A 57,188-nucleotide genomic window follows, 5' to 3' on the forward strand; every position below is an offset into this window, starting at 1 on the left:
GAGGCGGCCTGCGCGGAGGCTCCTTCGCTCATCGTGTGCTCCTGGTAGTCCAGCAGGCGTACGTCAATGCCGATGCCCTGGAGCGCGTCGAAGAAGGCCGAGATGGGGCCGTTGCCGGCGCCCGTCAAGACGGTGTCCTGGCCGTCGACGACCGCCTCGACGGTGAGCGCGTCGATACCGTCCCGGTCGGTCGTGGTCTGACCGGTCTTGACCTGGATGCGGCCCCACGGGTTCTCGGGGTTGGGCAGGTACTCGTCCTGGAAGGCGGACCAGATGGCGGCCGGGGTGACCTCGCCGCCCTCGGAGTCGGTCTTCTCCTGGATGATCCGGGAGAACTCGATCTGCATCCGGCGCGGCAGGTCCAGCTTGTGGTCGTTCTTCAGGACGTAGGCGATACCGCCCTTGCCGGACTGCGAGTTGACGCGGATGACGGCCTCGTAGGAGCGGCCGACGTCCTTGGGGTCGATGGGCAGGTACGGCACCGCCCACTCGATCTCGTCCACGGTCTTGCCGGCGGCCTTCGCCTCGGCCTCCATGGCGTCGAAGCCCTTCTTGATGGCGTCCTGGTGGGAGCCGGAGAAGGCGGTGTAGACCAGGTCGCCCGCGTAGGGGTGGCGCGGGTGGACCTCCATCTGGTTGCAGTACTCGCTCGTCCGACGGACCTCGTCGATCTGCGAGAAGTCGATCTGCGGGTCGACGCCCTGGGAGAACAGGTTCATGCCCAGCGTCACCAGGTCGACGTTGCCGGTGCGCTCACCCTGCCCGAACAGGCAGCCCTCGATGCGGTCAGCGCCGGCCATGATCGCCAGCTCGGCGGCGGCCACGGCCGTACCGCGGTCGTTGTGCGGGTGCACCGACAGGCATACGTGCTCGCGGCGGGACAGGTGGCGCGACATCCACTCGAAGCGGTCGGCGTGCGTGGACGGCGTGGAGCGCTCGACGGTGGCGGGCAGGTTCAGGATGATCTCGCGGCCCTCCTCGGGCTGCCAGACGTCCATCACCGCCTCGCAGACCTCCAGCGCGAAGTCCAGCTCGGTGTCGGTGAAGATCTCCGGGCTGTACTGGTAGCCGAAGATCGTCTCGTCGCCCAGGATCTTGTCGGCGTACTCCATGACCAGCCGGGTGCCGTCCACGGCGATCTGCTTGACCTGCTCCTTCGAGCCGCGGAAGACGACCCGGCGGAAGACCGGGGCGGTGGCGTTGTACAGGTGGACGGTGGCGCGGTGGGCGCCGCGCAGCGACTCGACGGTGCGCTCGATCAGCTCCTCGCGGGCCTGCGTCAGGACGGAGATCGTCACGTCCTCGGGGATCGCGCCCTCTTCGATGATCGAGCGGACGAACGCGAAGTCCGTCTCACCGGAGGACGGGAAACCGACCTCGATCTCCTTGTAGCCCATGCGCACCAGCAGATCGAACATCTCGCGCTTGCGGGCCGGCGACATCGGGTCGATCAGTGCCTGATTGCCGTCCCGCAGGTCGGTCGACAGCCAGCGGGGCGCGACCGTGATGCGGTTGTCCGGCCACGTACGGTCGGGGATGTCGACGGCTTCGTAGCGGCCGTACTTGTGGACCGGCATCCCGGAGGGCCGCTGCAGCTGCGTCGCATTGGTGACCGGGGTGGGGCGGCCGACGGCGCTGTCTGCGGGGCTCGACGGATTCGTCATGGTGCGTGGGGCTCCTCGTGTGTCCGCTGGGGGTCCCCCTGCTCCTCGGGAGCCAGGGAGAGGCCGACGGGGCGAAAAGATCGCAACACCGAACTCCGCGGGGAGGGGGTCGGCCTACGACTACAGGCCCTCGCCGCGGCAGCTAAGGAGAAGCAGCCCGAAATGCATGATGCACAGCACCTTAGCCGAGGTACGGCCCGTGTGGCGGTCGCGTATCAGTATGCGGGACCGGACGGACGTTGTTCCCCAATTGCGACCAACCACACTTTTTCGGGAATTTCGGCCGCAGGCAGTGACAGCCGCATCACACAGTGCCACCGTTTGTCCATGGACCTCAATGACGCACAGCCGGATCCCGCCACCTGCCACACCCCCGTCTTCTGCACGATCATCCCGCCGCACATCCTCGACAACCTGGCACAGTCCGACGACCCGGCCCGGCACGAACCCGCCCGCCGCACCCTGGAGCACGACCACGCACGGCGTACCCAGCGCCGCGAGATCGCGGCCCGCGGCCTCACCCCCGGCGAGCCCGGCGCCGCCACCGACAAGCCCCACCGCACCATCTACGACGCCCGCCACCAGGAGACCCTGCCCGGTCACAAGGTGCACGCGGAGTCGGACGGCCCCGCCAAGGACGCCTCCGTCAACCGCGCCCACGCCGGACTCGGCGCCACCTTCGAGCTCTACCTCAAGGCCTACGGCCGCAAGTCCATCGACGGCGCCGGCCTGCCGCTCGATGCGACCGTCCACTATGGCCAGAAGTACGACAACGCCTTCTGGGACGGCCAGCGGATGGTCTTCGGCGACGGCGACGGCGACCTGTTCAAGGACTTCACCATCCCCGTCGACGTCATCGGCCACGAACTCACCCACGGCGTCACGCAGTACACCGCCAACCTCACCTACGACGGCCAGTCCGGCGCCCTCAACGAGTCCGTCTCCGACGTCTTCGGCGTGCTGATCAAGCAGTACGCCCTCGGGCAGACCGCCGACCAGGCCGACTGGCTGATCGGCGCCGACCTCCTCGGCCCGAACGTCACCGGCAAGGCGCTGCGCTCGATGAAGGCCCCGGGCACCGCGTACGACGACGACGTCCTGGGCAAGGACCCGCAGCCCGCCACGATGAAGGGCTACGTCCGCACCACCGACGACAACGGCGGCGTCCACATCAACTCCGGTATCCCCAACCACGCCTTCTACCTGGCCGCCACCGCCCTCGGCGGCAAGGCCTGGGAGCGGGCCGGACAGGTCTGGTACGACGTCCTGACCGGCGGCAAGCTCACCACGAATGCCCAGTTCGCCGACTTCGCCGGGCTCACCGTCAAGGCCGCCCAGGCCCGCTTCGGCGCCGGCGACGAGCACGAGGCGATGGTCAAGGCCTGGACGCAGGTCGGCGTGACCCCCAAGTAGCGGCGCCACGAGGTCCGCGGTGCGGGTGTCGCCGGCAGCCGCGCCCGCACCGCGCACGGTGAACGCGACCGTACGGGGTAGAAGTCCGTCGGAGACGTCGGAGGAGTCCGTTATGCGTATTCATGTTCACCGCACCGGTGGCTTTGCGGGCATCGACCGCCGCGCCGAGGTCGACACCTCGGGCCGCCCCGATGCCCACGACTGGCAGTCCCTCGCCGAACGCGCCGTCGCCACCGCCCGCACCGAGCCACCCGTCGGAGTCCCGGACGGCTTCAGCTACCGGATCACGGTCGACGGGCGGACGGTGTACTGCGCCGATCCGCGGCTCACGGACGAACAGCGGACGCTGATCACCAAGGTGATGAAGGAAGGGGCGTAGCGGCCGGGGCGCCCCCGCGCCCCACCGCCCGCCGGCACCGGCAGCCCCTCGCGCCCCAACTGCCGCACACCGACTGCCTCTTGACACTGTTACCGGCGGTCACAAAGATCCGCCACATGACAACGGTGCCGGTCTCCCCCACGCCCCTGCCCCGCTTCCCCCGTGACTTCGTGTGGGGGGTGTCCACCTCCGCCGCGCAGATCGAGGGGGCGGTGGCGGAAGACGGGCGGGGGCGGTCCGCATGGGACGTCTTCGCCGCGCAGGCCGGGCGCATCAAGGACGGCTCGGATGCCCGGGTGGCGACCGACCACTACCACCGGTACCCGCAGGACGTGCGGCTGCTACAGGCGCTCGGGGTCGGAGCGTACCGCTTCTCGGTGGCCTGGCCGCGGGTGGTGCCGGACGGGGACGGGCCGGTCAACAAGGCCGGGCTGGACTTCTACGACCGGCTGGTGGACGCGTTGCTGGCGGCGGGGGTCGCCCCCGTGCCGACGCTCTTCCACTGGGACACCCCGCAGGCGCTGGAGGAGCGCGGCGGCTGGCTCGTACGGGAGACCGCCGAGCGCTTCGCGGCGTATGCGGACGTGGTGGCGGGACGGCTCGGGGACCGGGTGGAGCGCTGGATCACGCTCAACGAGCCCGCCGAGGTGACCTTGCTGGGGTACGGGCTGGGACAGCACGCACCGGGGCGGCAGCTGCTGTTCGAGGCGCTGCCCGCGGCGCATCACCAGCTGCTGGGGCACGGGCTGGCCGTGCAGGCGCTGCGGGCCCGCGGGGCGGCGGACATCGGTATCGCCAACTCCCACGGGCCGACCTGGACGGCGAGCACGTCGGAGGCGGACACCACGGCGGCCGGTCTCTACGACCTGCTGCTCAACCGGCTGTTCGCGGAGCCGGTGCTGCTGGGGCGGTATCCGGACGAGGGGCTGGCGGCGCTGCTGCCGGGGCCGGTCGCCGAGGACCTGAAGGTCATCTCGCAGCCGCTGGACTGGTACGGGATCAACTACTACCAGCCGACGCTGGTGGGCGCCCCTACGGCGGACGGCGCCGGGGCGGCCGACTTCGGCGGGATCCGGCTTCCGCCGGAACTGCCCTTTGCGCCCCGGGAGATCGAAGGGTATCCGCGGACCGACTTCGGGTGGCCGGTGGTGCCGGAGGCGCTGACCGAGCTGCTGGTGTCGTTCCGGGAGCGGTACGGGGACCGGCTGCCACCCGTCGTGATCACCGAGAACGGCTGCTCCTACGAGGGGATCGAGGACCGCGAGCGGATCGCGTTCCTGGACGGGCACCTGCGGGCGTTGCATGCGGCGATGGCGGCCGGGGTGGACGTCCGCGGGTACTTCGTGTGGTCGCTGATGGACAACTTCGAGTGGGCGGAGGGGTACGCCCGGCGCTTCGGTCTGGTGCATGTCGACTACGCGACCCTGGAGCGGACGCCCAAGGCCTCGTACCACTGGCTGCGGGATGTGCTGCGGGAGCAGGGCCGGGGATGAGCACACCCGCGGCTCCCGAGGCGCTCACGGAGCCGTCGGAGCCGGCCGGGCGCGGCTGGACCGCCGCGCTGTCGCTGGCCAACGGGGCGATCTGGGCCGGGTGGTACGGGCCGCTGCAGATCCTGCTCGCCCTGCAGGCGGCGGAGCTCGCGCCGCCGGGAACGTCCAAGGAGTCGGTGCTCGCATGGGTGACGGCGACGGGGGCCGCCGTCTCGATGGTGTCCAACCCGCTGTTCGGGGCGCTGTCGGACCGTACGGCCTCGCGCTTCGGGCGGCGTACCCCGTGGATCGTCGCGGGGGTCGCGGGCGGGGCCGGCGCGCTCGTACTGCTGGCGGGGGCGGACACGGTGCCCGCGATGGCGCTGGGCTGGTGTCTGGTGCAGCTCACCCTCAATGCGGCGTTCGCGGCGATCACGGCGGCGGTGCCCGACCGGGTGCCGCACCGGCAGCGCGGGGCGGTGGGCGGCTGGCTGGGCGCCGCGCAGATCCTGGGCGTGGTGGCCGGTACGGGCCTGGCGACGGCCGCGGGCGGCGTGACCGCGGGCTATCTCGCCTGCGCCGGCTTCGCGCTGCTGGGCACCCTCCCGTATGTGCTGCTGCACCGGGACATGGTGCTGCCGGCCGGGCGGCGCCCGGCACTGAGCGTACGGATCCTGCTCGCCGGGTTCTGGATCAGCCCGCGCCGCCATCCCGATCTGGGCTGGGCCTGGCTGACCCGGTTCCTGCTCAACCTCGGCAACGGGCTGGCCCTGCTGTACCTGCTGTACTACCTGCGGGATGTGCTGCACCGGCCGGACCCGGGGGGCGGGGTGCTGGTGCTGACCGCCGTCAACGGCGTGACCCTGCTGGGGACGGTCGTCGTCGGGGGTTTCTGGTCGGACCGGGTCGGGCGGCGGCAGCCGTTCGTGCTGTGGTCCGGGGTGATCATGGCGGTGGCGACCGGGCTGCTGGCCGGGTGGCAGACCTGGACGGGGGCGCTGTGCGCCGCGGCGCTGCTCGGGGTGGGATTCGGCGTCTTCACCTCCGTCGACTTCGCGCTGATGACGGAGGTGCTGCCGGCCGCCGCGCACCGCGGCAAGGACATGGGCGTCATCAATATCGCCAACTCGCTGCCCCAGGTGGCCGCCCCGGCACTGGCCGCGCCGATCGTGCACCACCTCGGCGGCTACCGGATGCTGTACGCCGTCGCGGCGGTGGTGGGGCTGGTGGGGGCGCTGCTGGTGCGCAGGATCCGGGGCGTGGCGTAGCGGCCGGACCGGCCCGCCGGCCCCGGGCGCCGGGCCGGGCTCAGAAGCCCAGCTTGCGCAGCTGCTTGGGGTCGCGCTGCCAGTCCTTGGCGACCTTGACGTGCAGGTCCAGGAAGACCGGCGTGCCGAGCAGGGCCTCGATGTGCTTGCGGGACTTGATGCCGACATCCTTCAGGCGCTTGCCCTTGGGGCCGATGATGATCCCCTTCTGGCTGGGGCGCTCGATGTAGACGTTCGCGTGGATGTCCAGGAGGGGCTTGTCGGCGGGGCGGTCCTCGCGCGGGAGCATCTCCTCGACGACGACGGCGATGGAGTGCGGCAGTTCGTCGCGGACACCCTCCAGCGCGGCCTCGCGGATCAGCTCGGCGACCATGACCTGCTCGGGCTCGTCGGTGAGATCGCCCTCGGGGTAGAGCGGGGGGCTCTCCGGGAGCATCGGCACCAGGAGGTCGGCGAGCAGCCCGACCTGGTTGTCGCCGACCGCCGAGACCGGGATGATCTCGGCCCACTCGATGCCCAGCTCCTTGCCGAGCTGGTCGATGGCGATCAGCTGGGCGGCCAGCGCCTTGGAGTCGACCAGGTCGGTCTTGGTGACGATGGCGACCTTGGGGGTCTTCTTGATCTCGGCCAGCTCGCCCGCGATATAGCGGTCGCCGGGGCCGAGCTTCTGGTCGGCGGGCAGACAGAAGCCGATGACGTCCACCTCGGACCAGGTGGTCCGTACGACGTCGTTCAGCCGCTCGCCCAGCAGCGTGCGCGGCTTGTGCAGGCCAGGGGTGTCGACCAGGACCAGCTGCGCCTCGGGGCGGTGCACGATGCCGCGGACCGTGTGGCGGGTGGTCTGCGGGCGGTTGGAGGTGATGGCCACCTTCGTGCCGACGAGAGCGTTCGTGAGGGTGGACTTGCCCGCGTTGGGGCGGCCGACGAAGCAGGCGAAGCCGGCGCGGTGCGCTGCGGAGGACTCTGTACGAACGCTCATGGCGCCCATTCTCCCCGATCCCGGGCGCGGCTCCGACCACCCGGCCGCAGCGCCCGGCCCGCCGCCGGCCGGCGCGGGCGGCCCGCCGATGCCGGTGGGCCGCCGATGCCGGTGGGCCGCCGATGCCGGTGGGCCGCCCCGCACACCCGTCGTACGGCTTCGCGCGCTCAGGCCTGTGCGTCGCCGGCCGGAACGGTGCCGCGCAGGGTGCCGTCGGGGCCCGCGACCAGGACAGGCGTCGCGGGCCCGCCGAGGTCGCGTACGGCCGCGCGGTCCGCGTCGGTGGCGCGCTCGGCGTCGGTGACCACGGCCGCGGCCTCCAGGGACGTGGCCCCGCTGGCGACGGCCATGGCGACGGCCGTCTGCAGCGCGCTGAGCTGCAGTGAGTCCAGGGCGACGGTGCCGGCGACATAGGTGCGGCCGGTCTCGTCGCGCACGGCGGCGCCCTCGGGCACACCGTTACGGGCCCGCGCCGAGCGGGCGAGCGTGATGATCTTGCGGTCTTCCGGGTCCAGCGGTGCGGCTTCGCTCATACGGGCGAGCATATGCGGGGCGGCCGGGCCCGGCGGAAAGGGGCGGCCACCGCCGCTCCGCCGTATCGCCGGGCTGCGGACGGTCCGGGCGCCGCGCCACGGCCGACGGAAGAGGTGGCTGCCCCGGACCCCCGCACCGGGGCAGCCTGCGCGGCGAGATTTCTCCCGCGATCGGTCTCGCGATTGCTCTCGCGATTTCGCTCACGCATGGCGACCGCGCTCTCCGCGACCGCCTGAAGATCTTTCCATGCGGTGCACCACGGAATCCAGACCCCTCGGAAATGATTTGCAGAACATTTCCGGTGCACTAGAGATAAGTAACCGCGTGGAGTGCGGCGGCGATAATTATTCCCACCGCCGCAAGGAATTACGCATCGAATTCCCTGAGCGTTCAGCCGGCGAAACGGCCGCCCGCCCACGGCTCCCCGGACGCGCTCGCGCCCTCGGGACGCACCGGCTCGCACAGCACCGTGATGATCTTGTTGCGCCGGCCGCCCGATGATTCCGCGGTCAGCCGGAGCCCCTTCAGGCCCGGATCGGACGCGTCATCGGAGAGGTCGACCTCGGCGGTGGCACCGGCGATCGGGACCCGGCCGAGGAGCTTGGCCAGCAGACCGCCGACCGTCTCCACATCCTCGTCGTCCAGCTCGGCCAGACCGTACAGCTCACCGAGGTCGCCGATGTCCAGCCGGGCGGTGACGCGATAGCGGCCGGCGCCGAGATCCTCGACGGGCGGGAGTTCACGGTCGTATTCATCGGTGATCTCGCCGACGATCTCTTCCAGAATGTCCTCGATGGTGACAATGCCGGCGGTGCCGCCGTATTCATCGATGACCACCGCGACATGATTGCGGTCCTGCTGCATTTCACGCAGCAGATCACCGGCATTCTTCGTGTCCGGGACGAAGACGGCGGGGCGCATGGCCGTGGAGACGAGTTCATTCTCGGCGTCGCGGGAGATGTGGACCTTGCGGGCGAGGTCCTTGACGTAGACCACGCCGACGACATCGTCCTCGTTCTCGCCGGTCACCGGGATCCGGGAGAAGCCCGAGCGCAGGGCGAGGGTCAGCGCCTGGCGGATGGTCTTGAAGCGCTCGACGGCGACCAGATCCGTCCGCGGCACCATCACCTCGCGGACGAGGGTGTCGCCGAGCTGGAAGACGGAGTGCACCATCCGGCGCTCCTCGTCCTCGATCAGCGACTCCTGCTCCGCGAGGTCGACCAGCGAGCGCAGCTCGGCCTCGGAGGCGAACGGGCCCTTGCGGAAGCCCTTGCCGGGCGTGAGGGCGTTGCCCAGGAGGATCAGCAGCTGCGGGACGGGGCCCATGATGCGGGCCAGCGGCAGCAGCACATAGGCCGCGGCGGTTGCGGTGTTCAGCGGATGCTGGCGGCCGATCGTCCGCGGCGAGACGCCGACGGCGACATAGGAGACCAGCACCATCACGGCGATGGCGACGGTCAGCGCCTGCCACGTCTTGTCGAACGACCGCAGACAGGCGTAGGTGACCAGGACACCCGCGGCCATCTCGCAGCCGACCCGCACCAGCAGCGCGACGTTGAGATAGCGGGTGGGATCGGCGGCGACGGCGGCGAGCCCGGCGCTGCCGCGGCGGCCGGAGCGGACGGCTTCCTCGGCCCGGAAGCTGGTCGTACGGGCCAGGCCCGCCTCCGCGCAGGCGGCGAGCCAGGCGATCACGACGAGCAGGACCGCGACCGCGATCAGCTGGGTGGTCATCGGGTGTCCCGTCAGGTCACGGTGGGGGCCGGCGAAGGGCCGGTGTGGCCCTGCTCGGTGCGCCAGCCGTCGATGATCGCCGCCTGCAGACCGAACATCTCGGCCTTCTCGTCCGGCTCCTCGTGGTCGTAGCCGAGGAGGTGGAGCACGCCGTGGACGGTGAGCAGCTGGAGCTCCTCGTCCATGCTGTGACCGGTCGGGGCCTCCTCGCCCTGCTTCTTGGCGACCTCCGGGCACAGCACGATGTCACCGAGGAGCCCCTGCGGGGGCTCCTCGTCGTCCTTGGCCGGCGGACGCAGCTCGTCCATCGGGAAGGACATGACATCGGTCGGTCCCGGCAGGTCCATCCACTGGAGGTGGAGCTGCTCCATGGCCTCGGCGTCCACGACAATCACGGACAGCTCGGAGAGCGGGTGGATACGCATCCGGGCGACGGCGTAGCGGGCGACATCCAGGATGGACTGCTCGTCGATGTCCGTGCCGGACTCGTTGTTGACGTCGATGGACATGGGGGCGTTGCTTCTCGCTTCTGGTTGCTGGGCGCGGGCCGTGCGCGCGGCCGGCCGGATGCACCGGCCGGCTGGGACTCACGTGCCGTTGCGGCTGTCGAACTTCTCGTAAGCGTCGACGATACGGCCGACCAGTTTGTGGCGGACCACGTCCTGGCTGGTGAGCAGGGAGAAATGCACATCGTCGACACCGTCCAGGATCTCCCGGACCTGGCGCAGACCGCTCTTCGTGCCGCCCGGAAGGTCGACCTGGGTGACATCGCCGGTGATGACGATCTTCGATTCGAAGCCGAGACGGGTGAGGAACATCTTCATCTGCTCGGGGTTCGTGTTCTGCGCCTCGTCGAGGATGATGAACGCGTCATTGAGCGTCCTTCCCCGCATATAAGCCAGCGGCGCGACCTCGATCGTGCCCGCGGCCATCAGACGCGGGATGGAGTCGGGGTCGAGCATGTCGTGCAGCGCGTCGTAGAGCGGGCGCAGATACGGGTCGATCTTTTCGTAGAGGGTGCCGGGCAGGAAGCCGAGCCGTTCGCCGGCCTCGACCGCGGGGCGGGTCAGGATGATGCGGTTGACCTGCTTGGCCTGCAGCGCCTGCACGGCCTTGGCCATCGCGAGATACGTCTTGCCGGTGCCGGCCGGGCCGATGCCGAAGACCACGGTGTGCTCGTCGATGGCGTCGACATAGCGCTTCTGGTTGAGGGTCTTGGGCCGGATCGTGCGGCCGCGGTTGGACAGGATGTTCTGGGTGAGCACCTCGGCGGGCGTCTCACTCACCGCTCCCTCGCCGTCCTCCGCCGCGCGCAGCATGGCGATGGAGCGTTCCACTGCGTCCTCCGTCATCGGTTGTCCGGTGCGGAGCACCAGCATCATCTCGTCGAAGAGGCGCTGGACGAGGGCGACTTCCCCGGCGTCGCCGACCGCGCTGACTTCGTTGCCCCGGACGTGGATGTCGGTCGCCGGGAAGGCTTTTTCGATCACGCGCAGAAGGGAGTCTCCGGATCCCAGGACCGTGACCATCGGGTGTTTGGCCGGGACGGTGAACTGGGCGCGCGCCTGCGGTTGCGTAGGTGTCTGAGTCATGGGGCGGCTCGGTGGCCTGCTCAACCCCCATCCTTTGCTCGTATGAGGTGCCTGTCTGCACTCGACCTGCACCCGACTCCTTGGGATACAAGAGTACGACGGGGCACTGACAAGCCCGAGGGCTTTTCCTGCCGGACAGGGGCGGCCGGGGTGGCCCCGGCCCGGCCCCGGGGCGTGGCCGGTCACGGCCCGGGGCGGTCGCGGGCCGGTCCCCGGACCGCTCAGGCCGGGCGGCGGAAGCCGATCGTCGGGACGGCGCGGGCCAGCGGGGCGGGCCGGTAGGCCGCGGGCAGCACCTCGTCCAGGAAGGCGTACTGGCGGCGCAGCGCCCCCGGCGCGCCCGCCTCACAGCCCCGCACCTGCTGCCACCAGGAGGCGATCTCGGCCCAGCCCGGCGCGGACAGCGAGCCGCCGAATTCCTGCACGGACAGCGCGGCGCTCAGCCCCGCGAAGGCGAGCCGGTCGGTGAGCGGCCAGTCGGCGAGGGTGCCGGTGACGAACCCGGCGACGAAGACGTCCCCGGCGCCGGTCGGGTCCAGTGCTTCCACGGCGATGGCGGGCACCTCGGCGCTCTCACCGGTCCGCCCGTCCACCGCGTAGGCGCCCTGTGCACCCAGCGTGACCACCGCGAGGGGCACCCGTTCGGCGAGCCGGCGGGCGGCGGCGCGCGGGCAGTCCGTGCGGGTGTAGCGCATCGCCTCCTCGGCGTTGGGCAGGAACGCCTCGCAGTGTTCGAGGTCGGCGAGGTCGGCCGGGTCCCAGCGGCCGGTGTCGTCCCAGCCCACGTCCGCGAAGATGCGGCTGCCGCGGCCCGCGGCGCAGCCCAGCCAGCCTTCCCGCCGGCCCGGGACCAGCGAGGCGATGCAGGCGCGGGAGGGCGGTGGGCAGCCCGGGGCGTGCTTGCCGTCGAAGGCGGAATCGGGCAGTGGTGCCTCATGGCCGTGCGAGACCATCGTGCGCTCGCCCTCGTACGCCATGGAGACGGTGACCGGGGAGTGCCAGCCGGGGACGGTGCGGGACGGGGCCAGGTCGATGCCCTCGCCCTGTTCGAGCGCCTCCCAGCAGTACTCCCCGTAGTGGTCGTCGCCGAACGCGGCGGCGAGCGAGGTGCGCAGCCCGAGCCGGGCCAGTGCGGTGGCCATGTTGGCGACGCCGCCGGGGCTGGAACCCATGCCGCGGGCCCAGGATTCGGTGCCGCGGACCGGCGCGGAATCCAGGCCGGTGAAGATGATGTCCAGGAAGACCGTGCCGGTGAGGTAGACGTCCGTGCGCGGATCGCCGGGGGCGCGCACCCCTGCCAGCGGATCGAGGGCCGGTGGCACCGCGGCCGGGCCCGCGGGCGGAAGGTCATCGCGTCGGCTGCTCACGTGCTCGCTCCTCTCGTATCGGCACGTGCCGCCAGTGTGCCTGATGCTGCGGTACGTTCCGCCCCATGAGGCTGACGATTCTCGGCGGGGGCGGCTTCCGGGTGCCGCTGGTCTACCGCGCACTGCTGGACGACCCGGCACACTCCGTCTCCGAGGTGGTGCTGCACGACTCCGATCCGCGCCGGGTGGCGGTGATCGCCGAGGTGCTGGCGCGACTGGCGCAGGGGCATCCGGCGCCGGTGCCGGTACGGGTCGCGGACGGGCTGGACGACGCGCTGGCCGGCGCCGCCTTCGTCTTCTCGGCGATCCGGGTGGGCGGTACGGCCGGCCGGATACGTGACGAGCGGATTCCGCTGTCCGAGGGGGTGCTCGGCCAGGAGACGGTCGGCGCGGGCGGTGTCCTCTACGGTCTGCGGACTATCCCGGTGGCGCTGCACATCGCCGAGCGGGTCGCGGCGCTCGCCCCGGGGGCCTGGGTCATCAACTTCACCAACCCCGCGGGCATGGTCACCGAGGCGATGTCCCAGGTGCTCGGCGACCGCGTCATCGGGATCTGCGATTCGCCGGTGGGGCTGGTGCGCCGGGCGGCGCGGGCGGCCGGCGCGGACCCGGCCGCGCTCGGGGACCCGGCCCGCTCCGGTTACGACTACGTGGGACTCAACCACCTCGGCTGGCTGCGGTCGTTGACGGTGGACGGCGCCGAGCTGCTGCCGGGGCTGCTCGCCGACGATGCCGCGCTGGGCTCCTTCGAGGAGGGCCGGCTCTTCGGCGCCGACTGGCTGCGGACCCTGGGCGCGCTGCCCAACGAGTATCTGCACTACTACTACTTCCGCCGCGAGACCCTGGACTCCGTACGGGACACCGCGGAGACCCGCGGCGAATTCCTCGACCAGCAGCAGGGCGGCTTCTTCGAGCGGGCCGCGGCGGCCGGCGGCCCGGAGGGGGCGTACGCGCTGTGGGAGCGCACCCGGCTGGAGCGCGAGGAGACGTACATGGCGCACAGCAGGGAGGCCAGTGGCGGCTGGCAGCGCGACAGTCACGACCTGGAGGGCGGCGGCTACGACCGGGTGGCGCTGGCGTTGATGCACGCCATCGTGGGCGACAGCGGGACGCGGCTGATCCTCAACGTCCGCAACGGGACGACGGTGCCGCAGCTGGCGCCGGACGCGATCGTGGAGACGGTGTGCGAGGTGAGCGCGCAGGGCGCCCGGCCGCTGCCCTGCGCGCCGCTGCGCGAGGACCAGTTGGGGCTGATGTTGCAGGTCAAGGCGGTGGAGCGGGCGACGGTGGAGGCCGCGACCTTCAAGGACCGCGGCGCCGCGCTGCGGGCGCTGGCGCTGCATCCGCTGGTGGACTCCCCCGCGGTGGCCGCCCGTATTCTGCAGCGGGCGGCCACGGAGGCGTGAGGCCGCGGGGCCGTGAGGACGCGAGGCCACGGAGGCGTGAGGCCACGGAGGCGTGTGGCCGCCACGGAATACCATCCGCCCCCGCCGCGTTGTGGCCCCGCAGGGGGCGCCCGCGACCCCTACGGGATGTGTGCGCCCGTGCCCTTAGTGGCCCCGCCCGAGCCACTCCTCCAGATGCGGGGCCTCCGCTCCGATCGTCGTCGCATCGCCGTGTCCGGTGCGGACCTGCGTCTGTGGCGGCAGGGTCAGCAGCCGGTCCCGGATCGAGGCCACGATGGTGGGGAAGTCCGAGAAGGAGCGGCCGGTGGCACCGGGGCCGCCCTGGAAGAGGGTGTCGCCGGTGAAGACGGTGCCCAGCTCGGGCGCGTGGAGGCAGACCGCGCCGGGCGCATGGCCCGGGGTGTGCAGCACGGTCAGGTCCGTACCGGCGATGGTCAGCACCTGGCCGTCCGCCAGCTCCGCGTCCGGCGCGGTGTCCGGGTGGGTCATCTTCCACAACGGCAGGTCGGCGGGGTGCAGATGGATCCGGGCGCCCGTACGGGAGGCCAGCGCCGGGGCCGCGTCGATGTGGTCGTTGTGGCCATGGGTGCAGACGATCGCGCGCAGCGTCCGGCCGCCGAGGGCTTCGAGGATGGCGTCGGCGTCATGGGCGGCGTCGATGACGATCGCCTCGTCGTCATCGCCGACGATCCATACGTTGTTGTCGACGTCCCAGGTGCCGCCGTCGAGGGAGAAGGTCCCGGAGGTGACCAGGTGGTCGATGCGGGCGGCCATCAGAGCGTCACCACCGAACGCAGGACGTCGCCCGACTGCATCCGGGTGAAGGCCTGCTCCACGTCCTCGATGCCGATGGTCTCGGTGACGAACGCCCCCAGGTCGATCCGGCCCTGCAGATGCAGCTCGACCAGCATCGGGAAGTCGCGGGAGGGCAGACAGTCGCCGTACCAGGAGGACTTGAGGGCGCCGCCGCGGCCGAAGAAGTCCAGGAGGGGAAGTTCCAGGGTCATGTCCGGGGTGGGGACGCCGACCAGGACGACGGTGCCGGCCAGGTCGCGGGCGTAGAACGCCTGCCGGTAGGTCTCGGGGCGGCCGACCGCGTCGATGACGACGTCCGCGCCGAAGCCGCCGGTCAGCTCACGGACCGCCTCGACGGGGTCGGTGGCGCGGGAGTTGACCGTATGGGTGGCGCCCATGGAGCGCGCGGTCTCCAGCTTGCGGTCGTCGATGTCCACCGCGATGATCCGGACGGCTCCGGCCAGCCGGGCGCCGGCCACGGCGGCGTCGCCGACACCGCCGCAGCCGATGACCGCGACCGAGTCGCCGCGCCCCACGTTGCCGGTGTTGAGGGCCGCGCCGATGCCCGCCATCACCCCGCAGCCCAGCAGCCCGGCGACCGCGGGCGAGACCCCGGGGTCGACCTTGGTGCACTGTCCGGCGGCGACCAGCGTCTTGTCGGCGAAGGCGCCGATGCCCAGCGCCGGGGACAGCTCCGTGCCGTCCTTCAGCGTCATCTTCTGCCGGGCGTTGTGGGTATCGAAGCAGTACTGGGGGCGGCCGCGCAGACACGCCCGGCACTGGCCGCACACCGCACGCCAGTTGAGGATGACGAAGTCCCCCGGCGCCACTTCGGTGACCCCGTCGCCGACCGACTCCACGACACCGGCCGCCTCGTGCCCGAGCAGGAACGGGAAGTCGTCGTTGATGGCGCCCTGCTTGTAGTGCAGGTCGGTGTGGCACACCCCGCACGCCTGAATCTTCACCACGGCCTCGCCGGGACCCGGATCCGGCACCAGGATGGTCTCCAGCCGGACCGGTTCGTTCTTCCCCGGCGCAATGACGCCGCGCACTTCCTGTGCCATCGGGACAGCCCCTTTCAAAGATCACGTACGGGACCACTGTGGCGCACCGCCACTGAGCCGTGCCTCACCGTACGCGTGCCGGGCCATCACGCACAGGATCTCGGCCAGGTCCGTGATCTGCGGCCGGGGCCGCCGCCCGCGGCCCGCTCGTGGTGTCCGCCGCGGCCCCAGGGGTCACCAGCGGGGGATGGCGGGGGTGACCCAGTCCGGGTCGGCGCGCCGCATCGCCGCTGCGTCGTCGCGGTCGCGCAGCGCGCCGTCGTCGGCCAGCCAGCGGCGGTGCAGTACGGCGAGCCGGTCTTGGTCGAGGGTGACGCCGAGGCCGGGGGCATCGCTGACGTCCAGCCGGCCGTCGCGGAAGGTGAGCCGTTCGGTGAGGACGTCCTCGGTCTGCCAGGGGTAGTGGGTGTCGCAGGCGTGATCGAGGTGGGGCACGGTGGCGGCCACCTGGGTCATCGCGGCGAGGCTGATGCCCAGGTGGGTGTTGGAGTGCATGGACAGGCCGACGCCGAAGGCGCGGCAGACGGCGGCGAGTTCACGGGTGCGGCGCAGCCCGCCCCAGTAGTGGTGGTCGCAGAGCACGATCTGCACGGCGTCCCGGGTGAACGCCCCGGCGATCTCGTCGAAGGTCGTCACGCACATGTTCGTGGCCAGGGGGAGCGGTGTGCCGGCCGCGACCTGCGCCATCCGGTCCGTACCGCTCACCGGGTCCTCCAGGTACTCCAGGACGTCCCGCAGCTCGTGGGCGACCGTCAGCGACGTGGGTACGCTCCAGGCGCCGTTGGGGTCGAGCCGCAGCGGCTGCCCGGGGAACTCGGCGGCCAGCGCCCGGACCGCCGCGATCTCCTGCGCGGGCGCGAAGACGCCGCCCTTGAGCTTGAAGGACGTGAAGCCGTAGGTGTCGGCGAACCGGCGGGCCTGAGCGACGACGCCGGCGGGGTCGAGCGCCGCTCCCCAGTCGTCGCGCTCCCCGCGGCCGCCGGGGTGCCCGTCCCAGCGGTAGAAGAGGTAGGCGCTGAACTCCACGCGGTCTCGGACCTTGCCGCCGAGCAGGGCGTGTACGGGCAGTCCGGCGGACCGGCCCCAGGCGTCCAGGCAGGCGACCTCGAAGCCGGAGAGGACGGACAGCCGCAGCTTGTCGGCGGTCCGGACACCGCGCAGCCCGCCGGCGTCCACGGCGTCGGCCCCGCCGGCGGCCGGTGAATCCCCGCACACCTCGGCGGCCAGCGCGGGCAGTGCGTTCAGGTCCGTGACCGGCCGGCCGATCAGCGCACTGGCCAGCGGCCGGGCCAGATCCAGGTAGGCGGTGTCCCCGTAGGTCTCGCCCAGGCCGGTGACACCGGCCCCGGTGGTCAGCTCGATGATCAGACGCGGGGTGTACGGCTGGTGCACTCCCTGGGTGTTCAGCAGCGGCGGATCGGCCACCAGGATCGGGGTGAGCCGGACCTCGGTGATGGTGAGGCTGTGCTTGGCGTCCGTCATCCGGTGCTCCTGCGCGAGGGAGGGCTGTTTTCCTATATGGACGGTGTCCACAGATGGAGTGGGAGGGTAGGGAGCCCGCTTCGCGGCCGTCAAGAGCCCGCACCGCGGGAGCCTTTACCAAGGGTTGAATCTCCGCGCGTAGAGACCGAAATGAGGCTCTGTTAGACCTATTTGGGTCCACTCATGTTTCCCGGAGGAGCCGCGCATGCCCCGTCCCGTCCGTTTCCGACCCGCCCTCTCCCGAAGGGCCCGTCTCGGCGCCGCGACGGTCGCCGCCCTCGTCGCCGGCACCGCGGTCTTCGGTATCGGCCAGGCCACCGCCGAACACTCGGTGCCGCGCACCGACAAGGAGATCCCCAACCTCACGCAGGTACAGGACCAGATCAAGGCGTACTACGGCGATACGGTGACGGCGGACGGCGAGCACCACGCCTCTGCGCACAGCAACTACGCACGCCAGGTCCGCGGCATCGAGGCCAAGGCCCGCACCTACCTCTCCAAGGCCCTTGCGCAGCACGGCCGGACGGGCAAGCAGGCCAAGCCGGCCATCGTCCTCGACATGGACGACACCACCCTGCTCACCTACAACTACGAGCTCCAGGTCGGTTTCCACTACACCGAGGAGAGCCAGGACAAGTATCTGGCGCACACCGACATGGACCCGGTCTTCGGCATGAACCGGCTCGTCAACTGGGCGCACGCCAAGGGCGCCGAGGTGTTCTTCCTGACCGGCCGCAAGGAGGCGCAGCGCGACTGGAGCGTGCGCAACCTCAAGAACGTCGGCTACGGGGTCCCGCTGGACCGCCGGCACGTCTACCTGAAGGACAAGGAGCACCCGCCGGCCTACCTGCCCTGCGGCGCCGTCTGCACGACCGTCGAGTACAAGTCGGGCACCCGCAAGCACATCGAGTCCCTCGGCTACCGCGTCGTCGCCAACTTCGGGGACCAGTACAGCGATCTGAACGGCGGCGCCGGGGACCGGACGTTCAAGCTGCCGAACCCGATGTACTACCTGCCGTAGTGCGGCCCTGCGGCCCGTCTGTCCGTCCGCAGTCCGTGCGCCGTCCGTCTGCCGTCCGTCTGCCGTCCGTCTGCCGTCCGTCCGTCCGCCGTCCGTCCGCAGTCCGTCCGCGGTCCGGACGGGCCGGGCGTATCGGGCGGGCCGTGCCGGGCGGACCGTGCCGGGCGGGCCACCGCGCCGTGACGGGCACCGCCCCGGCGGGCCCGCCTTGTGGCCACACCGGTACGGACGCCGGCCGGACCTCCGCCGGCGTCCGGGCGGTCAGCGGCGCTTGGGCAGGGGGACGCGCGACAGGTCCTGCGCGATGGTCAGTTCGCCCGTGTAGCCCGCCGCACGGGCCTGCCGCCCGAACTCCGCGGGGTCGGCATAGCGCTGCGAGAAGTGCGTCAGCACGAGATGGCGCACCCCGGCCCGCACGGCCACCTCGGCGGCCTGCCCGGCGGTCAGATGGCCGTGGTCCAGCGCCAGTTGGGCATCCTCGTCGAGGAAGGTCGACTCGATGACCAGCATGTCCGCCCCCTGGGCCAGCGCGTGGACGCCCTCACACAGCCGGGTGTCCATGACGAACGCGAACCGCTGCCCGGGGCGCTGCTCGCTCACCTCGTCGAGGGTGACGCCGTTGAGCTCGCCGAGCCGCTGGAGCCGCCCGACGTCCGGCCCGGTGATGCCGTGTGCCGCCAGCCGCTCCGGGAGCATCCGGCGGGCGTCCGGCTCCACGAGGCGGTAGCCGTACGACTCGACGGGGTGCGAGAGCTGCCGGGCCTCCAGGACGTACGACTCCGCACGGTCCAGCTCACCGTCGGCGGCGACCGGCCGCTCGATCAGATGGACGGTCTCACGGTAGGCGGTGGCATACCGCAGCCGGTCGAAGAAGTGCTGCCCACTGGCGGGGTAGTGGGCGGTGACCGGATGCGGCACCCGGTCCAGGTTGATCCGCTGGATCACCCCGGCCAGGCCCAGCGAGTGGTCACCGTGGAAGTGCGTGACACAGATCCGGTTCAGGTCATGGGCGGCGACCCCGGCGCGCAGCATCTGCCGCTGCGTTCCCTCGCCGGGGTCGAACAGCAGCCCCTGGCCGTCCCACCGCAGCAGATAGCCGTTGTGGTTGCGGTGGCGGGTGGGAACCTGGCTCGCGGTGCCGAGGACCACCAGTTCACGTACGGACAAGTCGGCCCCGTCAGACGAGACGCTGCAGGTCGCGGCCGCCCAGCAGATGCGCATGGGCGTGGAAGACGGTCTGGCCGGCACCGGGCCCAGTGTTGAACACGATGCGGTAGCCGGTCGAGTCGACCTTCTCCTCCGCTGCGACCACGCCCGCCTCACGCAGCACATCGCCGGCGATCGCCGGTTCGGCCGCGGCCAGCTCCCTGGCGTTGGCGTAGTGCACCTTGGGGATCACCAGGATGTGCGTAGGGGCCTGGGGATTGATGTCGCGGAACGCGACGGTGGTCTCGGTCTCACGGACGATGGTCGCCGGCACCTCCCCCGCCACGATCTTGCAGAACAGGCAATCGGCCTGCGGTTCTCCCGCCACCGGTGGCTCCTCCCGGGTCATCCGCCGTACACACGGTGCGTACGGCCCTCGGATGCTACCGGGCGGCACCCACGGGGAGTCGCAGGGACCTGGGGGCGGGGTGCAACGGCGGTCCGGGCTTCCGTGAACCGGCCGGCAGACCGGACCGTGGAAGCCGGCCGGCAGACCGGACCGTGGAAGACAGGTCCTAGTTCCAGCGCCCGGTACGCCCCAGCAGCAGCGCCGTCGCCGCGGTGCCCGCCGTGGAGGTCCGCAGCACGGTCGTCCCCAGCCGGTAGGGCTTGGCGCCGGCCTCGGCGAAGAGGGTGAGTTCCTCCGGGGAGACCCCGCCCTCCGGCCCGACGACGAGCACGATCCGCCCCTCGGCGGGGAGTTCGGCGGTGGCGAGCGGGGAGCTGCCCTCCTCGTGGAGGACGGCCGCGAAGTCGGCGCCGGCGAGCAGGGCGGCCACCTGCCGGGTCGTCAGCGGGTCGGCGACCTCGGGGAAGGTCAGCCGGCGTGACTGCTTGCCCGCCTCGCGGGCCGTGGCGCGCCATTTGCCCAGCGATTTGGCAGCCCGCTCGCCCTTCCACTGGGTGACGCAACGCGCCGCCGCCCAGGGCACGATGGCGTCCACACCGGTCTCGGTCATCGTCTCGACGGCCAGCTCGCCGCGGTCACCCTTGGGGAGCGCCTGGACGACGGTGATCGTGGGGTGCGGCGGGTCCTCGGTGCGCAGCCCGGTGACCGCGACGGTGAGCCGGTCCTTGCCCTCGACGGCGGCGACCGTGCCGTACGCACCGGCGCCGTGGCCGTCCGTCAGGACGACCTCCTCACCGGCCCGCAGCCGGCGCACCGACACCGCGTGCCGGCCCTCGGGGCCGTCCAGGGTCAGCGTGCCGCCGGCCCGTACGTCCGCGAGCGAGTCGACGAGGAAAACCGGCGCGGTCATGAGGTGCGGCCGGCGCCCGGCAGGGTCAACGCGGCGCGCGCCGCGTCCAGTTCGACCGCCAGAACGTCCACGAGCCGCCCGGCGGGCATCTCCCGCGCCAGCCGGTGCCCCTGCCCCGCCCACAGGTTCATGCCCTGCGCGTCGCCCGCCTTGGCCGCGGCCTTGCGCACCGTGGAGGTGAGGTAGTGGACGGCGGGGTAGGCGGCCGGGGCGTACGGGCCGTGCTCGCGCAGGAAGCGGTTGACCAGCCCGCGGGCCGGACGGCCGGAGAAGGCCCGGGTCAACTCCGTATGTGTGAACAGCGGGTTGGTCAGTGCCTGCTTGTGCAGCGGGTTGGCGCCCGACTCGGGGGTCGCGAGGAAAGCGGTGCCCAGCTGCGCCATGGTCGCCCCGGCGGCCAGCACCGACGCGATCTGCGCCCCGCGCATCAGCCCGCCCGCGGCGATCACCGGGATCTGCACGGCCTCGCGGACCTGGCCGAGCAGCGCCAGCAGGCCCAGCCCCGAGCCGGTCCCGTCGGCGTGCGGATCGTCGCGGTGGGTGCCCTGGTGGCCGCCGGCCTCCACGCCCTGCACACACACCGCATCGGCGCCCGACCACTGCGCGGCCTGGGCCTCGGCGGCGGTGGTGGCCGTGACGACCGTGTACGTACCGACCTTGGCGAAGGCGTCGAGGACGGCGCGCGAGGGGCAGCCGAAGGTGAAGGAGACCACCGGCACCGGGTCGTCCCGCAGGATCGCGAGCTTGGCCTCGTAGCCGTCGTCGACGGGCCCGTCGGTGTCGCCGAGTTCGGTCTCGTACCAGGTGGCCTCGCCCGCGAGTTGCTCGCGGTAGACCTCGACGACGGAGCCGTCGGCGAGCGAGGGCTGCGGCATGAAGAGATTGACGCCGAAGGGCCGGTCGGTCAGCGACCGCAGCTGTTTGATCTCCTGGTACATGCCATCGGCGGTTTTGTAACCGGCGGCGAGGAAGCCGAGACCGCCGGCGCCGCAGACGGCGGCGGCCAGCTCGGGTCCGGAGCCGCCTCCCGCCATCGGCGCCTGCACGATCGGGTAGCGGCAGAGATCGGTCAGTGCGGTGGGCATGAGCACATCGTGTCACGCCCACCGCCGCGTTCCGAACCGGGGCCGTGGCCGCCGCGCGAGCCCGGGGAGCGGCTTCGGCCCCCGGGCCCACCTGGGCTATCGGCCGTTGAACGCATCCTTCAGACGCGAGAACAGCCCCTGCTGCCCCGGCTGGAACTGCCCCGTGGGCCGTTCCTCTCCGCGCAGCTTCGCCAGCCGCCGCAGCAGCTCTTCCTGGTCGGGGTCGAGCTTGGACGGCGTCTGCACCTCGACGTGGACGATCAGATCGCCGCGGCCGCCACCGCGCAGATGGGTCACCCCGCGCTGGTGCAGCGGGATCGACTGGCCGGACTGGGTGCCGGGCCGGACGTCGATCTCCTCCACCCCGTCCAGCGTCTCCAGCGGACACTTCGTGCCCAGCGCCGCCGCTGTCATCGGGATGGTGACCGTGCAGTGCAGATCGTCGCCGCGCCGCTGGAAGACCGAATGCGCCAGCTCGTGGATCTCCACATAGAGATCTCCGGCGGGGCCGCCGCCGGGGCCGACCTCGCCCTCGCCCGCGAGCTGGATGCGGGTGCCGTTGTCGACGCCGGCCGGGATCTTGACGGTCAGCGTGCGGCGGGAGCGGATCCGGCCGTCGCCGGCGCACTCGGGGCACGGAGTCGGCACGACCGTGCCGAAGCCCTGGCACTGCGGGCACGGCCGGGACGTCATGACCTGGCCGAGGAAGGACCGGGTGACCTGCGAGACCTCACCGCGGCCGCGGCACATGTCACAGGTCTGCGCCGAGGTGCCGGGCGCCGCGCCCTCACCGCTGCACGTCGTACAGACGACGGCGGTGTCGACCTGGATGTCCTTGGTCGTGCCGAAGGCCGCTTCGTTCAGCTCGATGTCGAGCCGGATCATGGCGTCCTGGCCGCGGCGGGTGCGCGAACGCGGCCCGCGCTGCGATGCGGTGCCGAAGAAGGCGTCCATGATGTCGGAGAAGTTGCCGAAGCCCGCACCGAAGCCGCCCGCGCCCTGGCCGCCGCCGGCCTGCGAGAGGGGGTCGCCGCCGAGGTCGTAGACCTGCTTCTTCTGCGGATCCGACAGGACCTCGTAAGCGGCGTTGATCTCCTTGAACCGCTCTTGGGTCTTGGGGTCCGGGTTCACATCCGGGTGCAGCTCGCGCGCCAGCCGGCGGAAGGCCTTCTTGATCTGGTCCTGCGAGGCGTCGCGGCCGACGCCGAGGACCGAATAGTAATCCGTGGCCACTTACGACTCCGCGAGGATTTGTCCGACGTAACGTGCCACTGCGCGTACCGCTCCCATCGTTCCGGGGTAGTCCATGCGGGTCGGTCCGACCACGCCGAGTTTGGCGACTGCCTCGTCGCCCGAACCGTAGCCGACCGTGACGACCGATGTGGACGCCAGGCCTTCATGGGCATTCTCATGCCCGATACGTACGGTCATGCCCGAGTCCTTGGCTTCCCCGAGCAGCTTGAGCATCACCACATGCTCCTCAAGGGCCTCCAGAACCGGCCGAATGGTCAGGGGGAAGTCGTGCCCGAAGCGGGTGAGATTGGCGGTGCCGCCGATCATCAGCCGTTCCTCGGTCTCTTCCACCAAAGTCTCCAGCAACACCGACAGCACTGTCGAGACCGTGCCGCGGTCGTCCTGCTCGAAGGACTCCGGGAGATCCTGCACCAACTGCGGCACATCCGCGAACCGGCGGCCGACGACCCGGCTGTTGAGCCGCGCCCGCAGATCCGCCAGGGACGTCTCACCGAACGGCGCCTGGCAGTCGATGAGCCGCTGCTCGACCCGTCCGGTGTCCGTGATCAGCACGAGCATCAGCCGGGCCGGGGCCAGCGCCAGCAGCTCGACATGGCGGACCGTGGACCGGGTCAGGGACGGATACTGCACGACTGCGACCTGCCGGGTCAGCTGCGCCAGCAGCCGGACCGTGCGGCCCACCACGTCGTCGAGGTCGACGGCGCCGTCCAGGAAATTCTGGATCGCCCGCCGCTCCGGGCTGGACAGCGGCTTGACGCCGGCCAGCTTGTCGACGAACAGGCGGTAGCCCTTGTCGGTCGGGATGCGCCCGGCGCTGGTGTGCGGCTGGGCGATGAATCCCTCGTCCTCCAGGGCCGCCATGTCATTGCGGACGGTGGCCGGGGAGACGCCGAGCTGATGGCGTTCGGTGAGCGCCTTGGAGCCGACCGGCTCCTCCGTGCCGACATAGTCCTGGACGATGGCGCGCAGCACCTCCAGCCTGCGTTCACTGAGCATCCCGCGCACCTCCAGTCCGGCCGTCCGCCGTCTTGTGTCTCCTGGCACTCACACGGGCCGAGTGCCAGACCCTGAGCCAGTGTACGGCCGGGTAGCACGGCCACGGCAAGGGCAGCCGCGCGGAGCACTCGCCGGATGACCGTGTTCGGCCGATCTGTCGGGCAACGCTATCGCGATGGCGCTAGCGTCTCGGTATGCACACTGCTTGGGAAGAGGCCGGTTGGGAACGACTCGGTGACGGTGTCGCCAGGCGCCGGATGCCGGGCTGGGACGAGACGATCGGGGTGATCGCGGGGGCCACCGGGGTCATGATCGTCGACACCGGCGCGACCCTGCGCGACGGCGCCGATCTGCGCCGGTCGGTCCGCGGCGTACTGGGCCGGGAAGTGACGCATGTCGCGCTCACCCATCCACATTTCGATCATGTCCTGGGCACCGCCGCCTTCGCGGGGGTCGAGGTGTTCGGCGCGACCGGCCTGGAGGAGCTGTTCCGGCGCGAGAAGGACGAGCTGCGGCGGAGCGCGGTGCGCCACGGCGTCGGCGCGGACGCCGCCGCGGAGGCCGCCGATCTGCTCGTCGCCCCGCACCACCACGTACACGGCCGGCTGACCGTCGAGCTCGGCGGCCGGCCGGTGCTGCTCGCCAACGTCGGCCCCGGGCACACCGCCCACGATCTCGCGGTGCTGGTCCCGGGCCGGCAGGGCTCCCCCGAGATCGTCTTCTGCGGCGATCTGGTCGAGGAGTCCGGCGAGCCGCAGGCGGGCCCGGACGCGCTGCCGCAGCAGTGGCCCGGCGCGCTGGACCGACTGCTGGCCCTCGGCGGCGAGGACGCGGTCTACGTCCCCGGCCACGGCGCCGTGGTGGACGCCGCCTTCGTGCGCGCCCAGCGGGACGCCCTGGCGGCCCGCTTCGGCGTCGCTCCCGCCTCCTGACCCCTGCCCCGACCCTCCGTCCCCCTCTTCGCGTCCCTCTCCCGAACAGAACAGGCCCATGCAGAGCAAGCGTTACAGCCCCGATCTGACCCCGTCCTGGAAGAAGCAGCGCCCCGCCCCCGAGGTACCGGCCGACCCGGATCTCGTCGTCGAGGAGGTCACCACGGGCTTCTGCGGCGCGGTGATCCGCTGCGAGAAGACCGCCGAGGGCCCGACGGTCACCCTGGAGGACCGCTTCGGCAAGCACCGTGTCTTTCCGATGACCCCGCGCGGCTTCCTCCTGGAGGGCAAGGTCGTCACCCTCGTACGCCCCCAGGGCCGTCCGGCGCCGGGCGCTCCGGCTCGTACGGCCTCCGGCTCGCTCGCCGTCCCCGGCGCCCGCGCCCGGGTCGCCCGCGCCGGGCGCATCTATGTGGAGGGCCGGCACGACGCCGAGCTCGTCGAGCGGGTGTGGGGCGACGATCTGCGCATCGAGGGCGTCGTCGTGGAGTACCTGGAGGGCATCGACGACCTCCCGGCGATCGTCCGCGCCTTCTCCCCCGGGCCGGACGCCCGTCTCGGCGTCCTCGTCGACCACCTCGTGCCCGGCTCGAAGGAGTCCCGGATCGCGGCCGGGGTGACCGGCGCCGACGCCCTGGTCGTGGGCCACCCGTACATCGACGTGTGGGAGGCGGTGAAGCCGTCGTCCGTGGGGATCCCGGCCTGGCCCACCGTGCCGCGCGGGCAGGACTGGAAGACGGGCGTGTGCCGCGCGCTGGGCTGGCCGGAGAACACCGGGGCGGCCTGGCAGCGCATCCTGTCGTGCGTGCGCTCCTACAAGGACCTGGAGCCGGCGCTGCTGGGAAGGGTCGAGGAACTGATCGACTTCGTCACGGGTGGCGGTGGGGCCTGATGTCCTTGAGAGTGCCGAATTCGCTGGTGTCCAGGTCGATGCCGAGCAGTGTCAGGGGCACGGGGTCGCCGAACTTCGTGATGCGCTGCACGCGGTAATCGGCCTCCTCGCCCTCTCCGACAGGTTCGGTGAGCAGGACGCACTGGGCCATGACGGGGTCGATGATCAGGTAGGCCGGAGCCTTGCCCGCGGCATAGATCGAGCGCTTGATGCCGTAGTCCCGGTCGACGCTGGTCTTGGAGACGACCTCGATCAGCATCGTGACCACTCCGGCCGGCATGAGCCGCCCGGACTCCGGCACGACATCGCGTTCCAGAACCACGAGATCGGGCTGCGGTTCACTGTTCTCGCTCAGGATGTCGATGTCCTGCGTCTGAAGCCGGTGCCACTTCTGACGCGGAATCTGGTCGAAGACCGCCTCAACGATCAGGTTGTGGACCAGATCCGGTCCCGCCATCATCACAATTTCCCCCCGGAGGAGCTCCACCTTGATGCCCTCGGGAACCTCAAGGTTCTCGAAGAGCTCCGTCATCCGGCGTTCATCCACAGTGGTCATCTCCGTGGCCTCCGTTTCCTGTTCGCCGTGTCTACGGCACAGGCCAGGAACAGCCTAGGCGGCCCCGCAGGCCCGCCACATCGGTTCACTCGTTCGAGGATCAGTCCACCAGATCCCGCACCACCGCGTCAGCCAGCAGCCGTCCCCGGAGTGTCAGGACAGCCCGGCCGGCCTCGTACGGCGCCCGCTGCAGGAGCCCGTCGGCCAAGGCGCGGGCCGCCGCCCGTGCGCCCGCCGGGGCGAGCAGGTCCAGCGGGCAGCCGTCCGCGAGCCGCAGTTCCAGGAGGATGCGCTCCACCCGCCGGTCCTCGTCCGCCAGGATCTCGCGGCCGGCGCCCGGGGAGCGGCCTTCGGCGAGGGCCTGGGCGTAGGCGCCGGGGTGTTTGACGTTCCACCAGCGGACGCCGCCGACATGGCTGTGGGCACCGGGGCCCGCGCCCCACCAGTCGGCGCCGGTCCAGTACAGCTCGTTGTGGCGGCAGCGGGCGGCGTCGGTGGTGGCCCAGTTGGAGACCTCGTACCAGCGGAAACCGGCCGCGGTGAGGCATTCCTCGGCGATGAGGTAGCGGTCGGCGTGGACGTCGTCGTCGGTCATCGGGACCTCGCCGCGGCGGATCCGGCGGGCCAGCTGGGTGCCCTCCTCGACGATCAGAGCGTAGGCGGAGACGTGGTCGGGCCCGGCGCCGACCGCGGCGTCGAGGGAGGCCCGCCAGTCGTCGTCGCTCTCGCCCGGGGTGCCGTAGATCAGATCGAGGTTGACGTGCTCGAACCCGGCCGCGCGGGCCTCGGCGACGCAGGCCTCGGGGCGGCCGGGGGTGTGCGTGCGGTCGAGGATCTTCAGGACGTGCTGCCGGGCGCTCTGCATGCCGAAGGAGACGCGGTTGAAGCCGCCCGCGCGTAGTTCGGCGAGGTAGCGGGGGTCGACGGACTCCGGGTTGGCCTCGGTGGTGATCTCCGCGCCGGGCGCCAGGCCGAACTCCTCGCGGATCGCCGCCAGCATCCGCGAGAGATCGGCGGCGGGCAGCAGGGTCGGGGTGCCGCCGCCGACGAAGACCGTCTCGACCGGGCGCGGGTCGTCGCCCAGCACCTTGCGGGCCAGCCGGATCTCGTCGACGACGGTGTCGGCGTAGTTGTCACGGGAGGCCAGGGCGCCGCCGGAGCCGCGCAGCTCGCTCGCGGTGTAGGTGTTGAAGTCGCAGTAGCCGCAGCGGGTCGCGCAGTACGGCACGTGCAGATAGAAGCCGAGGGGCCGGCCGGCGGCAGCGGCCGGCGTATGACCGGGCAGCGCCCCGTCCTCGGGCATCGGCTCACCATCAGGCAGTGCGGAAGGCATGGACACATTGTCCGTCATGGCGGGGCGGCGCCGGTCCGGGCGGCGATGTGCCCTACGGCACCCCGTGCCCCGCTGCCTGGAGGACCAGCAGCGCCAGGTCGTCGTCGGGCGGGACCGGGCCGAAGGCGTGGACGGTGTTGCGGATGTGGCCGGCGAGGGCGGTCGCGCCGAGGCCGGCACCGTCGGCGAGGGCGGTGGCCAGCCCGTCCTCGTCGTCGAAGAGCCGCCGTCCCGAGCGCCGCTCGGTCACGCCGTCGGTGACGCACAGAAGCGTTTCGCCAGGGCAGAGGTCGAACGATTCGCTGACGTACGCCGCGTCCTCCACCACCCCCAGCAGCATCTGCGGCGCCGCGACGACCCGGACCGTGCCGTCCGCGCCCAGCACCAGTGGCAGCGGGTGGCCGGCGCTGGCGAGGGTGCAGCGGGCGCCGCCGGAGCCGCCGGGGTACGGGACGATCTCGCCGTAGAGCAGGGACAGGAAACGGGCCTGTTCGCCCTCCTCGCGGATCTCGACCGGCGCCTCCGCCCCGGCGCCGGCCGCCGCCACCGCCGCCGCGACCGCCGCGACCGAGTCCGCGGCCTCCCGTGCCATGGTCTTGTTGAGCCGGTCGAGCACCGCCGCCACCCCGAAGCCGTCCCGGGCCAGCAGCCGCAGCACCGGCCGGGCCAGCCCGGTCACCGCGGCCGCCTCGGGGCCGCTGCCGCAGACATCGCCGAGGGCGAAGCACCAGCGGCCGTCCCCGGCGTCGAAGAGGTCCCAGAAGTCGCCGCCCGCCCAGGCGCCCTCGCGTGGTTCGTAGACCACCGCGGACTCCACGCCGGGCACCTGCGCCCGTCCCCGCGGCAGCAGCCGGCGCTGCAGGACCTGGCTGATGCGCTCCTGGCGGCTGTAGGCGCGGGCGGTGGCCACCGCGCGGGCGACCCGGCGGCACAGGTCCTCGACCAGCCCGACCACCTCGTCGGGGAAGCGCGGCAGTCCGCCCCGGCCGAGCAGGAGGGTGCCGAGCCGGCGCCCGCCGGCGACCAGGGGGCAGGCGAGTGCGGCGCCGCCCGGCCCGTAGCCGCCCGGTTCGTACGGCCAGGGCCAGGGGACCGCGCCGGGCGCACCGGTGGGCGAGCCGCTGCCCGGAAGGTGGGGCGGCTGCTTCTCCAGCGCCGTACGCAGCGCATCGATCCGGCTCTCGCTGGTGTGCCAGACGCGGGCGAGCCGCTGCTCCTCGCCGTCGGGCGCGATGCCCCGGCCGGGGGCGCCGCTGTCGCCGTCGCAGAGCCACACCGCGCACCATTCGGCGAGCCTCGGGACGATCAACTGGGCGGCGAGCGCGGCGACCTGATCGGCGTCGAGCTGGCCGGAGAGCAGATCGGAGGCTTCGGCGAGGAAGGAGAGGGCGCCGTTGTCGACCCGGTCGGCCTCGTGTTCCGGCCGGGCGGACCGGCGCGGCCCCGGGGCGAGCAGCTCGGCGGCCCGCAGACCACACTGCAGCAGCTGGTCGTCGAAGGTGAGCTCGGGCTCGGGCCCGGCGCCGTCCCGGGCCCCCACGGGCAGCCGGAACCAGACGGTCTTCATGGCCCGGCGGTAGGTGATGCCCCAGGACTCGGCGACCGCGCTGATCAGCTGGAGGCCGTGGCCGCCGTTCTCGGATGCGGCGCCGTCCTCGTGAGCGCGGACCGGCTGGGTGGGGTGGTGGTCGGAAACCTCGATGACGAGGCCGGGCCCCGGTGCGCCGTCCGGGCCCGCTCCAGGGGTGACGGGGGCTTCCGCGCAGGGCGCCGGGTACGGCTGCGCGCCCCCTCCCCCGTACGGCTTCGCGCCCCCTCCCCCGTAGGGCTCCGTGCCACGGCCCCCGTAGGGCTCCACGCCCGGCTCCCGCTCGGGCTCCAGCCGGCAGCGCAGCTCGACGGTGGTGCCCGCGTGCACCACCGCATTCGTCACCAACTCGCTGACCAGCAGCTCCGCTTCGTCCGCGAGCCGGCCGACCAGCCGCTCCGCGCCGGGCAGCCGCTGGCCGGCCCAGTCGGCGAACGCGGCCCGGACGAACCGGCGGGCGGCGGCAGCGGCCTGCGGATCACCGGGCAGGCTGGCCCACCGGGACCGGGCCGCGGGCCCGTCGGCAGGCCCGGCCGGGGCCATGGAGGGCGCCGACGACGCGGGTCCGCCACGGGGCCCTCCCGCCCTCGTCATGCGCGACGCCGTGACGTCGTCGTCCCGTTGAGACGAAGTTGTCGTCCGCATTGAGCAACTCCCGAGCAGCTCCGCTACAGCGCCGGATGCGCCAACGACAGAGTGACAGAACGAGCGCAGACATAAGCACCGAGTCACAGAAGACCGTGGTCACAGCGGTCAATTCGGCTGACGCGCCGCGGGAGTTGGCCGGCGCGCACACAGGGGTGCCCGGGGAACCCGTACGGACCACTTCAGCGGCAGCCGCAGTTCCCGCCGGCAGCCGCATTCACCCGCACGGACGCACCGGTACGGGGGCGGTACGGGGGCGCGCCGCCCCGGCCCGCCCCGTACCGCCCGGCCCGCGCCCTGCCGCCGCGCCCGTACGGCTACGCCTCGCGCGTCCCCGCATACATGTCGTCGAGCAGTTCCTTGAACGCCCGCTCCACCACCGGCCGCTTGACCTTGAGACTGGGGGTCACCTCGCCGTGCTCGATGTCCAGGTCACGCGGCAGCAGCCGGAACTTACGGATCTGCTGCCAGCGCTGCAGCCCCTCGTTGACCCGCTCGACATAGCCGTCGATCAGCTCGCGGGCCTGACCGGTCGCGACGACCTCGGCATACGTCTTGCCCTCCAGGCCGTGCTCCTTGGCCCAGGCCATGATCGTCGGCTCGTCGAGGGCGATCAGCGCGGTGCAGAAGTTCCGGTTGGCGCCGTGCACCAGCACATTGGAGACGAACGGGCAGACCGCCTTGAACTGGCCCTCCACCTCCGCCGGCGCGATGTACTTCCCGCCCGAGGTCTTGATCAGGTCCTTCTTGCGGTCGGTGATCCGCAGGTAGCCGTCCGGGGAGAGCTCACCGATGTCACCGGTGTGGAACCAGCCGTCGTCCTCCAGGACTTCGGCGGTCTTGTCCGGCAGGCCGTGGTAGCCCTGCATGATGCCGGGGCCGCGCAGCAGGATCTCGCCGTCCTCGGCGATCCGCACCTCGGTGCCGGGCAGCGGCTTGCCGACCGTCCCGGTGCGGTAGGCCTCGCCGGGGTTGACGAAGCTGGCGGCGCTGGACTCCGTCAGGCCGTAGCCCTCCAGGATGTGGATGCCGGCGCCGGAGAAGAAGTAGCCGATCTCCGGTGAGAGTGCGGCCGAGCCGGAGACCGCGGCGCGCAGCCGGCCGCCGAACGCGTCCCGCAGCTTGGCGTAGACGAGCACGTCGGCGACCTTGTGCTTGGCGGCGAGCGCGAACGGCACCGAGGCGTTGCCGGTGCGGCGGAAGTTGTCCTGCGAGACCTTGGCGTACTCGCGGGCCACCTCGGCCGCCCACTGGAAGATCTTGTACTTGGCGCCGCCGCCCGCGCGGGCCTTGGCCGCGACACCGTTGTAGACCTTCTCGAAGATCCGCGGCACGGCCGCCATGTACGTGGGCCGGACCACCGGAAGGTTTTCGATGATCTTGTCGACCCGGCCGTCGACGGCGATCACATGGCCGACCGCGATCTGGCCCGTGGTGAGCACTTTGCCGAAGACATGCGCCAGCGGCAGCCAGAGGTACTGCACGTCCTCCTCGGTGACCATGCCGGTCGCCGGGATCGCGCGGGCCATGTACGCCCAGCAGTCGTGCGGCAGCTGTACGCCCTTGGGGCGGCCGGTGGTCCCGGAGGTGTAGATGAGCGTCGCCAGCTGGTCGGCGCGCAGTGCGGCCACCCGCTCCTTGATGCACTCCGGGTGGTCCTCCAGATAGGCGGTGCCGCGCTTCTCCAGCTCGGCCAGGGTGAGCACCCAGCCCTCCGGATCGCCCTCGGCGGGCTCCGCGCCCGCCTCGTCGATGACGACGACATGCGCCAGCTCGGGCAGCTCCGCGCGCCGCTCACGCGCCTTGGCGAGCTGTCCGGCGTCCTCCGCGATCAGCACCCGGCTGCCGGAGTCGGCCAGGATGTAGGCGGTCTCCTCGGTGTTGGTGCTGGGGTAGACCGTCGTCGTGGCGGCACCGGAGCAGAGCACCCCGAGGTCCGCGAGGATCCATTCGACGCGGGTGTTGGCGGCCAGCGCCACCCGTTCCTCGGGCAGTATGCCGAGCGCGATGAGCCCGGCGGCCACGGCGTAGACGCGTTCGGCGGCCTGGGCCCAGCTGATCGCCTTCCAGCCGTCCGCCCCCTGCCCGGTGGGGGCACCTCCCTGCTCGAGCGAAGCCGAGAGCTTGGGGGAAGGCAGGACCGGATAGCGATAGGCCTCGATGTCGGGCGTGGCCGCGACCCGCTCCAGGAAGAGGTGTGCCACCGAAGGCGGCCGGTTTTCGATCAGCGTGTGGGTGTCCGTCACGGCGTCCTCCGGGGCCCGCTTCGTTGCTGGTGACTCGCGAGTAACCTTTGAGCAGTGATCAGAGTAGAGCCCGATGCTCCAGCGCGTAAGGGGCTACGACCCACTGGTTCACGATGTGACCAGTGCGATAGGTGTACGTAGCACGCACAACGCCCGACAGCGAGGTCCGCCACTCATCCCCACCGTACGGCGTCGGGAGTGGGCCGGATCACACCATCCGGACCGCCGCCCTGCTCACCCACGCCGATGAGCGCCGGTGAGCAGGGCAAACGGACAGGGCACCGCCCCCCTCGACGGGAACCGGCGCCCTGCTTCGTGCCTCATGCTCGTACCTCATGGCCGCTCAGCCGCACGGCTTGACCACTTTGCGGCCGCCCGGCCCGCGACGCCGTTCCGTCGAACGGGGCGGCGTACGCGGGCGCCGTACGCGGGCGGCCGCCGGCCTCTCCGGGCCGTACTTCGCCCTACTTCTTCGCCCTACTTCCCACTTCTACTTCCTACTTCTACTTTCCACTTCTACTTCCTACTTCTACTTTCCACTTCTACTTCCTACTTCTACTTTCCACTTCTACTTCCTACTTCTTCGCCTTCGCGTCGCCGTCGGAGTCCGAGGACAGCACCGCGATGAAGGCCTCCTGCGGGACCTCCACGCTGCCGACCATCTTCATCCGCTTCTTGCCTTCCTTCTGCTTCTCCAGCAGCTTCCGCTTACGGGAGATGTCACCGCCGTAGCACTTGGCGAGGACGTCCTTGCGGATGGCGCGGACCGTCTCACGGGCGATGACCCGGCTGCCGATGGCGGCCTGGATCGGCACCTCGAAGCTCTGCCGCGGGATCAGCTCGCGCAGCTTGGCGACCAGCCGCACGCCGTAGGCGTACGCCTTGTCCTTGTGGCAGATCGCGGAGAACGCGTCGACCTTGTCCCCGTGCAGCAGGATGTCGACCTTCACCAGGTCGGCGGCCTGCTCGCCGGTGGGCTCGTAGTCCAGCGAGGCATAGCCCCGGGTCTTGGACTTGAGCTGGTCGAAGAAGTCGAAGACGACCTCGGCGAGCGGGAGGGTGTAGCGGATCTCGACCCGGTCCTCGGAGAGGTAGTCCATGCCGAGCAGGTTGCCGCGGCGGTTCTGGCACAGCTCCATGATCGCGCCGATGAACTCGCTGGGCGCCAGAATCGTGGCCCGGACGACCGGCTCGTGCACCTTGTCGATCTTGCCCGTCGGGAACTCGCTCGGGTTGGTGACCTCGTGCTCGTCCCCGTCCTCCATGTCGACGCGGTAGACCACGTTCGGCGCGGTGGCGATCAGGTCGAGGCCGAACTCGCGCTCCAGGCGCTCGCGGATGACCTCCAGGTGCAGCAGGCCCAGGAAGCCGACGCGGAAGCCGAAGCCCAGGGCCGCGGAGGTCTCCGGTTCGTAGACCAGCGCGGCGTCGTTGAGCTGCAGCTTGTCCAGCGCGTCGCGCAGCTCCGGGTAGTCCGAGCCGTCCAGGGGGTACAGCCCCGAGAACACCATCGGCTTGGGGTCCTTGTAGCCGCCCAGCGGCTCCACGGCTCCCTTGTTGAGCTGGGTGATCGTGTCACCCACCTTGGACTGCCGGACATCCTTCACACCGGTGATCAGATAGCCCACCTCACCGACGGACAGACCGTCGGCCGACTTCATCTCCGGGGAGTTGGTGCCGATCTCCAGCAGCTCGTGCGCGGCGCCGGTGGACATCATCCGGATGCGCTCGCGCTTGCCGAGCGTGCCGTCGACGACCTTCACGTAGGTCACGACGCCGCGGTAGGCGTCGTAGACCGAGTCGAAGATCATCGCGCGGGCGGGGGCGTCCTTGACGCCGACCGGGGCCGGCACCTCGCGGACGACCTTGTCCAGCAGCTCGGGCACGCCGACGCCGGTCTTGGCGGAGACCTTCAGGACGTCCTCGGGCTCACAGCCGACCAGGTTGGCCAGCTCGGCGGCGAACTTCTCGGGCTGCGCGGCCGGCAGGTCGATCTTGTTGAGGACGGGGATGATCGTGAGGTCGTGCTCCATCGCCAGGTAGAGGTTGGCGAGGGTCTGGGCCTCGATGCCCTGGGCGGCGTCAACGAGGAGGATGCAGCCCTCGCAGGCGGCGAGCGAGCGGGAGACCTCGTAGGTGAAGTCGACGTGGCCCGGGGTGTCGATCATGTTGAGGATGTGGGTCGTACCACTTCCCTCTTCACCCTCGGTGGGGTCCCAGGGCAGCCGGACCGCCTGGGACTTGATCGTGATGCCGCGCTCGCGCTCGATGTCCATGCGGTCGAGGTACTGCGCGCGCATCTGCCGCTGGTCGACGACACCGGTGAGCTGGAGCATCCGGTCGGCGAGCGTCGACTTGCCGTGGTCGATGTGCGCGATGATGCAGAAGTTACGGAGGAGGGCCGGATCGGTACGGCTCGGCTCCGGCACGTTCGTAGGGGTCGCGGGCACGCAGGGTCCATTCAGTGAACGCGGGTAGGCGGGACTCGGGTATGTGACGTCACCCCCATCGTCCCATGAGCGAGGGGCTCGGTCCGGTTTGGGCGGTGCGGGGTGGGGTCCGGGGGCTTCAGAGGGGGCGCGGGACCTGCCGCGGCGGGCCGCCGCGGGGGCGGCGCGCGCGGCGGTCAGGGGGCGGGTCCGGTCCGGTTTGGGAGGCCGTGGACCCTGCTGGTAGCCTGGTCCACTGCGCTTCGTGCCCTCTCTCGTACGAGGCGCCACTCGAAACTCCAACGAACCTGAAAAGGCTCTTTCGTGGCGAACATCAAGTCCCAGATGAAGCGGATCAAGACCAACGAGAAGGCTCGTCAGCGCAACAAGGCTGTCAAGTCCACTCTGAAGACTGCGATCCGCCGCACCCGCGAGGCCGTGGAGGCCGGCGACCTGCAGAAGGCCGCCACCGCCCAGGCCGAGGCTGCCAAGAAGCTCGACAAGGCCGTCAGCAAGGGTGTCATCCACAAGAACGCCGCCGCCAACAAGAAGTCGGCGATGGCGAAGAAGGTCGCGGCCCTCAAGGCCTGACCTTCCTTCCGGAGGAGATCACCGGCCCGTTCAGGCCTGGTCCTCCTCCACCGCAGCACCTGTAGTACCCCTGTCGGCAGGGACCCAGCGGCCCCTCTCTCCGCTCCCTGACCGATGCACCACCGCGCCGCACACGGCCTGCGTTCGCCACGCGGGTGCGGCGCACCCGGCTCACTCGGCATACACCGCCGACCAAGCCGCAAAGCTTGATATGAAGACCCCGCCTCACCCCTTCCCCAGGGGCGAGGCGGGGTCTTTTGTTGGGGTCTCTTGCTGGGGCTTTCCCGTTGTTGCCTTTTCCCGCGAGGCTTTCGTTGGGTTTTGTTGCGGAGCGCTCTTTGCATGGGGTTTTTGTTGCAGGGATTTGGCCACGGGGATTTCATTGCGGGGCGTTTGCGTGGGTCCTTGGTGTGGCGCCTTGGGAATGTGTCCTTGGTGTGGCGCCTCTGTTGTGTAGCGCTGCTGTGAGGATCTGGCGGCAGGCCTATCGGCAGGCCCTCTCCATGGGCCTTATTGGTTCCTGCCATGGACCCTCCTGCCATGGGACGGTGGTGGCGCCCGTGTGTCGTGGGCCGGGTGGGGACGGTGCGGCCGAGGCTCGGGCCGTCGACCGTCGGCCGTCGGCCGTCGGCCGTGAGGGAATTCCGTGCCGCAGAACCGGTTTCCCTTTCGGCGGTTTCCGCTACGCTGCGGCCATGTCTATTTCGGGGGATCAGAACAATCCATACGCCCAGCCGGAGCCCCATCCATACGGCCAGGTGCCCGCGCCCCAGAATCCGGCACCCGCACCGCAGAATCCCTACGCACAACAGGCCATGCCGCAGGGGCCGGGCGGCGGATACGGCTATCCGGCACCCGGCGTACCCGTCCCACCCATAGGGGCACCCACCGTCGGCGCGCCCATGGCGGCACCGGGTGGTGGCGCGGGCCGAGGCGTGTCCGGCTGGCTCTGGGCGATCGGCGGGGCGGTGGCGGCATCCGCGATCTGGGGCTCCGTGCTGTTCGCCACCGGTGGTTTCTCCTCCCACCCCAACCCCGATCTCGCGGGCTACGCCTACACCGGCGACCTCTGTGCGGACACCTCGATGACCCCTTTCGAGGACGCCCACTTCAAGACCAAGGCGACCACCGGAACGACCTCGAAGGACGCCAACCCCCAGCACACCGGCGCCCAGCTGAAATCCCTCGACACGATGTCGTGCAACGTCTCGTTGGAGCAGGAGAACGCAAGCAGCTCCGCCTACTCCTCGACCTGGCTCTACAACACCGTCACCCTGCACCGGGAGACCGACCCGGCTCCGGAGTTCGCCGACGGCTACCGCTCGTACGAGAAGCAGGACACCTCGGTCGGCTACAAGGTCGAAGCCGTACCGGGGCTCGGCGACGAGGCCTATCTGGTGACCCGCAAGGACGAGGGCAGCACGAGCAGCAGCTCGTATGTGATCCTCGGCATCCGGGACGGCTGGATGACGTACCAGTCGACGTGGTCGAGCTACGCGTCGAGCAGCAGCGGCACGCCGCCGACGGCCACCGAGGTCGCCACGATGCTGAAGACCAGCGCGACGGAGACACTCAAGCGACTGCAGAACTCACGGTCTCGGTGAGGGTGGGGGAACTGGTGGACGTAGCCGCCACGCTCGGTCTTCTTCTTCCGCCGGTCCACGGCTTTGGCCCCCGAGGACGGAGGCCGACGCGCGCACGGACGCGGCAGCAACCAGATAGCGGCCTACCTTCTTCACATCGACGTGGATCATGTGGCCGGGCCGTCGGGCGTCGATTCTCCGCGGCTGTCGGTTGGCCTCACCGTCGGGGTCGATGAATCGGCGTCGGTTGAGGCCGATCGCGACCAAGTGCCTGCTCACGGTCCTTCGGCCGATCGGCGTTCCGGCCTGCGTGAGCTCGAAGGCGACCCTGACCGCGGACCACTTGTGGGTGCGACGCAGCTTCTCCATGAGTTCGAGTACCTCGGATGGTGTCGCGGTGGGCTGGTGGTGCGGTGTGGAAGAGCGGTCCTCGAGCCCGAGTTCGCCGTGGCGCCGGTATCGGTTGACCCACTTCGATGCGCACTCCCGGGAGATCCCCATCTCGGCTGCGACGTGGGCGATGGGCCTCGTGCGGCAGCGCTCGATGAGGCGACGCCGCCCCTCCACGGTGAGGGGTGCGTTCTTGTGCGTTACGCAGGGGAGCCGGGTGCCGAGGCTCGCCGTGTGCGGTCCCGCCCGCCGATTGCCTCGGCAACGTCTTGGATGGCGCCACGAAGCAGGTCACCGTAGGGATCCTGAGGAAGGTTGGGGGCGTGCTCTTTGGCGGCGTTGATGTGCTCGGTGGCGGCTTCGAAGGAGCCGAGTCGGCGGTAGTTGTCGGCAAGGTTGAGGTGTAGGGAAGGGTAGAAGCCGGCAATGTGGAGGCTGGCGTGGTGTTCCTGGACGCGCTGCTCGGTCACGGCGTCGGCAGCGTCCAGGGCCCGGACGTCCCAGGCCAGGGCCTGGGCCGGATCTTCGTAGAGATCTGCGAGGTAGTGAGCGAGAGAGCAGCGGTGCAGCGGGTCGCCGGTGACACCGATCGCGGACCACAGGCTCAGGAGCTGTTGGCGGGCGGCAGCGATGTCACCGGCTCGGCCTTCGGTGACGGCTTGGCCGATGGCTTCCATGGTCGGGTCGGGGCTGGCGGGTGCGGTGGTCATGGATGTTCCTCGTCGTCTTTCTCAGGCGGAGTGGTCGGACTTGATGGGCATGGCCAGGGTGGTGAGATCGCCGCGGTCGGCGGAGCGGATCGTGACGGGCTGGTCGTTTCCCCGCAGGTCGAGCATCACGTCGGGGCCGATCGCGGTGCTCACGGCGGGATAGAGCGTGGTCAGCTCGAAGCAGATCTGGAGGGCCTGACCCGTCGCGGTAGCCGGCAGCGGGATGTCGGGGTGTTCGTCATCCGCTGACACGACGTTCACTCCGTGGTCGGCAACGTGCAGCGCGATGCGCTCGCCGGGATGTTCTTCCAGGGCGCGCAGGAGCAGATCCTTCGAGACCGTCACACGGGTGGTGACCTCGCCCAGTGACGCGAGCATCAGCCGATAGTCGGGGAATTCCTCGGGCATCAACCGGCAATGCCGGTCTCCCCGGTCGGCCACGCGGAGCCAGATCCCGTGCGGCGCCGCTTCGAGTCGCACCAGCGCGCTGCGGCGGATCTCGGCGACCGCGGCCCGCAGCTCGTCGCCGTTGACCGTGCCGGTCCAGGTCTGCCTCGGTGGTTGCGTCGGCACCAGGGTTCGGGTGGAGAGCCGGTATCGGTCAGTCGCGGTCAGGGTGACCGCCTCATGGCTTGCCTCGATGCGCAGGCCAGCAAGAACCGGCATCTCGGGCTCATGTGCGGTCGCGGTCAGGACCTGCTCAACCGCATCCGCCAGCACAGGCCCCTTCAGCACCGTCATCGGAAGACCTGGCACATCGCCGAGCGCAGACTTGATGACAGCAGCCTTCTGCTGTGCCGCCGCCGCGTCTCCAACGACCTTCGACACATGCTCGTCGAGCAGCCGGGATGCCTCGTCAGCCCCGGAACCCAGTACCGCCTCGACACCAGCGAGGGGCATAGCAATCTCACGGAGCTGACGCAGCACGGTCGCCCGCGCAACCTGGTCAGCGCTGTAGTAGCGGTAGCCCGAGATCGGGTCGACTTCGGCAGGGGCCAGCAGCCCGGAGTCGGCGTAGAACCGCAACGCGCTGGAGGTCAGCCCACTGCGCTGGGCAAAGACCCCGATCGGCATCAGCTCAAAATTTGGCACCTCGCCATCATCGAGCTTCAACCAACTCGAAGGTCAACACCGACGAGCGGCGCCACCGACCTCATGGCCAGCACAACACCTGTCACGGCCGTTGACCGCCGTAACGGTTCACCACCGTGGCGGTTGCCCCTCGCGGTTGATCGCCATGGCGGTGGGCTGCCGTGCCGGTCGGCGCGCTGAGGGCAGAGGCCGTGGCGAGGCAGCGCGACGACGGCCTGTTCGCTGCCGCGCCAGTCGCACCGGTGCCTGCCACTGACGGGCACCGGCCCGCTACTTCACCGCGAGCGGGCCGCTCGGGCAATCACCACGACGGCCTTCTCCAAGGCGTACTCCGGATCGTCCCCGCCGCCCTTCACCCCGGCGTCGGCCGCCGCCACCGCGCGCAACGCCGTGGCCACACCGTCCGCCGACCAGCCGCGCATCTGCTGCCGCACGCGGTCGATCTTCCAGGGCGGCATGCCCAGTTCGCGGGCGAGGTCGCCGGGGCGGGCGCCGCGCGGGGCGGAGGCCAGCTTGCCGATGGCACGGACGCCCTGGGCAAGTGCGCTGGTGATCATGACGGGGGCGACGCCGGTGGCGATCGCCCAGCGCAGTGCCTCCAGCGCCTCGGCGGCCCGGCCCTCGACGGCACGGTCCGCGACGGTGAAACTCGAAGCCTCGGCCCGGCCCGTGTAATAGCGCGCGACGATGGCCTCGTCGATCGTGCCTTCGACATCGGCGGTCAGCTGCGAACAGGCCGAGGCCAGCTCGCGCAGATCGCTGCCGATCGCATCGACCAGCGACTGGCAGGCCTCGGGCGTCGCCGAACGCCCGACCGCACGGAACTCGCCCCGCACAAAGGCCAGCCGGTCGGCCGGCTTGGTCATCTTGGGACAGGCCACCTCCCGCGCCCCGGCCTTACGGGCCGCGTCCAGCAGGCCCTTCCCCTTGGCACCGCCGGCATGCAGCAGCACCAGAGTGATCTCCTCGGCGGGCGAGCCGAGGTACGCCTTGACGTCCTTGATGGTGTCCGCGGACAGATCCTGGGCGGCCCGCACCACGACGACCTTGCGCTCGGCGAAGAGCGAGGGGCTGGTCAGCTCGGCCAAGGTGCCGGGCTGGAGCTGTTCGGGAGTGAGGTCGCGCACATCGGTGTCCGCATCGGACACCCGGGCAGCCGCCACCACCTGCTGCACCGCACGATCCAGCAGCAGGTCTTCCTGGCCCACCGCGATCGTGACGGGGGCGAGCGGGTCGTCTTGAGCTGTCTTCCTGGCCATCGCGTCCAGCATCCCACGCCTCACTGACAACCCGCCCCGGAGTTCTCTCGGCCCCCCTGCCCGGGAGGATCACCGTCCCCCTGTCGGACAATGGCCGGGTGAATGATGCTGCCCCACACCCCCCACACGTACGGCATGTACTGGTCCTGCCCGACCGCGATGCGGCACAGGAGGTGGCCGAGGAGCTGACCGAGCGCTTCGGTGTCGCCGAGGAGCCGCAGCTCGTACGGGACGCCCTGGCCGGTGAGGACGACGCCGAGGATGCGCAGTGGCTGGTGGTGGTCGAAGACCCGGACGCCACCCATGACCCGGCGCGGCTGCACGACCTCGCGACGGAATACGAGGGCTGGCGCGAGGCCGATTAGCGACGGACCGCGGACGTAGGACGGGCCGCAGACATAGGACGGGCCGCAGACGTAGAACGGACCGCGGACGCAAGACGTGCTGCGGGCGGCATGGGACGGGTCGTGGACGTAATACGTGCTGTGGGCGGCGTAGGACGGATCGCGGATGTAAGACGGACCGCGGCGTAGGGCGGGTCCTCAGGCGTTCCTCCCGGGTGCCCGCATCTCGCCGACCACGGGCTCCCGCCCCAGCACAATCCCGAAGTACTCCCGGTAGACGGCAAGCACCTCATCCTCGCCCACCTCACGCTCATCCCGTACCCCATGCACCCCTTCCGCCCCGTCCGCCCCGGTGATCACGAGCGTACGGCCGGAGAGCGTGACCCGGCCGGTCTCTGTCAGCCGTGAGCACACCAGGGACCGGGTGAAGTGCGACTTGGGCGAGGTCCGGTGCCACCAGCAGCCGGCCTCGAAGTCCGTGTAGGCACGCGGACGTTGTTCGAGGCGGTACTGCGGATCGCCGTCCCTCAGGACATCGAGATCTCCCTCACCCGTCTCCTCGATCCGGAACACACCACCGGGATCGGACTGCTCGTCCCGGCTGTCCCCGCGCAGCGGGAAGTGGCTGTGCCTGCCGAAGCCGACGCCCGCAAGCCATGGCCCGCTCGGCGTCTGTACACGCAGGGCAAGGTGGTCATACGGAATCCCGAGCCCGTCGGCGCCGAACACGCGGCCGGAGAGCAGCTCGGCCTCGTAACCGAGTGCGCCCAGGAGCATCGCGAAAGCGCCGTTGAGTTCATAGCAGAAGCCGCCCCGCCGAGCGCCGACGATCTTGTTCAGCAGCGGCTGCTCCGCGAGCACGATCTCTTCACCGAGGTGGATGGAGAGGTTCTCGAAGGGGACGCTACGCAGATGGCCGAGGTGCAGCGCATGCAGGGCGTCGGCATCGGGGGACGCGGGACGGGTAACACCGATCCGGTCGAGATAGGCGTCGGCGGCAGCCGTGTCCATCAGGTGGGTGTCCTCTCCGAAGCGAACCAGCGTCGGGTCCGGTCGACCACCGAGGCAGGCGTCGTGGCGATCACATCGGCGATGGTCTGAGCGGCCAGCTCACGCCGCCAGGCCAGCTCGGCCCTGCGCATCGCCGTGGAGATTCCGCAGGGCCGGCCGAACTCCCTGCCGGACGCCTCGATACCTGCTCCCCGCTGCCGGATCTCGGTACACCGGAAGGCATCTTCCGTGCCCTCGATCGCGGCGACGACGTCCATGAGAGTGATCCGCTCCGGCGACCGGGCCAGCTGGAAGCCACCCCGCGCACCGGGGGTGGAGGTCAGGATCCCGGCCCGGACCAGCGCCTGGAGCCGCTTGTTCAAGTAGGCCGCCGGCAACTCGAACGAAGCCGCCAGCCGAGCGGTGGACACGGGCCCTTCCTCATCGAGCCAGGCCAACGTCACACAGCAGTGCAGGCCCCACTCGACGCCTTCACTCATCCTCATAATCTGGAGTTTACAGATCCGGATTCCCCCCTTCCCCGATGTGCCGCCCGGCCTGCGGAGCGGGGCCGGCCACGGCCACAGCCACGGCCACGGCCACGGCCACGGGCGCCGAGTGTGCGTGGCCCGGCTGGGCGGGCGTCGGAGGGGCGGCCGCCGGTCCGACGCCCGCCGGCCGGACGGGTTCGGGTGCTCCGGTTGCCGAGCAGGCGGACCTTGATCCGGTGGCCGCTGACCGTTGCCGACAGTCCGGCCGTGGTGCCCAGGATCGCGATGGCTCCGTCGGTGTCGGTTCGCAGCACCCGGGCGCCCTGGGCGTGCAGCGCTGCGATGGTGCGCGGCGCCGGGTGGCCGTACGGATTGTCGGCGCCGCAGGAGATCAGCGCCAGGCGCGGCGCCAGCCGGTGCATCAGTGGCGGGTCCTGATGGGCGGAGCCGTGGTGCGCCACCTTCAGGACGTCGATGGCGCCCAGCTCCGGGTGGGCCGCCAGCAGCGCCCTTTGTGCGGGCGGTTCAAGATCGCCGAGCAGCAGGAGGGTCAGCCCGCTCGTACGCACGAGAAGGGTGACGCTGGCGTCGTTGGGGCCGTCGAGGGCATCAGAGCCGGCCGGTTGGCTGCCGGGGCCAGTGAGGTCGGCAGAGCTGGTGGGGGCAGCAGGGCTGGTGGCGTCAGTAGGACTGGTGGGGTCAGCAGGGCTGCCGGGGCCGGGGAGGGTTGGTGGCGGAGCGGGTGGCCAGAGGACCTCCCAGGTGAGTGGGCCCAGATGGCGCCGCTCCCCCGGTTCGGCGCGGATAACCGGGATGCGGGCCTCGGCAGCCAGAGCGCGCACGAACTGCACCTGCCCCGGAGGGTCTTGCAGCGTCGTGGTCTCGATCGCGCCGACCGAGCGGCCGCGGAGCGCTCCCGGGAGCCCGTCCACATGGTCGGCGTGGAAATGTGTCAGAACGAGGAGCGGGATGCGGTGGATACCGAGGGTGGTGAGGCAGCGGTCGATGGCGTGGGGCTCGGGCCCGGTGTCCACCACCAGCGCCGTACCGTCCCCGGCCGCCAGCACCAGGCCGTCCCCCTGCCCCACGTCGCACACCACGGCCCGCCACCCCGGCGGCGGCCAGCCGGTGAGCACACGGGTGATCGGGACAGGGCGGCACACCGCCAGAATCACCGCCAGCGCACAGAGCACGCACAGCCAGGGGCGGCGCAGCACCCTGCGGGCGACCGGTACCAGGGCCGCCGTGACAGCCGCCAGCAACAGCCCGCCGGCCCAGCCGCCCGGCCAGTCGAACTCCGCCCCGGGCAGCGCCGCCCCCGTACGGGCGACGCCGGCGATCCACTCGGCCGGCCAGCCCGCGCACCACGTCAGCGCCTGGGCGACGGGCAACGCGACCGGGGCGGCGGCAAGCGCGGCGAAGCCCAGCACCGTCGCGGGGGCCACGGCCAATTCGGCCAGCAGATTGCAGGGCACCGCGACCAGGCCCACCCGGGCCGCCAGCACGGCGACGACCGGTGCACAGACCGCCTGGGCAGCGGCCGCGGCGGCGATCACCTCGGCGATCCTGGGCGGCACCCCACGCCGCTGGAGTGCGGCGCTCCAGCGCGGCGCGAGCAGCAGTAGCGCGCCGGTGGCCAGGACCGACAGCAAAAAGCCATAGCTGCGGGCGAGCCAGGGGTCGTAGAGGACCAGCAGCAGGACCGCGGCTGCGAGGGCGGGGACCAGCGAGCGGCGGCGGCCGGTGCCGATCGCCAGCAGGGTGACCAGGCCGCAGACAGCGGCCCGCAGCACGCTCGGGTCCGGGCGGCACACCACGACGAAGCCGAGGGCGAGCGCGCCCCCGAGGACGGCCGTGCCGCGGAGCGACAGCCCCAGGCGCGGTGCCAGCCCGCGGCGCTCGGCGCGCGTCGCGAGGTGGGGTGGCCCGATCAGCAGGGCGAGCACCATCGTCAGATTGCTGCCGGAGACGGCCAGCAGATGCGTCAGATCGGTGGCCCGAAAGGCATCGTCGAGATCCGGCGGCACGCGCGAGGTGTCGCCCACGACCAGACCCGGCAGCAGCGCGCGGGCATCGGGACGCAGTCCGTCGGTGGCCTCCCGCAGCCCGGCGCGCAGGTGTCCCGCCAGCCGCTGAAGGGGGGACGGCGCAGCCGTCTTGACCGGCGGCGCATCGCCGGTGACCCGCAGCACCGCGGCGACCTGGTCGGTCGACGACAGCGGCGGTGCGGTGCGCGCCGCCACCCGGATACGCGTCGACGGCAGCAGCCCGCGCCATGCCGAAGAGAGGCTCCCGCGAGCTTCGGGGCCGTGCTCCTCACCACTCCTGCCGTGCTGCTGCACGACCACCAGCACCGGCGTCCGTACGGCGGTGACCGCTCCGTCCGGCGCCGTGACATGGACGGCATCGGCGGTGAACACCAGCACCGGGGGCGTCCGTTGGGAACCTCGCACCCTGGGACGGGTCAGCCGTGGATCGCCGGTCACCTCCAGCTCCGCCGTGACCCCCGCGTAGCGCTCCGCCAAGGCCGGCAGCGGCCCGCGCCGCACATCCGACGCATGCAGCCCCGCGGATGCGGCCCCCGCCGCGGCACACAGCAGCACCGCGGCCAGGGCCACGGACGCCCCGGCGGACCAGCGGCGGGGAGCGCGGAGGCGGGGCGGCCCCGCCCCTCGCCGGACGGCGTCGGCACGAGGTCCGGCGGCCGAGGACCCGGCATCCGAAGGCCCGGCGACGGGCCCCTCGGCCTCCTCCGGGACTCGCTCCGCCCTGCGTCGCACCATCGCCACCCGTAACACGAACACCGCGAGCGCTACGGCCACACAACAGGCCACCGCCACTCCCCCGCCGGGCGCACCCAGGCTGATCACCGCCCCTGCCCAGGCCCCCAGCGCAGGCACGACCAGCCGCAGATCGGCCGGGCCCTCCTGATGCGGGTCCGAGGCGCCGTGCGGCGACTCAGCCGTGGCGTGCACGGTGGCGCGGGCACCGGTCATGGCTGCACCAAGGGGCGCAGATCGGCGAAACGGCGGTCCCCGATACCGGTCACCTGGCGGAGCTGCTCCACCGAGGTGAACCCGCCGTGCTGGGTGCGGAATTCGACAATGTGGCGGGCCAGGACGGGCCCCACTCCGGGGAGGGAATCGAGCTGCTGCTCGGTCGCCGTGCTGAGGCTGACCGGACCGGCCGGACCACCACCACCGCCGCCGCCGGCACTCGGCGCCCCGCTCCCCGGCCCGGCGGCCCCCGCGCCGGCGGAACCCGCACCACCCCCGGCCCCGGCCGCCCCGGCCCCGGCCCCGGCCACCACGATCTGTTCGCCGTCGGTCAGCAGACGCGCCCGGTTCAGCCCACCGGTGCTCACCCCGCGCAGCACTCCGCCCGCGGCCTCCAGCGCATCGATCACTCGCGACCCCGGCGGCATCCGGTGAATCCCGGGGTGCCGGACCTTGCCCGCGACATCGACGACCACCTGCCGCCCCGCACCGCCCGGCGAACCATGCGCGACCGCAGCGGCGGACGATGACGATGGCGGAAGTGACGGTGAGCGCGGTGCGGGGCCGCCGGCCGCTGCGGACCGTTCGGCGGTCGGGGCCCGTACCGGCTCGGGGCGGCCGGCCCAGAAGTGCTGCACGGCGAAACCCACGGCCACCACGAGCACCAGGACCAGTGCGCCGAGCGCCTTCGGGTCGGTACCGCACCGTAACTGCACCCAGAGCGGGAGCCGTTCGCGCACGGCAAGCCATGCCCGCTCCCGACGGCTGGGTCCCGGCGGATCGTGCCCAGGGTCCGGCGGATCGTGCCCAGGCCCCGGCGGACCCGCCCCGCCCACTGCCCCCGGATCGCCGAAGATCGTCGCCACCCGGGCCCGCACCCGCTCGCGCTCCCGCTCCCGCCGCTCCGCCGCCCCGGATGGAGCCGGGGAACCGGAGGATTCGTAGAGATCCGACGCAACAGCCGAAGCCGAGGAAGCCGGCGTGCCGGAGGAGACCGAAGGGCCGGAGGAGCCCGATGGGTCGGAGGAGACTGATGGGTCGGAGGAGACTGATGGGTCGGAGGAGACCGAAGAGGCAGCGGAGCACAAAGGCCCGAAGGAGAGCGAAGGCCTGGCGGAGCCCGAAGACATGACGGAGCCCGAAGGGCCGGCGAAGAACCCCGGAGGCGGCGGGGCCGACAAACCCCACGCAGCCGACGGGCCGGAAGCAGGTGACGAGGAGGCCGCGGAAGCGGCCCACACAGATCGGGACGAGTTCATACCGACCGACGCTAAGCACCTCGCGCAGATCTCGCCGAGCTGCCGCAAATCCGGTGGATGACAGCCCAGTTGTCGAGAACTCCGTCACCCACAGGGCACCTGCCCCACCCCTCTCACCTCGGCGAAACCACTGCTCCCAGCAGCCCCGGACCCGTATGCGCGCCGATCACCGCGCCGACCTCACTCACATGGAGTTCATTGAGCCCCGGCACCCGCTCCCGGAGTCGCTGGGCCAGGGCATCCGCGCGCTCCGCCGCGTCGAGATGGTGGACCGCGATATCGACCTGGCCCTCGCCCGCCCGCTCGGCCGCGATCTCCTCGAGCCGTGCGATGGCCTTGGACGCCGTACGGACCTTCTCCAGCAGCTCAATCCGCCCATCGGCCAGCTGAAGGAGCGGTTTGACGGCGAGTGCGGAGCCGAGCAGCGCCTGGGCAGCGCCGATACGGCCGCCACGGCGCAGATAGTCGAGGGTGTCGACGTAGAAGTAGGCGGAGGTCCCCGCGGCACGCTTCTCCGCGGCGGCAACCGCTTCGTCGATGTCCCCGCCCGCCTCGGCCGTCTCCGCGGCGGCGAGCGCACAGAATCCGAGAGCCATCGCCACCATTCCGGTGTCCACGACACGTACCGGTACCGGGGCTTCCTTGGCCGCCAGCACCGCCGCGTCATAGGTGCCGGAGAACTCCGAGGACAGATGGAGCGAGACGATGCCGCTCGCGCCGGCCGCCGCCACCTTGCGGTAGGTGTCCGCGAACACCGTGGGGCTGGGCCGGGAGGTCGTCACGGACCGGCGCTTCTGGAGCGCCTGGGCGACGGATCTCGCGGAGATCTCGGTGCCCTCTTCCAGGGCCTGGTCCCCCAGGACGACGGTCAGCGGCACGGCCGTGATGCGGTGACGCTCGACAGCCGTCCGCGGCAAGTAGGCCGTGGAATCGGTGACGATCGCGACATGGCGGGACATGACTGGGAGGTTATCCGGGGATCCCGACGCCGCACAGTGCGGGTCCCTCCCCAAGATCTTCCAGGTTTCACCAAGGCTCTGCCAAGCCCCGGAAGACTGCCGCCGTAAGCCCACGCGGAAGACGGCCGCCTCCCCGCCGCGGGATCGTCATGGATCGCCGACGCTCCGGGGATTCCACCACCTCTCCCCCGGGGCCCCGCCCCGCCCCGCCCCCGCCTCGCCTCGCCGATGTGTTGCCGTCTCACCGCCTCATGTCGTCGTCCCCTCCGTGCGTGGTGCCTTCTGCCACGGGTAGGACGGCTGGGTACGCGGGTCCCGGGCGGTGATCGCCGGCGGGTCCTCGGGCGCCGGGCCCCAGGAGTGGCCGGCCTCGTCTGCCGGAGCGCGGCCCGGTCGGACGCCGGCGCCTGAAGGGGCACCGGCGCCACGCGCCCCCGCGTGCCCTTCCGACGGCGGTTTCCCCGCGGAGCCGCGCGGTTCTCCGGACGGCCTCCGGCCCTGCCCGGGACGGCGCTCCGGTGCGGGCTCGTGCAGCGGGTCCGCACCGCCCTCGGCGCGGGTCCAGTGGCGCAGCGCCCCCGCCTCCACGTCGATCTGGCCGGTCAGCGATGCCAGATCGTCGTCCGCGAACTTGCGGGCGCGGTCGCGCGCGGCCCAGCGCAGTGACTCCGCGGAGTGCGTGATCCGCTCCAGGCGCTCCCTGAGTTCCGGGAGGCGGGCGCCGATGGTGTCCCGGTCAGGCTCACGTTCGAGCCGCTTGAGCTCGTCGTCGAGCTCATGGCCATGGGCGCTCAGCCGCTCGAAGAGCCCGATCGCCTCGCTGAGGGAGGCATCGTCGGAGGACGCGCCGGAGAGCACCTCCTGGGTGGCGCGCATGGACGTGCGCAGGGAGAGCCGCAGCTGTGCCAGTTCGCCGACCACGCCGGGCTGGGCGAGCTGCCGGGCCCGCAGGGTGGTGTCCTCGACGGTTCTGCGGGCCTGGGCGACCGTGCGGTCCACACCGCGCTTGGCCGCCTTTACGGCCTTGACCGTGACGAGCACCCCGGCCAGGACGAAGAGCACAAAGAGCAGTCCGAGGATGGCGACAGCAGCTTCCATGGGCTCTCCCCAGACGTGTCGGCGGCGCCGGTTCCTCGCCCGCGCCCTGTACCTCCACGGTAAACGGCTCGGGCAGGTCACGGGTTCCGGAAGAACCCCCAACCTGCCCGTAGGGGAAACCCCCCATGGCGCCCGCCGAGCACCGGAACCGCGCGCCCGAGGCGTCGCCGGCACCGTCCCCGCGGAGCACCCCGGCCCGGCGGAGCAGCACCCGCCGACCGCCGAAGCCGCCTGGCCGAGCGCCCGGCATCGTCCCCGAACGGCCGGCACCGCGAACACCCGGCACCGTCCCCGAAACACCCGGCGCCGTCCCCGAAACGCCCGGGACCGTCCCCGGGCGCCCGCCTGCGACCTACGCCGGGACGATGTTCACCAGTTTCGGCGCCCGGACGATGACCTTGCGGATGCCCGCGCCGTTCAGCGCCGCGACCACCGCGGGCTCGGCCAGCGCCGTCGCCTCCAGGTCCGCGTCGGTGATCGACGGGGCGACCTCCAGGCGCGCCTTGACCTTGCCCTTGATCTGCACGACGCAGGTCACGGTCTCGTCGACGACATACGCCGGGTCGGCCACCGGGAAGTCCGCATACACCACGGTGCCGGTGTGGCCCAGCTTGCGCCACAGCTCCTCGGCGATGTGCGGGGCCAGCGGGGCGATCAGCAGCACCAGCTGCTCCGCGACCGTGCGCGGAACGGATCCGCCCGCCTTGGTCAGGTGGTTGTTCAGCTCGGTCACCTTGGCGATGGCGGTGTTGAACCGCAGGTTCGCCAGGTCCTGGGTGACACCGTCGATCGCCTTGTGCAGGGCCCGCAGCGTGGCCTCGTCCGGCTCGGCGTCGACGACGGTGACCTCACCGGTCGCCTCGTCGATGACATTGCGCCACAGTCGCTGCAGCAGGCGGTACTGGCCGACGACGGCCCGGGTGTCCCACGGGCGCGAGACGTCCAGCGGGCCCATCGCCATCTCGTACAGGCGCAGGGTGTCCGCGCCGTACTCGGCACAGATCTCGTCGGGGGTGACGGCGTTCTTCAGGGACTTGCCCATCTTGCCCAGGACGCGGCTGACCTTCTCGCCCTGGTAGTAGTAGCCACCGTCGCGCTCCTCGACCTCGGCGGCCGGGACGGCGATACCGCGGCTGTCCCGGTAGACGAAGGCCTGGATCATGCCCTGGTTGTACAGCTTGTGGAACGGCTCGGAGGACGAGACGTGCCCCAGGTCGTGCAGCACCTTGGACCAGAAGCGGGCGTACAGCAGGTGCAGGACGGCGTGCTCCGCGCCGCCCACGTACAGGTCGACGCCGCCGGCCGGCTGCCCCTCGCGCGGTCCCATCCAGTACTGCTCGATCTCCGGGGCGACCAGCGCGTCGGCGTTGCCGGGGTCCAGGTAGCGCATCTCGTACCAGCACGAACCCGCCCAGTTGGGCATGGTGTTGGTCTCGCGGCGGTAGCGCTTGATGCCGTTGCCGTCGCCCAGGTCCAGGTCGACGTGGACCCAGTCCTCGTTGCGGGACAGCGGGGTCTCCGGCTGGGTGTCGGCGTCGTCCGGGTCGAAGGTGCGCGGGGAGTAGTCCTCGACCTCGGGCAGCTCCAGCGGCAGCATCGACTCGGGCAGCGCGTGCGCCACACCGTCCTCGTCGTAGACGATCGGGAACGGCTCGCCCCAGTAGCGCTGGCGGCTGAACAGCCAGTCGCGCAGCCGGAAGTTGACGGTGCCCTCGCCGATCCCCTCGGCGGCCAGCCAGCCGGTGATCTTCGCCTTGCCCTCGGTGACGCCCAGGCCGTCCAGCGAGATCGCCGCGTTCGACGAGTTGACGATCTTGGCGTCGTACGAAGCGAAGGCGCCGTCCCAGGCCGAGGGGTCGGTGCCGCGGTCATCGGAGGGCTCGACGACACAGCGCATCGGCAGCTCGAAGGCGCGGGCGAAGGCGAAGTCGCGGCTGTCGTGCGCGGGGACGGCCATGATCGCGCCGGTGCCGTAGCCCATGAGGACGTAGTCGGCGATGAAGACGGGGACCTGCTCGCCGCTGACCGGGTTGGTCGCGAAGGCGCCGGTGAAGACACCGGTTTTGTCCTTGGCCTCGGCCTGCCGCTCGACGTCCGACTTGGAGGCGGCCTGCTTGCGGTACGCGGCGACGGCGTCGGCCGGGGTGGCGTGCCCGCCGGTCCAGACGTCGTGGGTGCCCTCGGGCCAGGCGTCGGGGACGAGGGAGCCGGTGCCGCCGTTGTCGGAGCCGGCGACCAGCGGGTGCTCGGGCGCCAGCACCATGTACGTCGCGCCGAACAGGGTGTCCTGGCGGGTGGTGAAGACCGTGATCTTGTCGGAGTCACCGACGGGGAAGTCGACCCGGGCGCCCTCGGAACGGCCGATCCAGTTGCGCTGCTGCAGCTTGATGGCCTCGGGCCAGTCCAGCGCGTCCAGGTCGTTCAGCAGCCGGTCGGCGTAGGCGGTGATGCGCATGTTCCACTGGCGCAGCTTGGCCTTGAAGACCGGGTAGTTGCCGCGCTCGGAGCGGCCGTCGGCGGTGACTTCCTCGTTGGCCAGCACCGTGCCCAGGCCGGGGCACCAGTTGACCGGCGCCTCCGAGGCGTACGCCAGGCGGTGGTCACCCAGGACGTTGGCGCGCTCGATGGGGCTCAGCTCGCTCCAGGCCCGGCCGTCGGGCGTCGGGCGGGTGCCGGCCTCGAACTGGGCGACCAGGGTGCCGATCGGGCGGGCCGCGTCCGCCTCCGGGTCGTACCAGGAGTTGAAGATCTGCAGGAAGATCCACTGGGTCCACTTGTAGTACGCCGGGTCGATCGTCTCGACCGAACGGCGCTGGTCGTGGCCCAGGCCCAGACGGCGCAGCTGGCGCCGCATGTTCACGATGTTGGCCTCGGTGGAGACCCGCGGGTGAGTGCCGGTCTGCACCGCGTACTGCTCGGCGGGCAGGCCGAAGGCGTCGAAGCCCAGGGTGTGCAGGACGTTGTGGCCCGTCATGCGCTGGTGGCGGGCGTAGACGTCGGTGGCGATGAAGCCCAGCGGGTGGCCGACGTGCAGGCCGGCGCCCGACGGGTAGGGGAACATGTCCATGATGAACTTCTTGGGGCGGGCCACCGGCCCGTCGTCGCCGGCCTGCTGCCCGCCGGGGTTGGGGGCCTCGTAGGTCCCGTTCGCCTCCCAGAAGTCCTGCCAGCGTGCCTCGATGTCGGCGGCCAGCGCGGCCGTGTAGCGGTGCGGTGCCGCCGTCTCTGCGGGGGCACCTCCCGCGCTTTCGGCAGCGGGGGAGTTGGTCGTCTCGCTCATCGTCCTCAAAGCTCCATCGATCGTCTCTGCCAGCGGAAACACATCACGTCCCCGGCACGCCGGAAACAAAAAGACCCCTCGCACAGGAGGGGACGCCGCGCCGATGCCGACGGGTCTGTCATCCGTCGGTACTGATCAGCGCGGCCCGCTAAGCAGAAGGCGTACGGCACGCATGGCGTCAGGGTACCGCAGGGCGTGCGGGGCCCGCGCTGAGGATTCCCCCCGCGCGGGCCCCGCCCCCGTCGCCCCTTGCTCCTGCCGCCGGGTCACCGGGTCACGGACGGTGCAGGGAGGCGGTGCCGCGCCCCTGCGTCAGGGGCGGTAGGAGCTGACGTATCCGGCGCCCGGCGAGCCGACGCCCGTGACGTCGTCGTAGCCGACGACGGCGTGCAGGGAGCTGTCCTTGCCCAGGCTGCGCAGCGAGGTCGTGGTGCCCTTGCTGCCGTCGGCGCCGTTGACGTAGTCGATGCGGACGACGGCCAGGTCACGGCCGGCGCCCAGCGGGTGGTCGGTGACGTCGTGGTACGCGCCGGTGCCGTAGCGCTGGTAGATGCCGGGGTTGGCGAAGCCGATGGCGACGCCGTGCCGGGCCTGCTGGGCGAGCGCCTGGACGCCCGCGATCACGGGTGCGGCCAGCGAGGTGCCGCCGATGCGGTACTCGTCGTAGCCGAGCGTTCCGTCCGGCAGGGTCTGGGTCTGGCCGACGAGGAAGCCGGTGTTGGGGTCGGCGACCGCGGCGATGTCCGGGACGGTGCGCATCGCGCCGCCGCCGTTCGCCTTCGCGAGCCCGTCCGGGACGACTCCGCGCTGGTAGTAGGGCTGCGCGACGGTCTTGCTGGTGCCGCCGCCGGCGCCGCCGCCGAAGGCTCCGGGGAAGCCGGTCCAGTCGTTGCCGTCCTTGGACAGCAGCGCCTTCTGGGTGCCCCAGCCGGTCTCCCACTGGTACGCGTCGTGCTTGCCGACGGCCAGCGAGGTGCCGCCGACCGTGGTCACCCAGGCGGAGTTCGCCGGGCTGTCGACCTGCTTGGTGCCGGTCTTGGCGACCTCGTCACCGTCGTCGCCGGAGGAGAAGTAGAAGCCGATGCCCTGTACCGCGCCCTGCTGGAAGAGCTGGTCGTAGGCGGCTGCCGCGTCCGGGGTCTCGTTGGCCTCCAGGTCGCCCCAGGAGTTGGAGACCATGTCGGCGAGGTGACCGTCGACGACCTTGCCGAGCGAGTCGATCAGGTCGTCGTCCATGCAGGAGGCGGCGCCGACGTAGACGATGCCGGCGTCGGGGGCCACCGCGTGGACGGCCTCGACGTCGAGGGTCTCCTCGCCGTACCAGCCGGCCGCGCCGCACTCGTCGATGTGCGTGTAGTCCTTGGGCAGCACCTGGGAGAGCTGGCCGCGGCGGTAGCGGGGGTCACCGTTGCGGGCGGCGTACTTGTCCGCGTCCTGGGCGATGGTCGGCGAGGCGTAGGCGTCGGTGATCGCGACGGTGACGTTCTTGCCGGTCCACTTCTTCGCCCCGTAGGCGGCGCGCAGCTGCTTGCCGGTGTAGCCCTTGATCGCGTACGGCGCCTTGCCCCCGTAGGCGGACGGCAGCGTCTTGTCCGTCTTGGAGCCGTAGTACGACGAGAAGGGGCCGGAGTTGCGGAAGACCCCTTCCGGCGGCGGGAGTTCGCTGGAGTGGCGCTTGGCGAACCGCGGCGCGTTGTCCAGGCCGGTGACGGTCAGCACCGCGCCGGCCAGCGACGCGGGCGCGGAGGCGGTGGTCGACGGGGCGTGGTAAGTGTGGCCGCTCTTGCGGTAGTTGTGCAGGTCGGTGGCGAAGGCGCGCTCGGCGGCCGCCGCGTCGCCCTTGACCGTCACATACCGGTTGGTGGTGCCGGTGACCGTCAGGCCGGACGTCTTCAGCCAGTCGGTCACCTTGGCTATCTGGTCGCGCGTGGCGCCGTACCGGGCCCGCACCTGGGCGGGGCTCAGGTACTTCCCGTACGTGGCGGAGTGCGGGTCGGACACGGCCCTGGCGTAGTCCGCGAGCCCCTTGGCGTCACGGCCGGCCAGGTAGACACGGGCGGTGACGGCCGCGGAGGCGGAGGTGGCGCCCTGGTCGGCCTGCCGGGTGGCCCACAGGGGCTTGGTGCCCTGCAGCGCGTGCCGACCGCCGTCGTGGCCCGCGGCGTCGGCGGCGGGCGCGCCGAGCGCGAGCGCGCCGGCGACCAGCGGCAGCGTCGCTGCCCAGGCCAGACCGGCGCGGGCGCGCAGTGATCTGGTGCGGCTGGATCTCATGTAACCCCCTGCTGTGGCGATGCGGTGCGCTACGGGGTGCCACGCTGCGCCGGTGCGCAGACGCACGGCACCGCACGAGCGGTGAATGCGCGGGATGTGACGCTCGCGCGATTCGCCACTCTTTCGGTGAACCGTTCATGTCAGGGACATGCGATCACCAAGAAGAGGGCAAGGAATGGCAAGGACCGGCCAGGAATAGACATGGAGCGAACAGTCAACTCGCCATAACGGACGGCCTATTGACCGGATTTCAGCGCAATCCGGACGAACCCTCGCCGGACGCGGACGACTGCCGGGACACTCCGGCCTCGGACACGCAACGGAGCGGGCCGTCCACATCGGACGGCCCGCTCCGTTCACTGTGGAGCTAAGGAGAATTGAACTCCTGACCTCCTGCATGCCATGCAGGCGCTCTACCAACTGAGCTATAGCCCCGTATTCTGTTCCCGCGCGGTTCCCCGCTGCGGCATCGCCTACATTACACGGACCTCCCCGGCTTCTGCCAAATCGCTCCGGACCGGCCCCTCGGCGCGACGCGCGGTACTGTCAGCGAGCCGTGTCCGATTCGTCCTGGGGGGCCGTACGCCGTGACCGCGCTGAAGCTGGAAGCGCTCACCGATCCCGGCGGCGCCCGCCCCGGCGGGGGCATCGTCCGCCGGTATCCGACCCGGGCGGCGGCCCTCGCCTGCCTGGTCTCGTTCACCGTCTTCTGGATCGCGCAGCGCCTCGCGCACGTGACGATGCTCGACCTCATGGTCTACCGCGCCGAGGGCTTCACCGTCCGCCACGGCGGGTCCCTCTACGACATGGTGGCGACCTCGGCGCATCTGCCGAACACCTACCCGCCCTTCGCGGCGCTGCTGTTCACCCCGCTCACCCTCCTCGATGTCCCGGCGATGCGCACCCTCGCCACCGTCGGCAACCTCCTGCTGCTCGTCGCCGTCGTCCACCTCTCGCTCCGCCTGACCGGCCTCCCCCGCCGGCTCCCCGGGCCCGCCGCGGCCCTCACGGTCTCGGCGCTGCTGGTGTGGTGCGAGCCGGTATGGACCACGCTGCGCTACGGGCAGATCAACCTGCTGCTCGCCGCGCTCGTGCTGTGGGACCTGACCCGCAAGGACACCCACCGGCTCGCGGGCACCGGCATCGGTCTCGCGGCCGGTCTGAAGCTGACCCCGGCACTGTTCGCCGTTTTCCTCGCCCTGGCCGGCGCCGTCCGTGCCGGACAGCTGCTCCGCTCCGGCGCGGGGGCACGCGCCGCCTGGAACCCCTGGCTGCGGCAGGCCACCGTCGCCACCACCGCCTTCCTGGCCACCGCCCTCCTCTCCGCGCTCGCGCTGCCGCGGGACTCGTACCGCTTCTGGACCGAGATCGTCTTCGCCGCCGACCGGGTCGGCGAGGTGGAGATCACCGCGAACCAGTCGCTGCGCGGCGCCCTCGCCCGGCTGCTGCACACCCACGATCCGGGCACCGCCTGGATCCTGGCCGCCGGTTCGGCCGCCGCCCTCGGTCTGGCACTGGCGGCCGGGGCGCTGCTGCGCGGACAGCGCGCCTGGGCGGCCGTCGCCTGCGCGGCGACCGCTCTGCTGGTCAGCCCGATCTCCTGGTCCCACCACTGGGTGTGGTGCGTACCGATGGTGATCCTGCTGGGCTCCGAGGCGCTACGGCCGAGCGGCACCGTCGCCCGCCGCTGGTGGGTGGCGACCGCCGCGCTGGGCCTGCTGTTCTGCTCGTTCGCGCTGTGGTGGGTGCCGCACCGCTGGCACCATCACGAGGAACTGCACCAGAACGCCGTCCAGATGCTGCTCTCCGACGCGTATCCGCTCGCCGGTCTTGCGCTGCTGGCACTGACCGGTGTCCGGCTGTGGCAGCTCCGAAGGCAACCGGGGCACGGCAGCGAGCCCCGGCCGGTGGAGGCCGGCGGTGGTGGTGCGTGAACCGGGTGTCCACGCTGCGGAATTGAGAGGTGGGAGTCGCACATGTGTGGCAACGCCGTGGCACCTGACGGCAGTTCCACCTGAAAGAAACCGCCCGGGACGGACCGGAACCGCCTGCGACCGACCGGAACCGCCCCGAGACCGCGCAGCGGTGATCGAGCACTGCCCCTTTCCGACCGGGACCGTCTCGTGCCCTGCGAGGCCTTCCTGAGACGGCCTCAGGAAGCGAAGGCAGACGGATCGGGCGATGCCTCCCTCCGCCTCAGCAGGGGGCGGCCCCAGGGGGGCGGCCCCGCTCACGCCCCGTTCAGGCCGTCGCGAACGAGTAGAAACGCTTCAGCGTGCAGTGCTCGTCCAGCAGCCGCCCGTAGATCGGCTCCCCCTCGAGCTCCCGGTAGGTCTCGATGGGGTCGCCCTTTATGACCAGGGCACGGGCGCATTCCTCGCACCAGTACTGGTAGTCGGTGTTGACCGGTTCCATGTCGCGGACGATCGGCGTACCGCTGCCGCACCAGTCACATTTCCTGCTGTGGGCGCCCATCCATCAGCTCCAACTGTGGCCGCAGGCCGTACAAACGAAGGAAATGCCCCCGTTGTCACCCAGCACCTGTGCCACATGGGAGGAGCTGCAGGAGGGGCACTGCAGAGCGGAACCGTCGCTGCAACTGCCCACGGGGAGGGGACCGTCAACGGGGCAGGTGAAACGGAGCGCGTACTCCGGCAGCCAGTCATCACCCTGCGCCTCGGCCACTTCGAGCAGGTCATTGACCTTCTCGAGGATGCTCGTGGGCATCGTGATCTCTCCTCCCCTGCCGGCGCCGTCCGATTCTGCCACGGACCACGGACCGGGTCAGGTCCGCCATCTCGCCATCCCGCCATCCCGGCGAGCCTGCCCACCGACCCGTGGGCGAGCGCCGTCGGAACGAAGCCGCCGGGACCACATGAAGGTGGTCCGGCATGCCCCCGGCCGGAGAGATACGGCCGATCTCGACGTCGGCGGCGGTTGAGCGGTGGGTGGGAGGCCCGGAGCCCCGGAGAGCCGCGAGCCGCGAGCCGCGAGCCGCGAGCCGCGAGCCGCGAGCCGGATCATGGTCCGCATCCCGGCCGAAGAGGAGACCCGGGAGCTGACGGCGGCGCTGTGCGGCATCCATGACCCGCTGACCGAATGCCCCCGGCCGCGCGGATACTCCGCGGAACACAGATGTGGAAGGCAAAGATGCGGAAGGCAGAAGGCGGAACGCAGAAAAGCGGGACGCAGCGACGTGAAACGCAGCCATGTGAAACGCAGAAATCCCGCCTCCGTCTGGAGGCGGGATCATCCGGGCTGTGGAGCTAAGGAGAATTGAACTC

Annotated in this window: 47 protein-coding genes, 2 tRNA genes and 1 pseudogene (2 of these 50 running past the window's edge); 13 read left to right on the top strand and 37 right to left on the bottom strand. The window is 71.3% G+C overall.

All coding sequences use genetic code 11. The features are described 5' to 3' along the window. Positions 1-1,664 carry the 5' portion of a 2-isopropylmalate synthase gene (leuA, locus tag ACWGJY_RS08630; RefSeq protein WP_453260044.1) on the bottom strand. Its footprint begins 115 nt before the window's first position, so 1,664 of the gene's 1,779 nt are visible here — the first part of the coding sequence; it begins with the start codon at positions 1,662-1,664; its stop codon lies beyond the left edge, outside the window. Between the two features lie 327 nt (positions 1,665-1,991). Here leuA and ACWGJY_RS08635 point away from each other — a divergent pair, with 327 nt between their 5' ends. The 4 genes from ACWGJY_RS08635 (at position 1,992) to ACWGJY_RS08650 (ending at position 6,196) form a co-directional block, all read left to right on the top strand. Continuing rightward, a complete protein-coding gene (locus tag ACWGJY_RS08635) occupies positions 1,992-3,077 on the top strand; it encodes a M4 family metallopeptidase (protein ID WP_453260045.1) in 1,086 nt (361 codons plus the stop codon). Between the two features lie 112 nt (positions 3,078-3,189). Then, positions 3,190-3,456, top strand: a complete 267-nt coding sequence (locus tag ACWGJY_RS08640) for a protealysin inhibitor emfourin (RefSeq protein ID WP_453260046.1) — start codon at positions 3,190-3,192, stop codon at positions 3,454-3,456. Between the two features lie 116 nt (positions 3,457-3,572). Continuing rightward, entirely contained in the window at positions 3,573-4,949 is a 1,377-nt protein-coding gene (locus ACWGJY_RS08645) for a GH1 family beta-glucosidase (RefSeq protein ID WP_453260047.1), read from the top strand. Beyond that, the gene (locus ACWGJY_RS08650; RefSeq protein WP_453260048.1) at positions 4,946-6,196 is read left to right on the top strand and encodes an MFS transporter; all 1,251 of its coding nucleotides are present in this window, start codon (positions 4,946-4,948) and stop codon (positions 6,194-6,196) included. The genes ACWGJY_RS08645 and ACWGJY_RS08650 overlap by 4 nt, the downstream gene beginning before the upstream one ends. A 40-nt stretch (positions 6,197-6,236) precedes the next feature. Here the strand turns inward: ACWGJY_RS08650 and era are convergent, their stop codons facing one another. The 6 genes from era to ACWGJY_RS08680 all read right to left on the bottom strand — a co-directional run bounded on the left by era (position 6,237) and on the right by ACWGJY_RS08680 (position 12,402). Further along, positions 6,237-7,184 (bottom strand): GTPase Era, encoded by a 948-nt coding sequence (gene era, locus ACWGJY_RS08655; RefSeq protein ID WP_453260049.1) that lies wholly within the window; start codon positions 7,182-7,184, stop codon positions 6,237-6,239. Between the two features lie 158 nt (positions 7,185-7,342). Beyond that, positions 7,343-7,708: a cytidine deaminase gene (locus tag ACWGJY_RS08660; RefSeq protein ID WP_453260050.1), complete on the bottom strand. Its 366-nt coding sequence runs from the start codon at positions 7,706-7,708 to the stop codon at positions 7,343-7,345. Between the two features lie 391 nt (positions 7,709-8,099). Continuing rightward, positions 8,100-9,443 carry a hemolysin family protein gene (locus ACWGJY_RS08665; protein WP_453260051.1) on the bottom strand — a complete coding sequence of 448 codons (1,344 nt, stop codon included), beginning with the start codon at positions 9,441-9,443 and terminating at the stop codon, positions 8,100-8,102. Positions 9,444-9,454: 11 nt separating this feature from the next. Next, the gene (gene ybeY / locus ACWGJY_RS08670) at positions 9,455-9,952 is read right to left on the bottom strand and encodes an rRNA maturation RNase YbeY (protein ID WP_453260052.1); all 498 of its coding nucleotides are present in this window, start codon (positions 9,950-9,952) and stop codon (positions 9,455-9,457) included. Between the two features lie 78 nt (positions 9,953-10,030). Beyond that, positions 10,031-11,035: a PhoH family protein gene (locus ACWGJY_RS08675; RefSeq protein ID WP_453260053.1), complete on the bottom strand. Its 1,005-nt coding sequence runs from the start codon at positions 11,033-11,035 to the stop codon at positions 10,031-10,033. A gap of 221 nt (positions 11,036-11,256) precedes the next feature. Next, positions 11,257-12,402 carry a carbohydrate kinase family protein gene (locus tag ACWGJY_RS08680; protein ID WP_453260054.1) on the bottom strand — a complete coding sequence of 382 codons (1,146 nt, stop codon included), beginning with the start codon at positions 12,400-12,402 and terminating at the stop codon, positions 11,257-11,259. Between the two features lie 65 nt (positions 12,403-12,467). Between ACWGJY_RS08680 and ACWGJY_RS08685 the strand changes: the two genes are divergently transcribed. Further along, the gene (locus ACWGJY_RS08685; RefSeq protein ID WP_453260055.1) at positions 12,468-13,808 is read left to right on the top strand and encodes a family 4 glycosyl hydrolase; all 1,341 of its coding nucleotides are present in this window, start codon (positions 12,468-12,470) and stop codon (positions 13,806-13,808) included. 144 nt (positions 13,809-13,952) lie between these two features. Here the strand turns inward: ACWGJY_RS08685 and ACWGJY_RS08690 are convergent, their stop codons facing one another. The 3 genes from ACWGJY_RS08690 to ACWGJY_RS08700 form a co-directional block, all read right to left on the bottom strand. After that, positions 13,953-14,582, bottom strand: a complete 630-nt coding sequence (locus ACWGJY_RS08690; protein WP_453260056.1) for an MBL fold metallo-hydrolase — start codon at positions 14,580-14,582, stop codon at positions 13,953-13,955. Next, complete coding sequence (locus tag ACWGJY_RS08695) at positions 14,582-15,667, bottom strand: S-(hydroxymethyl)mycothiol dehydrogenase (RefSeq protein WP_453260057.1); 1,086 nt, start codon at positions 15,665-15,667, stop codon at positions 14,582-14,584. Before ACWGJY_RS08695 ends, ACWGJY_RS08690 begins: the two co-directional genes overlap by 1 nt. A gap of 174 nt (positions 15,668-15,841) precedes the next feature. Beyond that, the gene (locus ACWGJY_RS08700; RefSeq protein WP_453260058.1) at positions 15,842-17,149 is read right to left on the bottom strand and encodes a glucarate dehydratase family protein; all 1,308 of its coding nucleotides are present in this window, start codon (positions 17,147-17,149) and stop codon (positions 15,842-15,844) included. Positions 17,150-17,354: 205 nt separating this feature from the next. On the opposite strand from ACWGJY_RS08700, the gene ACWGJY_RS08705 reads away from it, so the two are divergent. Next, positions 17,355-18,170, top strand: coding sequence for an HAD family acid phosphatase (locus ACWGJY_RS08705; RefSeq protein ID WP_453260059.1), 816 nt, complete (start codon positions 17,355-17,357; stop codon positions 18,168-18,170). 261 nt (positions 18,171-18,431) lie between these two features. On the opposite strand, the gene ACWGJY_RS08710 is transcribed toward ACWGJY_RS08705, so the two are convergent. The 6 genes from ACWGJY_RS08710 to hrcA form a co-directional block, all read right to left on the bottom strand. Continuing rightward, a complete protein-coding gene (locus ACWGJY_RS08710; protein ID WP_453260060.1) occupies positions 18,432-19,337 on the bottom strand; it encodes a ribonuclease Z in 906 nt (301 codons plus the stop codon). 10 nt (positions 19,338-19,347) lie between these two features. Further along, on the bottom strand, positions 19,348-19,704 hold the full coding sequence (locus tag ACWGJY_RS08715; RefSeq protein WP_453260061.1) for a histidine triad nucleotide-binding protein: 357 nt from the start codon (positions 19,702-19,704) through the stop codon (positions 19,348-19,350). Positions 19,705-19,891: 187 nt separating this feature from the next. Next, positions 19,892-20,635 carry a 16S rRNA (uracil(1498)-N(3))-methyltransferase gene (locus ACWGJY_RS08720; protein ID WP_453260062.1) on the bottom strand — a complete coding sequence of 248 codons (744 nt, stop codon included), beginning with the start codon at positions 20,633-20,635 and terminating at the stop codon, positions 19,892-19,894. Beyond that, on the bottom strand, positions 20,632-21,720 hold the full coding sequence (locus tag ACWGJY_RS08725; protein ID WP_453260063.1) for a nitronate monooxygenase: 1,089 nt from the start codon (positions 21,718-21,720) through the stop codon (positions 20,632-20,634). The genes ACWGJY_RS08720 and ACWGJY_RS08725 overlap by 4 nt, the downstream gene beginning before the upstream one ends. A 96-nt stretch (positions 21,721-21,816) precedes the next feature. Beyond that, on the bottom strand, positions 21,817-22,953 hold the full coding sequence (gene dnaJ, locus ACWGJY_RS08730; RefSeq protein WP_453260064.1) for a molecular chaperone DnaJ: 1,137 nt from the start codon (positions 22,951-22,953) through the stop codon (positions 21,817-21,819). Then, positions 22,954-23,970 (bottom strand): heat-inducible transcriptional repressor HrcA, encoded by a 1,017-nt coding sequence (gene hrcA / locus ACWGJY_RS08735; RefSeq protein ID WP_085928439.1) that lies wholly within the window; start codon positions 23,968-23,970, stop codon positions 22,954-22,956. It abuts the gene before it with no gap. A 194-nt stretch (positions 23,971-24,164) separates the two neighbouring features. Here hrcA and ACWGJY_RS08740 point away from each other — a divergent pair, with 194 nt between their 5' ends. Together ACWGJY_RS08740 and ACWGJY_RS08745 are read left to right on the top strand one after the other, a co-directional pair. Further along, complete coding sequence (locus tag ACWGJY_RS08740; RefSeq protein ID WP_453260065.1) at positions 24,165-24,902, top strand: MBL fold metallo-hydrolase; 738 nt, start codon at positions 24,165-24,167, stop codon at positions 24,900-24,902. A gap of 58 nt (positions 24,903-24,960) precedes the next feature. Continuing rightward, entirely contained in the window at positions 24,961-25,794 is an 834-nt protein-coding gene (locus ACWGJY_RS08745) for a DUF3097 domain-containing protein (RefSeq protein ID WP_453260066.1), read from the top strand. On the opposite strand, the gene ACWGJY_RS08750 is transcribed toward ACWGJY_RS08745, so the two are convergent. From ACWGJY_RS08750 to lepA, 5 genes are all read right to left on the bottom strand, one after another. Next, on the bottom strand, positions 25,772-26,350 hold the full coding sequence (locus ACWGJY_RS08750; RefSeq protein WP_453260067.1) for a Uma2 family endonuclease: 579 nt from the start codon (positions 26,348-26,350) through the stop codon (positions 25,772-25,774). The genes ACWGJY_RS08745 and ACWGJY_RS08750 overlap by 23 nt on opposite strands. A gap of 100 nt (positions 26,351-26,450) precedes the next feature. After that, positions 26,451-27,683: a radical SAM family heme chaperone HemW gene (gene hemW / locus ACWGJY_RS08755; RefSeq protein ID WP_453260068.1), complete on the bottom strand. Its 1,233-nt coding sequence runs from the start codon at positions 27,681-27,683 to the stop codon at positions 26,451-26,453. A 52-nt stretch (positions 27,684-27,735) separates the two neighbouring features. Further along, a complete protein-coding gene (locus ACWGJY_RS08760) occupies positions 27,736-29,865 on the bottom strand; it encodes a SpoIIE family protein phosphatase (RefSeq protein WP_453260069.1) in 2,130 nt (709 codons plus the stop codon). 368 nt (positions 29,866-30,233) lie between these two features. Continuing rightward, positions 30,234-32,162: an AMP-dependent synthetase/ligase gene (locus tag ACWGJY_RS08765; protein WP_453260070.1), complete on the bottom strand. Its 1,929-nt coding sequence runs from the start codon at positions 32,160-32,162 to the stop codon at positions 30,234-30,236. 575 nt (positions 32,163-32,737) lie between these two features. Further along, positions 32,738-34,612 (bottom strand): translation elongation factor 4, encoded by a 1,875-nt coding sequence (gene lepA, locus ACWGJY_RS08770; RefSeq protein ID WP_453260071.1) that lies wholly within the window; start codon positions 34,610-34,612, stop codon positions 32,738-32,740. 303 nt (positions 34,613-34,915) lie between these two features. Here lepA and rpsT point away from each other — a divergent pair, with 303 nt between their 5' ends. After that, a complete protein-coding gene (gene rpsT, locus ACWGJY_RS08775; RefSeq protein ID WP_453260072.1) occupies positions 34,916-35,182 on the top strand; it encodes a 30S ribosomal protein S20 in 267 nt (88 codons plus the stop codon). A 695-nt stretch (positions 35,183-35,877) separates the two neighbouring features. After that, the gene (locus tag ACWGJY_RS08780; RefSeq protein WP_453260073.1) at positions 35,878-36,786 is read left to right on the top strand and encodes a hypothetical protein; all 909 of its coding nucleotides are present in this window, start codon (positions 35,878-35,880) and stop codon (positions 36,784-36,786) included. Here ACWGJY_RS08780 and ACWGJY_RS08785 read toward each other — a convergent pair. From ACWGJY_RS08785 to holA, 4 genes and pseudogenes are all read right to left on the bottom strand, one after another. Further along, positions 36,711-37,332, bottom strand: a pseudogene (locus tag ACWGJY_RS08785) (helix-turn-helix domain-containing protein); the annotation flags it as partial. The gene ACWGJY_RS08780 and the pseudogene ACWGJY_RS08785 overlap by 76 nt on opposite strands. Before the next feature lie 23 nt (positions 37,333-37,355). After that, on the bottom strand, positions 37,356-37,865 hold the full coding sequence (locus ACWGJY_RS08790; protein ID WP_453260074.1) for a hypothetical protein: 510 nt from the start codon (positions 37,863-37,865) through the stop codon (positions 37,356-37,358). A gap of 21 nt (positions 37,866-37,886) precedes the next feature. Then, entirely contained in the window at positions 37,887-38,957 is a 1,071-nt protein-coding gene (locus ACWGJY_RS08795; RefSeq protein WP_453260136.1) for a DNA polymerase III subunit beta family protein, read from the bottom strand. Between the two features lie 275 nt (positions 38,958-39,232). Beyond that, positions 39,233-40,216, bottom strand: coding sequence for a DNA polymerase III subunit delta (holA, locus tag ACWGJY_RS08800; protein ID WP_453260075.1), 984 nt, complete (start codon positions 40,214-40,216; stop codon positions 39,233-39,235). A 98-nt stretch (positions 40,217-40,314) separates the two neighbouring features. Here holA and ACWGJY_RS08805 point away from each other — a divergent pair, with 98 nt between their 5' ends. Further along, entirely contained in the window at positions 40,315-40,581 is a 267-nt protein-coding gene (locus ACWGJY_RS08805) for a hypothetical protein (protein WP_453260076.1), read from the top strand. Positions 40,582-40,758: 177 nt separating this feature from the next. Here ACWGJY_RS08805 and ACWGJY_RS08810 read toward each other — a convergent pair whose 3' ends face one another. From ACWGJY_RS08810 to ACWGJY_RS08825, 4 genes are read right to left on the bottom strand one after another with little or no spacing between them, the layout of a single operon-like run. After that, positions 40,759-41,571 carry an arylamine N-acetyltransferase family protein gene (locus ACWGJY_RS08810; RefSeq protein ID WP_453260077.1) on the bottom strand — a complete coding sequence of 271 codons (813 nt, stop codon included), beginning with the start codon at positions 41,569-41,571 and terminating at the stop codon, positions 40,759-40,761. Further along, the gene (locus ACWGJY_RS08815) at positions 41,571-42,056 is read right to left on the bottom strand and encodes an RrF2 family transcriptional regulator (RefSeq protein ID WP_453260078.1); all 486 of its coding nucleotides are present in this window, start codon (positions 42,054-42,056) and stop codon (positions 41,571-41,573) included. Before ACWGJY_RS08815 ends, ACWGJY_RS08810 begins: the two co-directional genes overlap by 1 nt. Then, positions 42,053-45,037, bottom strand: a complete 2,985-nt coding sequence (locus tag ACWGJY_RS08820) for a ComEC/Rec2 family competence protein (RefSeq protein WP_453260079.1) — start codon at positions 45,035-45,037, stop codon at positions 42,053-42,055. The genes ACWGJY_RS08815 and ACWGJY_RS08820 overlap by 4 nt, the downstream gene beginning before the upstream one ends. Further along, complete coding sequence (locus tag ACWGJY_RS08825) at positions 45,034-45,777, bottom strand: helix-hairpin-helix domain-containing protein (RefSeq protein WP_453260080.1); 744 nt, start codon at positions 45,775-45,777, stop codon at positions 45,034-45,036. Before ACWGJY_RS08825 ends, ACWGJY_RS08820 begins: the two co-directional genes overlap by 4 nt. A 241-nt stretch (positions 45,778-46,018) precedes the next feature. Between ACWGJY_RS08825 and ACWGJY_RS08830 the strand changes: the two genes are divergently transcribed. Beyond that, entirely contained in the window at positions 46,019-46,357 is a 339-nt protein-coding gene (locus ACWGJY_RS08830) for a hypothetical protein (RefSeq protein ID WP_453260081.1), read from the top strand. A 52-nt stretch (positions 46,358-46,409) separates the two neighbouring features. On the opposite strand, the gene ACWGJY_RS08835 is transcribed toward ACWGJY_RS08830, so the two are convergent. From ACWGJY_RS08835 to ACWGJY_RS08855, 5 genes are all read right to left on the bottom strand, one after another. Continuing rightward, the gene (locus ACWGJY_RS08835; protein WP_453260082.1) at positions 46,410-47,255 is read right to left on the bottom strand and encodes a DegV family protein; all 846 of its coding nucleotides are present in this window, start codon (positions 47,253-47,255) and stop codon (positions 46,410-46,412) included. A 249-nt stretch (positions 47,256-47,504) separates the two neighbouring features. Then, positions 47,505-48,353, bottom strand: a complete 849-nt coding sequence (locus tag ACWGJY_RS08840; RefSeq protein WP_453260083.1) for a hypothetical protein — start codon at positions 48,351-48,353, stop codon at positions 47,505-47,507. Between the two features lie 352 nt (positions 48,354-48,705). Continuing rightward, complete coding sequence (locus tag ACWGJY_RS08845; protein ID WP_453260084.1) at positions 48,706-51,633, bottom strand: leucine--tRNA ligase; 2,928 nt, start codon at positions 51,631-51,633, stop codon at positions 48,706-48,708. A gap of 312 nt (positions 51,634-51,945) precedes the next feature. After that, the gene (locus ACWGJY_RS08850) at positions 51,946-53,904 is read right to left on the bottom strand and encodes a S53 family peptidase (RefSeq protein ID WP_453260085.1); all 1,959 of its coding nucleotides are present in this window, start codon (positions 53,902-53,904) and stop codon (positions 51,946-51,948) included. A 362-nt stretch (positions 53,905-54,266) separates the two neighbouring features. Then, positions 54,267-54,339, bottom strand: a tRNA-Ala gene (locus tag ACWGJY_RS08855). 152 nt (positions 54,340-54,491) lie between these two features. On the opposite strand from ACWGJY_RS08855, the gene ACWGJY_RS08860 reads away from it, so the two are divergent. Beyond that, positions 54,492-55,838 carry a glycosyltransferase 87 family protein gene (locus ACWGJY_RS08860; protein WP_453260086.1) on the top strand — a complete coding sequence of 449 codons (1,347 nt, stop codon included), beginning with the start codon at positions 54,492-54,494 and terminating at the stop codon, positions 55,836-55,838. A 307-nt stretch (positions 55,839-56,145) separates the two neighbouring features. On the opposite strand, the gene ACWGJY_RS08865 is transcribed toward ACWGJY_RS08860, so the two are convergent. The 3 genes from ACWGJY_RS08865 to ACWGJY_RS08875 form a co-directional block, all read right to left on the bottom strand. Continuing rightward, on the bottom strand, positions 56,146-56,379 hold the full coding sequence (locus tag ACWGJY_RS08865; RefSeq protein ID WP_453260087.1) for a hypothetical protein: 234 nt from the start codon (positions 56,377-56,379) through the stop codon (positions 56,146-56,148). Positions 56,380-56,382: 3 nt separating this feature from the next. Beyond that, on the bottom strand, positions 56,383-56,631 hold the full coding sequence (locus ACWGJY_RS08870) for a hypothetical protein (RefSeq protein ID WP_453260088.1): 249 nt from the start codon (positions 56,629-56,631) through the stop codon (positions 56,383-56,385). A gap of 534 nt (positions 56,632-57,165) precedes the next feature. Next, positions 57,166-57,188: transfer RNA gene (locus tag ACWGJY_RS08875), tRNA-Ala, on the bottom strand; it runs 50 nt beyond the window's last position.

The sequence above is a fragment of the Streptomyces sp. NPDC054765 genome (genome assembly GCF_053612065.1).

Bases quoted from the DNA above. Each gene is read 5' to 3' on its own strand.
- ACWGJY_RS08635 (WP_453260045.1), top strand. From the start codon at position 1,992: ATGGACCTCAATGACGCACAGCCGGATCCCGCCACCTGCCACACCCCC.
- ACWGJY_RS08640 (WP_453260046.1), top strand. From the start codon at position 3,190: ATGCGTATTCATGTTCACCGCACCGGTGGCTTTGCGGGCATCGACCGC.
- ACWGJY_RS08645 (WP_453260047.1), top strand. From the start codon at position 3,573: ATGACAACGGTGCCGGTCTCCCCCACGCCCCTGCCCCGCTTCCCCCGT.
- ACWGJY_RS08650 (WP_453260048.1), top strand. From the start codon at position 4,946: ATGAGCACACCCGCGGCTCCCGAGGCGCTCACGGAGCCGTCGGAGCCG.
- era (WP_453260049.1), bottom strand. From the start codon at position 7,184: ATGGGCGCCATGAGCGTTCGTACAGAGTCCTCCGCAGCGCACCGCGCC.
- ACWGJY_RS08660 (WP_453260050.1), bottom strand. From the start codon at position 7,708: ATGAGCGAAGCCGCACCGCTGGACCCGGAAGACCGCAAGATCATCACG.
- ACWGJY_RS08665 (WP_453260051.1), bottom strand. From the start codon at position 9,443: ATGACCACCCAGCTGATCGCGGTCGCGGTCCTGCTCGTCGTGATCGCC.
- ybeY (WP_453260052.1), bottom strand. From the start codon at position 9,952: ATGTCCATCGACGTCAACAACGAGTCCGGCACGGACATCGACGAGCAG.
- ACWGJY_RS08675 (WP_453260053.1), bottom strand. From the start codon at position 11,035: ATGACTCAGACACCTACGCAACCGCAGGCGCGCGCCCAGTTCACCGTC.
- ACWGJY_RS08685 (WP_453260055.1), top strand. From the start codon at position 12,468: ATGAGGCTGACGATTCTCGGCGGGGGCGGCTTCCGGGTGCCGCTGGTC.
- ACWGJY_RS08690 (WP_453260056.1), bottom strand. From the start codon at position 14,582: ATGGCCGCCCGCATCGACCACCTGGTCACCTCCGGGACCTTCTCCCTC.
- ACWGJY_RS08695 (WP_453260057.1), bottom strand. From the start codon at position 15,667: ATGGCACAGGAAGTGCGCGGCGTCATTGCGCCGGGGAAGAACGAACCG.
- ACWGJY_RS08700 (WP_453260058.1), bottom strand. From the start codon at position 17,149: ATGACGGACGCCAAGCACAGCCTCACCATCACCGAGGTCCGGCTCACC.
- ACWGJY_RS08705 (WP_453260059.1), top strand. From the start codon at position 17,355: ATGCCCCGTCCCGTCCGTTTCCGACCCGCCCTCTCCCGAAGGGCCCGT.
- ACWGJY_RS08720 (WP_453260062.1), bottom strand. From the start codon at position 20,635: ATGACCGCGCCGGTTTTCCTCGTCGACTCGCTCGCGGACGTACGGGCC.
- ACWGJY_RS08725 (WP_453260063.1), bottom strand. From the start codon at position 21,720: ATGCCCACCGCACTGACCGATCTCTGCCGCTACCCGATCGTGCAGGCG.
- hrcA (WP_085928439.1), bottom strand. From the start codon at position 23,970: ATGCTCAGTGAACGCAGGCTGGAGGTGCTGCGCGCCATCGTCCAGGAC.
- ACWGJY_RS08740 (WP_453260065.1), top strand. From the start codon at position 24,165: ATGCACACTGCTTGGGAAGAGGCCGGTTGGGAACGACTCGGTGACGGT.
- ACWGJY_RS08745 (WP_453260066.1), top strand. From the start codon at position 24,961: ATGCAGAGCAAGCGTTACAGCCCCGATCTGACCCCGTCCTGGAAGAAG.
- ACWGJY_RS08750 (WP_453260067.1), bottom strand. From the start codon at position 26,350: ATGACCACTGTGGATGAACGCCGGATGACGGAGCTCTTCGAGAACCTT.
- hemW (WP_453260068.1), bottom strand. From the start codon at position 27,683: ATGCCTTCCGCACTGCCTGATGGTGAGCCGATGCCCGAGGACGGGGCG.
- ACWGJY_RS08760 (WP_453260069.1), bottom strand. From the start codon at position 29,865: ATGACGAGGGCGGGAGGGCCCCGTGGCGGACCCGCGTCGTCGGCGCCC.
- ACWGJY_RS08780 (WP_453260073.1), top strand. From the start codon at position 35,878: ATGTCTATTTCGGGGGATCAGAACAATCCATACGCCCAGCCGGAGCCC.
- ACWGJY_RS08790 (WP_453260074.1), bottom strand. From the start codon at position 37,865: ATGACCACCGCACCCGCCAGCCCCGACCCGACCATGGAAGCCATCGGC.
- holA (WP_453260075.1), bottom strand. From the start codon at position 40,216: ATGGCCAGGAAGACAGCTCAAGACGACCCGCTCGCCCCCGTCACGATC.
- ACWGJY_RS08810 (WP_453260077.1), bottom strand. From the start codon at position 41,571: ATGGACACGGCTGCCGCCGACGCCTATCTCGACCGGATCGGTGTTACC.
- ACWGJY_RS08815 (WP_453260078.1), bottom strand. From the start codon at position 42,056: ATGAGGATGAGTGAAGGCGTCGAGTGGGGCCTGCACTGCTGTGTGACG.
- ACWGJY_RS08820 (WP_453260079.1), bottom strand. From the start codon at position 45,037: ATGACCGGTGCCCGCGCCACCGTGCACGCCACGGCTGAGTCGCCGCAC.
- ACWGJY_RS08835 (WP_453260082.1), bottom strand. From the start codon at position 47,255: ATGTCCCGCCATGTCGCGATCGTCACCGATTCCACGGCCTACTTGCCG.
- ACWGJY_RS08840 (WP_453260083.1), bottom strand. From the start codon at position 48,353: ATGGAAGCTGCTGTCGCCATCCTCGGACTGCTCTTTGTGCTCTTCGTC.
- ACWGJY_RS08845 (WP_453260084.1), bottom strand. From the start codon at position 51,633: ATGAGCGAGACGACCAACTCCCCCGCTGCCGAAAGCGCGGGAGGTGCC.
- ACWGJY_RS08850 (WP_453260085.1), bottom strand. From the start codon at position 53,904: ATGAGATCCAGCCGCACCAGATCACTGCGCGCCCGCGCCGGTCTGGCC.
- ACWGJY_RS08865 (WP_453260087.1), bottom strand. From the start codon at position 56,379: ATGGGCGCCCACAGCAGGAAATGTGACTGGTGCGGCAGCGGTACGCCG.
- ACWGJY_RS08870 (WP_453260088.1), bottom strand. From the start codon at position 56,631: ATGCCCACGAGCATCCTCGAGAAGGTCAATGACCTGCTCGAAGTGGCC.